Raw genomic sequence first — 57,671 nt, 5'->3', positions numbered from 1 at the left:
TGCTCGTGGCAAGAAGATATGTAGAAAGTGGGAAACGTGTAGCATGGGTAATTATCAGATTTGCGAGTTTTGCGGACATTTATATGAACGAAACAATAAGAGAATGTGCAATAGTTGTGATGAGATGTATCAGAGAATCAGGCAAATCGTAGAGACTTCACCCGACACGATGGTATTAAATATATCCCTTCAGACAGGGGTAAGTGTCAGTAGAATCATGTCTTTTGTTGAAAATGGATATTTTAGAATCAATAAAGATAGCATAGAAGTGTCTAAGAAGTAAATTACTCTAAGCATGCAGGGAATTAAATAACCCGGCTTCCCCATCCTATAAAGGATGAAGAAGCCGGGTTATTAGATCATGATTACGATCGAACCGTGGATTGATTCTCCCGCCATTGTACCAACGCTTTCTCCAGACGCTGAACAGCAACGGGGATAAGTTCAGGTGGCGTATGTGTGAAATTCAGACGCATCTTGTTCTTCAGGGGCTGTGATGAATAGAACACCTCACCTGGAACAAAAGCAACACCGTTCTCTACTGCTAGCGGAAGTAATTCCTTCGTGTTGATCTCTTGGGAAAGCGTAAGCCATAAGAACATACCGCCTCGTGGCTCTAGAAAATGAGCACCTTCCCAGTTCTGTGATCTGAGTTCAGCGGATAAAAGTTTCATTCGAGAATAATATTCTCTTGAGATGACACGGATATGCTGCTCAATATCGAAATGAAGCAGCAGTTCATCTAAAGCGCGCTGGTCAATAGTGCTAGAATGCAGATCAGCTGCTTGTTTTGCTTTGGCGATGGTCTTGATGAGATTAGAATCACCGATAATCCAGCCGGTACGCAGGGCGGGGGCTACGATTTTGGAAAAGGTTCCAGTGTAAGCAACACAATAATCGCGGCCATAGCTTCTGTCTATGGACGCTAGTGAGGGTGGATAAAGATCTTTATTTTCCTCAAAGGTTATTTCACCGTAGGGATTGTCCTCCAAGATCAGAACATTGTAACGGCGGCAGATTTCAACCACTTTCTCACGACGTTCTTTACTCCAGGTTGCGCCTGAAGGATTGTTGAAGGTCGGAACTGCATATAGGAGTTTGGGACGTAGTTTTTGAATTTGATTCTCCAGGTGATCTGGCAGAATGCCTTGCTCGTCGTTATTGATCGTATGAATATCAGCTCGATAGGAGCCAAGCACCTGTAAGGCTGCTAGATAAGTGGGGGCTTCAACAAGGACAGCATCACCGGGGTCAAGTAGTATTTTACATAGTAGATCTATGGCCTGCTGGGAACCAGTAGTCAGAATCATTTCAGACGCTGAAACAGGGATTCCTTGCCGAGTAAGTCTTTCAGCGATTTTGTCACGTAGTGGAGTAAAGCCCTCGGTTAGTCCGTATTGAAGTGCTGAGGCATCGCTGGAGAGTACACGGTTATAAGCATCCCGTACGGCCTCTAAGGGAAACAAATCCTCCCCAGGCAGCCCGCCTGCAAGTGAAATGATGTCATTGCCCTGTGTAACTTTTAGAATCTCGCGAACGGCTGATGATCCTAGATGATTGGCTGCGGCCGAGTATTTGATATCCATAAATGAGTTCTCCACCTTTCGATTTGGTGCTATCATAATAGGAGTACTGTATAACAGTAAAGCGTTGAATATAACAGTGGAGGTGAAGGGTTCATGCATATCGATTTGATTCGAGGCGGCAGTAAATCTCTGCCCCATCAGATCAGTGAAACCCTAAATCAGCGGATCTCATCAGGACTGCTCCAGCAAGGTGTCCGGCTGCCCTCCGTAAGAAGTTTGGCTACAACTCTGAGAGTAAGTCAGGTTACTGTAAGCAAGGCTTACGATGTGCTTGAGAAGCGAGGGCTTATTTATTGCAGACAGGGTAAAGGCTGCTTTGTAGCCGATCCTGGGCATATTAAACGTCAGGAAGAGGGGCGCTGGCAGGATGTATATGATGATTATTTGCCGCGAGCTCAGCTTTGGCGCAATTTTGATTACTCTGAAGTAAAGTATCCCTTTCATATAGCTGCAATTCATAGTGAGCTACTCCCTCTAAAAAATATCGGTGACTCCTATGCAGCATTAGTCACACAGCAGCCGGAGCTTATGGCAACCTATGGGAACTTCCAAGGTGATCTGGAGCTGCGAGGAATCATGAGAGATCATTTAAAAACACGTGGAATTTCGCTCACCTCCTCGGATTTGATGATCACAAGCGGAACTCAGCAAGGCATTGATCTGGTAGCTCGTACCTTTGTCGGACCTGGAGATACTGTGTATCTTGAGGCGCCTAGTTATACTGGGGCTATTGATGTTTTTGCAGGACGAGGTGCAGAGATGATCTTTGTACCAACGGACAGTGAAGGGATGAGGGTGGACCTTCTGACAAGAATGTGTGATCAGAGACCGCCTAAACTGATTTATACCATCCCTACTTTTCAGAATCCGAGCGGAGTAACCATGAGCATGGCAAGAAGACAACGGCTGCTGGAATTAGCCCGCAGTTATCGTTGCCTTATTGTAGAGGATGATCCATTTAGTGATTTATATTTTCATGCGCCTCCGCCTGGGGCAATCAAATCGATGGATTCCCAAGGGCATGTAGTTTATATGAAGAGCTTCAGTAAAGTTATAGCACCCGGCTGTAGAATTGCCTGTGTTGCCGCTGAGAGGAATATTCTGTCTCGGCTTATCGCCGCTAAGTCTGCAAGTGATCTAGGGAGTCCTCTCCTCACGCAACGGGCAGTATTGCCGTTTATTGCGGGCAAGTATGAATCCTATGCTGCTCAATTACGAATTACACTTCGCGGTCGCATGGAAAAGGCGGCAAAGCTGCTTAAGCTCTACGCGCCGCCTGGAGTGAACTATATGCTTCCTGAGGGAGGACTTAATCTATGGCTGGAGCTACCAGCTTCTCCCGATATCGCAAGATTACATGAGCTTGCCGAACAAGAGAGCATTTCTTTTTTACCTGGTGATGTCTGTTATTCCGCAGAAACTCCTTCTCGGCATATCCGTTTGTGTTATTCACAAATGAATGAAACGGATATGGAGGAAGGTTTACGCTTATTTCTCCGTCTGCTTGGTCGGTTTTTGCGGGTGAGCGGTTAAGGGGTGTTACTTAGAGTTACTTAATCTTTGTTTCAATTGATTCATTTGCTGTTGCACATGCTGTGGCCATAGCTGTAGCGGAACCTGATTGCCGCTAGCGGCTTGCAGTGTCTTATAGATATCGACCTGACCCCAGCCGAAATATTTGTCATGACCGGGAGTGCCTAAATCAACGGCATTTTTGGTCATAAGATCCATAACTTCGGTATTCGTTAGATTCGGATTCAGTGAACGAACCAGACCTGCCAGTGCAGCGACGTGAGGACTGGCCATCGATGTTCCGGATAAAGCAGCATACTGACTATCAGGGTAAGTACTTGCTATGCTTTCTCCGGGTGCAGCGACATCAATATAGTCGCCGTAGTTGGAGAAGGAAGCTTTTTCCCCCGAAGCATTGGTTGCAGCTACTGCAATCACTTCAGGATAGGCAGCAGGGTATCCTGGGCGTTCTGTATTATCATTGCCTGCAGCAGATACCAAGACGATATCTCGGTCATAGGCATATTTGATTGCGTCATGAAGAAATTGGGAATCCGCGTAGTTGCCTAGGCTTAAATTTATGACTTTTGCACCGTTGTCAGCTGCCCAAATGATTCCTTCTGCTACGGAATATGTGGTACCTGCTCCTGAATTATCAAGTGCTTTTACCGGAAGGATCTTGTTATACCAGCTAATTCCCGCCACACCTTCTCCGTTATTAACCAGTGCGCCTATAATTCCAGATACATGTGTGCCATGTCCTACATCATCTTCTGGGGTGGAACCGTTGGTGATCGCATTATACCCGGTCAAAAGCTTACCTTTTAGATCTGGATGATTGATCTGGACTCCGGTATCCACCACAGCCACGACAACCTCTTTACTACCCTTAGAAAGGTTCCACCCTAGTTCGGTTTCTATCGCCGGCAGATTCCATTGATAAGTGGAGAATAACATGTCATTTGGAGTAACGGTTCCCTCTGCGTTTTTAGTTATCGTATCATTGGTTAAATACATATAGTGGGGCTCTGTATATTCAGGATGCCATTTATTGGTGAAATAATCTTTGAGCTCATAATAAGTCATCTTCTCCGAACGAAAAATATAGGCATACCCAAGCTTACGCGGCTTCTTACCGTTGATGTCAGCGGTTATCGTTTGAAGCTGCCCCGGTGTAGGTGAGTTGTTGCGGAAACGGACGACAATTTCATTCTCATAAAAATGGCTGGCGTTTTCGTTATCATGACCAGTTTTGACGGTGATATCCTTTAAATTGTCGGTATGGACAGACTCTACACGGTATTTGCCTTCCTTCGGATAAGGAATAAGACGCAGGTTCTTCAGCTGATGATCTGCAACACGCCCAAGCACCTTTTGGTTAATAAGTGCGATGATGCCTACATTTTTTTCTTTGTTCCGCTGAGCGATAAAGTAATATTTCTCTTTACCGATTGTAAACGTTGGAGATTCATAGGATTGATGACCATGGATCGCTGATTTCGCCGTCTTTAGATATTTCTGCAGCTGTTCTTTCTCCTGTTCGGTCCCTTGAGGAAATGAGGAGGACTTAAAGGTTTCCGTTTTATGCTTGCGAAAATCGATCCACATTAGCATGGTGATAAATCCGTGGTTCTGCTGCAAACGTTTCGCATACACTGATTTATCATGGAGCGAAGTCATTCCATCTGTTTCAGAGAGGAGCTTGGTCAAATGTCTGCTGACATCGACTCTATTCAGGTGATCCGTCGCATCAACATCTTGAGATAAGGAGGTTTTCTTCAACGACTTTTCCTGTGAAGGATTTGGTGCTGAATGAAGGGCTGAAGTTGGAGCAGGATTCGGTACAGCGACATTAGCGACTTCTCTGGTTGTCCCATTAGCAGCAGGGCGCAGCGCAAAGGTGAGTAAAACAACTGTGAACGCAGCTGTTATCAGACCTGCAACCGTTAGATTTTTTCGTGACATGATTTCCGCTCCTCTACACATTGTAATGTCTATAGGTTTAGAAGAGAGCCTATGTTTTATGCATCTTAGAAAAGGATACCTTCCTTACGTTTTTTATGATAATATCAGAGAGAATAAGCATCTGGAGTTCGCATCCTGATATTGCAGGAGATATGTCGATAGATGTTCTTTTAATTTTCAGAAGGTTAGACTTCTCTGTGTTTACATCCTGATATTGCAAGAATAAAGAGATACGTCTAGAGACTATTTCTTCATAGGATTAACTTTATTGACTACAAGAGCAGGGAATAATAAGGGGGAGCAACCGCCATGTCAGCAGCCAATGTGCAGAAATTATGTGAATCGACGAGAGACAAACTTAAAGATGTAATTGATAAGATGGAAATTTTTCTAAACGAGCATGCGTTGCCTCAACTTGTAACTGAAAGTGATGAGGAAACTGTACACTTTTATCAAGGATTTCTGTCCGATGTTCGTCATCTGTTAGTGTTCTCGGAAATGTCTTATGAGAAGCTGGGAGTTGCGCTTCGTCGTGCTACATTCGATGAATCTTTTGCGCAGAAAGCGCTTTATAATGTGTATCACTATGGCGTGAATAACTTCTTCTATCCAAAGAATGAAAGCTATTCTGAAGATGGACGTTATGCTTATACTGGACAGGATGCCATTCGTTTCCGTAAAAAGCCAGTTCGTCCGGCACGTGATATCATTCTTGAAATTACCAAGACTTATGAAGAGTTACGCGATGACCTTACTTATTATGAGAACGACTATTTGACTGAGAAACGTATGCAAAATCAGGTTTAACAGTTAAATAGTTCGTGTAAAGGATCAGCACTTCGTTCATTTATAATGACGAAGGCTGGTCCTTTTTTGACGTATTAGAATTTATATATTTGGGGCCCCCACAAAGTACCTGAGTACGCATCGAAGCCCCCCCCACTTTGTGGGGATATTTTGCGTGGGCTTCGTTACATCAACTGGAAACCTGCCTGTCGAATAGGCGGTAAATCGAGCGGACATAATGAAGCCGAGGTGATAAATATGTCGAGTGTAAAGCCATTAGTCAAATGTAGTGTGAGCAATTGTCATTATTGGGGCGAGCATAATTTATGCCGGGCTGAAGAAATTATTATTGAGATCGACAAGCATGCGGGTAGTGGATTTATAGAAGAATATGCTGAGGAAATGACGAATGAGGGTCACCACGATCATGTCGCAACATCGTCTGCAACATGCTGTTTAACTTTTAAGCCGAACTCCTAGGAGGCCGCCCTAATGGACAGAGAAAAGGATCATGAATCAAGTTCATCCAATGGACCATCCGGTCCGAGAAAAGTCATATTGCGTCCGCGCAGAGTAGACTATCCTCGCCGGGACAGAGAACATCAAGAGGAATATGCCGCAGAGGTGAATCCGGTATCAATGCCGATTCGGGATACAACACCGCATGTGGCGAGTGAAACTAAAGAGAATGAAGTGGAATACAGTGGCAGCCAAGTGATGGGTTATACTGGGCTGGCTATGGGTATTGCTTCCTTATTTCTCTGGTCCATCATTCTTGGACCTATATCGGTTGTAATTGGATATTATGCATATGCCAAAGAACAAAAAACGCTTGGGGCATGGGCGATGGGTTTAGGGATTGTATCCACACTTAGTTACTTTGTGATGATCCCCTTTGCCCGCTAAACAAGAAGCGTAAAGTTTGAATTATAACAGGCTTTTAGACCTAAATATCAGGGTCTGAAGTCTGTTTTTTCATTCCAGCATATAGCAATAATCTCGGATAAAATGTAATATTAAGCCGTAATTCATCGAAATCTAAGGTTAGATCAATATATATGATACAACAGGATAAAAGGAGTGCGCCGGTATGGAGATTAATCCCGCTGTAACCAATGGGTTAGGGCAGCTTAAATGGATAAGCTTAAAGAGTGCAACCGCCAAGAGTAGTTCAGCGAATGAAACTGAAAGGTCAGGTGCGTCTGCTTCTCAATTTGCAGCAATGCTGCAAGCTTTGTCTTCTAACACCTCTAACAGCGGGGATACAAGCTTCTTAACGTCACTCCCGGACGCGTCATCTGTTAGCAGCCTGTTGTGGCAACAGATAGGTGGGACAGCGGAAAGCATCGAGAGTGTAATTTCCGGGGAAATAACGGATACTAAACCAACGAGCTATGATGATCTAATTCAAACGGCGAGTGCTAAATACGGGGTGCCAGTTGATTTGATAAAAGCTGTAATTGATACAGAATCATCCTTTAATCCAAACGTTGTCTCAACGGCTGGTGCAAAAGGATTAATGCAGTTAATGGATGGAACAGCACGCGGTTTAGGGGTTTCAGATTCATTCGACCCGGCTCAAAACATTGATGGCGGTGTACGCTATCTGTCTTATCAATTGAAACGCTTTGACGGACAGGAAAAGATGGCATTAGCGGCTTACAATGCTGGACCAGGCAGGGTCATTAACCTTGGGGTAAGCAATGATCAGGAATTATTGGAGAAGCTTACACTGCTTCCAAAAGAGACGCAGTCCTATATCACTAAAATAGAACGCGCTCGCGCGCAATACGCTGTATAATATAAAGGATCAAACGGGCAGTTCCCTTAAACCACATGGCTGGTATTTGGGATTACCGTTTGATCCTTTTTCGAAATTTAAGAAAGAATGATTTTTGTACTTTAAGGAAGTAAAGGAGATAATCGATATATGCTTTACTGGGATTATGCCGCCGCTACACCCCCCTATGAAGATGTGGTGAAGACGATGGAACAAATTATGAAGCTGCACTATGCTAACCCGTCATCCTTACATCGTGCTGGTAGTGAAGCAGCTAAGTTGATCAGGCGTTCACGAGAAGTATGCGCGGCTGCGCTAGCTGTCCAACCAAAGGAGATCCTATTTACATCTGGAGCTACGGAGAGTAACAATTTAGCAATTAAAGGTGCTGCTTTACAGTATCAGTCAAGAGGACGTCATCTGATAACTACGGAAATAGAGCATCCCTCTGTGTATGAAAGCTGTTTGCAACTGCAGAGAAATGGCTGGGAGATTACTTTTGTAGCGCCGGACAGTACTGGAATGATTGATCCAGAGCGAGTAGCTGCTGCAGTACGGCGTGATACTGTGCTCGTAAGTGTGATGCATGTAAATAATGAGATTGGAACAGTGCAGCCGCTAAAGGAGATTGGCAGGTTGATTAAATCCGTCAATTCACGAACCTTATTTCATGTAGATGGCGTTCAGGGATTTGGCAAGCTTACTGTTGATCTTAAAGGATGGAAAGCGGATCTTTACAGCTTGTCTCCTCACAAAATTAGAGGCCCACGCGGAGCGGGGCTTCTCTATATTAAAGAAGGAATTCAACTGTTCCCTTTACTTTCAGGTGGTTCACATGAAGAGGGGCAACGTGCTGGAACAGAGAATGTACCTGCGATTGTTGCATCGTCAAAAGCAGTGCGGATGAGTGGTGAGCAACGCGAAACCTTCTATGCTCGAGTGCTTCCGCTTCGAGATCGACTGCTACGCTTCTTGCACACCGTTCCTGAATTTGTTATAAACAGCAGAGAGGATGGAGCCCCTCATATTGTGCATTTCTCATACCCAGGCATGAAAGGTGAGGTATTTGCCCGCAAGCTGGAGGAATTAGGAATGGCTGTTTCTACCCGATCGGCCTGCTCTTCCAGACTGGCAGAACCTAGTCGTGTTCTATTGTCTATGGGCAAAGATGTTTCTGTTGCTTCAGGAGGCATCCGTATCAGTTTCGGTGATAGTCACACCGAAGAAGATGTCGCGGCACTTGAGAAAGCACTTATTACTGCGGTACGAGCTTTAAAGATTGCTGAAGGAGGTATGAAGTAACTAATGAGTGTGATGAATCAGGAATCTGCTAAAGGCAGTGCCAATAGTATAGATTATGCCGATATGCTGCTTTTGCGTTTCGGGGAGTTTACATTAAAGGGCAAGAACCGTGCCAGATTTGAGAAAACTGTACTGCGTCATGTGAAGGAAATGATTAAGCCTTATCCAAAGGTAGTTCTAACCAAGGAGTTTGGAAGAATTTATGTAGAGCTGAACGGAGAACCTGCTACTGAATTGGTAGAAGTGCTAAGGAACGTATTTGGTATTGCCTCTATCAGTCCAGTAAAGGTGGCTAAGTCGGAACTCGAGGATATTGTGGCTGTCGGCCGCCATTTTTTAGAGATCATCGCTCCTGCACCGGGAACTACATTTAAGGTTAATGCGCGTCGAGTATGGAAGGAATTCCCGTATGGCTCTATGGAGATGAATAAGCTAGTCTCAACCCCACTGCTGCAAGGATACTCCGGACTTACTGTGGATGTAAAATCACCTCAACTGGAGCTGAAGGTCGAAATTCGCCAAGGTCATACCTATATATTTTGTGAAAATATTGCTGGTGTTGGTGGATTTCCGCTTGGTACGAATGGAAAAGCAATGTTATTGCTGTCCGGAGGCATTGATAGTCCTGTAGCGGGTTGGTCATCCATGCGTCGTGGACTTGAGGTGGAATGCGTACATTTCTATAGTTATCCTTATACGAGTGAGCTTGCTCGGCAAAAGGTGGTTGATCTTACGAGGGTTTTGTCACGATATGCGGGAGTCATCAAACTGCATTTGGTGCCCTTTACAGGGGTACAGACATCTTTTACTGGAATAGGTCAGGATAACCTGATTATTACGTTGATGCGTCGAGCTATGTTGAGGATTACTACACAGCTTGCTGAACGTGAGGGGGCACTCGCAATCGTAACCGGTGAAAGTCTTGGTCAGGTTGCTAGTCAGACGTTACCAAGCATGAACGTGATCGGCCGTGCTACAGATCTTCCTCTCCTACGTCCGCTGGTAATGATGGACAAAAGTGATATTGTGGAGCTGTCTAAGAATATAGGCACCTATGATTTATCTATCCTTCCTTATGAGGATTGCTGCACTTTATTCGTTCCAAAATCACCTACAACGAACCCGAATTTACGGATTGTAGATAAAATTGAAGCTACGCTCCCTGGATATTCTGCAATGCTGGATGCAGCGATTGAAGCCACGGAGACCGTGCTGATCACTCCCTATGGAGATGAGAAGCCTAAAGATGTAGTAAGTGCCCAGGCTGGATTACAGGAAGAATGGTTTTAATATTATAAAAAAAGGCTGTCTCATTCGTAGCAATATTTACGGCTGAGGCAGTTTTTTTGATTGTTTATGACTGGATTGACGTCTCCAGTGTCCTCCAATTAAAATGCCAATGATGATCACGATTATAAACAGAGCTTTCAATAGCGGATGCAGGTCAAAGAATGGGGATAGCTGCTGCTCATCTGTAATCATGCTTGACGCTGTAAACCCTAAGACAGCTGAGCCAATATAAATAATCCATGGATATTTGTTGATTAATTTAATAAAGAGAGTACTTCCCCAGACGACGATTGGCACGCTGATTAACAGTCCTATGACAACTAGAGAGATATTGTGCTTAGCAACGCCAGCAATGGCGATGACATTATCTAGTCCCATCGCAGCATCGGCTAGAATGATCGTACCCACAGCAGACCATAGGCTTTGGCCAGCCTTGATATTCGCTGAATTGTTCTCATCTGTTAACAGCTTGTAGGCAATCAGAATAAGTAAAATCCCGCCAGCTAGTAGTAACCAGGGGATCTTTAATAGCCACACGACCAGAATTGTTGCGAAAATCCGTAATACGACGGCACCTGCTGTCCCGAGCACGATAGCCTTTTTTTGAGTACTGTTGGGCAAATTACGCGCAGCAAGCCCAATGACTATAGCGTTGTCTCCCGCCAGAATGAGATCTAGAAAGATAATATTGAGCAGTGATAATACAAACTCCCATATGGATGTATTCAAGGCGTAGTCACCCCTAAATTTAGTTAAGATGAGCACGAAGATATGCTTAGTTTTGTATACGCAAAAAAAAGGGCATACATGCTTTCATCCTCAAAAAAAAGTTGGACAGGAAGCATAGCTTGTCACTTCCGAACATACATGTAGTTACATGTGATTCGGGGAGGTAAGAGAGAATGGAATCATTATTGCTCCTTGGTGAAATATTGATGATCAATCTTGTGCTGAGTGGAGATAATGCAATGGTCATCGCGATGGCCAGTAAAGACCTTCCGGAGAAACACCGGAAAATTGCGGTATGGTGGGGAGCTGCGGGAGCTGTTATTCTGCGCTGCGTGCTTACATTTGTCGCGGTATTACTGTTGAAAATTCCTTATATCCAAGCTGGAGGAGGAATTCTGCTGCTATGGATTGCGTTCAAGCTGCTGCTCGAAGAAGAGGAGGATCTCAGGGTAGCGGAAGTATCCTCCGTATGGAAGTCAATCCGAACGATTCTCGTGGCTGATTTTATTATGAGTCTCGATAATGTCTTGGCGATTGCCGGTCTAGCCAAAGGTGATTTGGCTTTAATTGTCATCGGGATTGCACTCAGCATTCCGATTGTAGTATGGGGAAGTGGCCTCATTGTAGGCTGGTTGCATAGATTTCCGTTACTCGTATTTATCGGCGCGTATATTTTAGCCTTTACAGCAGGAGACATGATGCTTCAGGATGCAAAATTAGGGACAATGCTATCCTTTTTACTCCCATCCACGCATTCCATCCTGCCGATCGCTTTAGGAATATTAGTGGTTGTAACCGGAGCTATTAAGCGGAGAACAACATTTGCAGGTTAATAATTTGCAATAAAAGGCAATACTAAAAGGACATCTCCATAAATTGGAATTGTCCTTTTTTTGACGTATCAGAAAGTCATTTTGCGGGGATAATTTGCGTGGTCAGTGATGGCATTTTGAGTGTATTTCAGATAAGATATGAATAAGAATCCTGTCGTTTTAAGGGCATAAGATGACATGGTAGTGAGGTAGACGTGAATTTGAAGGGATGGGTGAAAGATGTCTTCCAAGAATGACATTAGACTAGGAGTATTCATTGTAGCTGCTGGCATCGTGATTTTATTCGGTAAGCTGGGGGTCTTCGGATTTTTGGGACGTGCCCTTTGGCCGCTAGTGATTTTACTTCCTGGATTGGTTCTACATATGTTATTTTTTAGCCGCCGCGCTTCGGCAACAGTATTGATTCCCGCGGGGATATTAACGGTGTATGGTTTATTGTTTGGTCTTTGCAATATATGGGGATGGGGGCTTATGAAATATTTATGGCCTGTGCTTCTGCTTGGCATTGCCGTAGGCCTGTATGAATATTCCATCAATTCTCCAAGACGGACTGGGGGAATTTCTGCAATTGCTGTTATATTAGGCGTTCTAAGCATAGCGCTTTGTATTTTCAGTCTTATGGGAACTGGTGTGATCTATCTAATTGGTATTGTATTTATCGCTGCAGGGATTTGGCTGATTACTGGACGGGGCAGAACACGCAGCTGGAATAGATGGAATTGAAGCTAGCCGATGTTCTATCCTAAAAAAAACGAAAATTGGAAACTGTTTTTTTCATAAAAAGACTTGCTTTTCATAGTGCTTTCACTATAATATTAATGTTATGTTGAAGCGTCGGCTTTCTGCCTGGCGCTTCTTTTGTGAGACTGCCGTGACATGCTACGAATTTTAACAGTTTTAATTTGATAAATGAGAGGATTTGGATACAAATCATGCATTCAAGAAAAGATATTCGCAACATTGCGATCATTGCCCACGTTGACCATGGCAAAACAACACTCGTCGATCAGCTTCTTCAGCAATCGGGGATCTTCAGCGCACACGAGCACCTTCAAGAACGTGCCATGGACTCTAACGATATCGAGCGGGAACGCGGAATTACAATCCTAGCTAAAAATACAGCAATTACTTATAAAGAGTTTTTGATCAACATTGTGGATACACCTGGACACGCTGACTTCGGTGGCGAAGTAGAACGGATCATGAAAATGGTTGATGGTGTATTGCTGGTTGTTGATGCTTATGAAGGCTGCATGCCGCAAACGAAATTCGTTCTGCGTAAAGCATTGGAACAAAAACTTACACCGATCGTTGTCGTGAACAAGATTGACCGTCCAGCTGCTCGTCCTAAGGAAGTTATTGATGAAGTACTCGATTTGTTCATCGAACTTGAAGCAAATGACGAACAATTGGAATTCCCGGTTGTTTATGCATCTGCCCTTAATGGTACTTCAAGCTTGGTTCCTGAAAAACAAGATGATACCATGCTTTCCCTATATGAAACAATTGTAGAGCACATTCCAGCTCCAACCGAAAGTGTTGAAGAGCCTCTTCAATTCCTCGTTACTTTGATGGACTACAATGAATACCTGGGACGTATTGCTATTGGCCGTGTAAACCGTGGTGTAATCAAACAAGGTCAATCTGTAACAGTTATTATGCGTGACGGTAAGAGTAAGACCGCGCGTATTGAGAAATTGTTCGGCTTCCAAGGTTTGAAACGTATTGAAACAGAAGAAGCGGGCGCAGGGGATATCGTTGCTATCGCAGGGATCAAGGATATCAACATTGGTGAGACCATTGCTGACCCACAACACCCTGAAGCACTTCCAGTTCTGAAGATTGACGAGCCAACCATGCAAATGACATTCCTTGTGAATAACAGTCCTTTTGCTGGTAAAGAAGGTAAATGGGTAACTTCCCGTAAACTACGTGAGCGTCTCTTTAAAGAGCTTGAAACAGATGTGAGTTTGCGTGTGGAAGAAACTGATAGTCCTGATGCATTTATCGTTTCTGGACGCGGTGAGCTTCACCTTGGTATTCTGATCGAGAATATGCGTCGTGAAGGTTATGAAATGCAAGTTTCTAAACCACAAGTAATCATTAAAGAAATCGACGGTGTCAAAATGGAGCCGCTTGAGCGTCTAATGATTGATATTCCAGAAGAAAGCATGGGCTCTGTTATGGAGAGTCTGGGTACCCGTAAAGCCGAAATGGTCAACATGATTAACAACGGTACGGGTCAAGTACGTCTGGAGTTCCTGATTCCTGCACGTGGTTTGATTGGTTACAACACTTACTTCTTGACTTTGACACGCGGTTACGGCGTTATGAACCATGCTTTTGACAGCTACGCTCCACTGGTTGCTGGTCAAGTTGGCGGACGTCATCAAGGTGTTCTTGTATCAAGTGAGACTGGATCAACAACTCAATATGGAATCGTGGGTGTTGAGGATCGTGGTATTCTCTTCTTGGATGCAGGTACAGAAATTTATGAAGGTATGATCGTAGGCGAGCATACCCGTGATAACGATATTATCGTTAACATCTGTAAAGAAAAAGCACTTACAAACATGCGTACCTCAGGTAAAGATGATACTGTAAAAATGAAGACACCACGTACCTTCTCTTTGGAAGGCGCGCTTGAATATTTGAATGATGATGAATATTGTGAAATCACACCTAAATCCATTCGTTTGCGCAAAAAGATTTTGAACAAAGGCGAACGCGAACGTGTAGAGAAGCAACGTAAAATGGCACAAGCAAACGCGTAAGATCAACTTATCATAGTAAAGAGCCGTCGGAGGTTTAACTTTCGGCGGTTTTTTTTATAACAAAAACTTCCCCTACTGATGATATAATGTAAACGTATCTTAAATTTGGGAGGAGTGCGGTATCTATGCAGGTCTGGTTTGCTGAGCATCCAATCGTCGCTTATATTGTTATTTTTATATTGCTTACATTTGTGTATAATCAGGTATTTCGTGTGAATCAGAAGTTATCGATTGGCAAAGAGATTATGCTCTACATAATGATGGCGATCGGCTCCGGCATGCTCCTCATTTTTCAACATGATAAGCTACCGATCATCCAGTGTCTGCTGGTTGCTGTCGGATTGATGTTGCTCGTACGAGTACGTTATATCATGGAAGCTCGGCAGAAGAGAAAGGCTGCAACTGCAGCAAAAAGACAGTAAACGAAACTTTTACTGCTTATGTAACGTCTATTTAAGTGTGGCAATTTTAATTCCAAATGAAATGAAGAGGACTTTATTCTACTATGAGTACACGAAACAGCAGTTTACCTCCAAGAGCAAGTGGGCAACAACCCAATAATAGAAAACAGCCTGTAAAGGGTGCTCCTAAGAAAAATAAGCGTAAGAAACCGCAGAAAAGAGGTTTTTTTGGCAGATTAGTTAGAATCTTGTTAACCCTGCTGATTATTGCGATTCTTGGCGTATTGGGCTACGGCGGCTATCTGTATTGGAAGCTTGAGAATGGGGTCTTTAACGCAGGGAACAAAGGAACGGTTGCCCCAGGACATTCAGCTACAGAAAAACCATTGACGATGCTTATACTAGGTACGGATAATAGACCGAAGCATGAATCTAGATTGACAGATGTTATTATGGTTGCAGCGCTTAATCCTAAGACAAAATCAGCAACCATTGTCTCTCTTCCACGCGATACCTTAGTTGAGCTCAGTGGATACAAGCAAACGAAGATTAACGAATTCTATGCTCGCTTCAAGGGTAAGGAGAAGTCCTCTGGTATTTTGGCAGAAGATGAGATGAAGACCATGATGGGGAAATATCTAGATATTGATGTGGATTATACAACGATTCTGGATTTCCAAGGCTTCCGTGATGTGGTGGACGAGCTTGGCGGAGTCAAAGTCAACATTAGCGATAATATGTGTTATACAGACAGTGTAGACGGTACGAATATCAATCTGAAAAAAGGTCCGGCAGAGCTTAATGGAGATAAAGCGCTAGATTATGTGCGATATCGTAAATCTAATTGTAAGCCTAAGACTAAGGCTTCAGATGATTTTGATCGGAACAAACGTCAGAATGAGGTCCTTCATTCATTGGTGGATCAGATGCAATCGCTTGGCGGAGTATTAAAAATAGGCAAGGTTCTTGACGCAGTGGACAGCAACATGCAGACTGATATCGAAAATTCGCAGATTAAAGATATGATTGCGACTTATTGGAAGATTTCCAAAGAGGATATCGAATTCAAGCCTGTGACTGGAACATGGCGAAGTCCGTATGTATATATTAATGATGAGGAGCTTGAGGCTGCCAAGAAAAGCCTGCAGGATCGGTTAGCAGGAGTTTCTGCTAGTTCCACTTCGGAATCCACTGAGGCGCCTTAAAGACCTTAATAACACTTCGCTCTAAAATTGAATGCAAGTTTCAGCCTGTGCTATAATATAATAAATTGAATGAATTTACGCCGCATAGGGGGCCAGTACTTATGTCCGAAGCCGTTGCTCAGCTGAACGAAACCTTGTTATCGATGCTGCAATCGGAAACCTTTGTTCTTCTCAACACAGTTGATGCGGAATCAGGAGGTCCAACGTCCACGGCCATATCGTGGATTTATGCAGTTAGTCCTAGTACTGTGCGTCTGGCTGTAGATCATCGTTCCAGACTCGTGAACAACATGAAGATCAACCCTTTAGTAACCATTACTGTGTTTGGTGAGGGAACTGTTCATGCTATTAACGGCACTGCCGTTGTAAGACAGGATCCGCTTCAGGATGTCCCTTTCAAAATGTGCTGCTTTGATGTTGAAATTATGGCGGTGCGTAATGCGCTTTTTTATGGAGCGCAGCTTGAATCCGCCCCAAGATATGCGAAGGTTTATGATGGACGTGCCGCTGAGAAGCTGGACGGACAAGTATTTGCTGCCATGAAAAAAGCCTAGTGAGAATATCACTGGGCTTTTTTTGTCCTCTACTGTGCATTTTTTCGCGGTTTTGTATCTTCTGGCAGCTGCGGCATGATTCGACCGATGATATCAGCCAGTTCGGATGAAAATCCGGAAATCGGATGTCCTTCGGAGATATGGCGACTCATGTCTGCTAATCTGCTGGAGAGATCCATATCGGCTGTAACAAGCGCACGTACACTTCTTGGGTCTTTGCGAATAGCTTCCGCTACAGAATATTTAATGCTTCCTACCCGTGACCGTTCTAGAGAACCTTCTACGTCAAGACCAACGATGGCCACCTTGTTCATGACTACACAGTGTGCACCATTCACACCAGGGACTCTTTTTGCTAACTGTTCAAAATGGTCCTTAAGTGCAATTTCACTTTCGCCCTTAACACTAACGGCTTGACCAGCTTTTGAGGTGGCCTTAGGATTAGTCACACCATCATTGGACAATTGTCGAACCTCATGGTTCCCCGGACCCTTTACAGCATTCGCTGATTGTTTATTCTGAGGAGAGGGTGATGTCTTTTTATTAGCGATACCGCAGCTTGTCAGTAGCAGCAGTACCAGCAACAGACACATTGATTTTCTCATATGTGCTTACTCCTTTCAGCCAAGATCGTTTCTGTACCTTATCTTTTCCCTTGGCGGAAAGAGTTATGTATGATCAATCAAACCAGGCGCTGTGGAGGGGATAATATGAACAAGATATTTGTGCTAGATACCAACGTGCTTTTGCACGACCCCAATTCGATTTTCTCTTTCAAGGAGCATGAGGTGGTTATTCCGGCGGTTGTGCTGGAAGAAATCGACTCCAAAAAGCGCAACGCTGACGAAATCGGTCGGAATGCCCGCACAGTTTCCCGATTGCTTGATGGACTTCGTGAACTAGGGCATTTGCATAGTGGTGTGGAACTGGAGCATGGAGGTAAGCTGAAGGTAGAACTTAATCATCGCAGTTTTGTGAAGGTACAGGAAATGTTTGGTGAGGTATCTAACGACAATCGGATTTTGGCTGTAGCTCTCAATTATTTAATCGAAGAGAAGGAGAAGCCAGATCCGCGTCCCGTAGTGCTTGTGAGTAAGGATGTGCTGGTCCGTATTAAAGCGGATGTGCTAGGGATTACACCAGAGGATTATTTGTCAGATCGTACTGGAGATTTAAATGAACTTTATACTGGTTACCAATCTCTGCAGGTTCATCCGGCATTGATTGATGAATATTACAGTCACCGTTCTTTAACGGTTAAACAGCTCGCGTTGTCGTATCCCTTGTACCCTCATGAATTTGTGATCCTCAAGGATGAGATCGGCACGGGCAAATCAGCTCTTCTCAAAGTGAATAGTGATGCGACCCGTCTAGAGCCGCTCTATCTAGGCAATGATTCGGTTTGGGGGATCAGCGCCCGAAATGCTCAACAACGAATGGCTTTGGAACTGCTTCTAAATGATGAAATCCCACTTGTAACCATTACAGGTAAGGCTGGTACAGGGAAGACGTTATTGGCACTTGCTGCCGGATTATTCAAAGTTGAGGATGAGCATAAATACAAAAAACTGCTTATTGCCCGGCCAGTAGTTCCCATGGGGAAAGACATTGGTTATTTACCCGGGGAGAAGGATGAGAAGCTAAGACCGTGGATGCAGCCTATTTATGATAATCTAGAGTTCCTGTTTGATACCAAAAAAGCTGGAGATATTGATAAAATATTAATGGGCTTAGGCAGCATACAGGTAGAAGCCTTGACCTACATCCGTGGACGTTCTATCCCTTCACAGTTCATCATTATTGATGAAGCTCAGAACCTTTCCCGTCATGAAGTGAAGACGATTGTTTCCAGAGCGGGTGAAGGAAGTAAGGTCATTCTTATGGGTGATCCGGAGCAAATCGATCATCCGTATCTGGATGCTGCGAGCAACGGGCTTAGTTATATCGTTGAGAAGTTTAAGCAGCAAGGGATTAGCGGACATATTACTTTGGAAAAAGGGGAGCGTTCCCGTCTGGCCCAATTGGCCGCGGATCTTCTCTAACCTTCAATCCTCTTTTCAGCCGGGAGAAACATAACTCCCGGCTTTTTCCTGCCCGCCCAGAAACGGAGGAGGGAATTAACGGTTGTGGTGCTTTAGAATGAGCGCGGTCAGCGGAGGGGGAGGAATTGTTCTGTAGAAGCGTTAGCGCTCGCCTTTGTCTCCGGATTTATACCGTTTAGGAATATAATCCATAAATCTGGAGACAACAGCGATCGGAAGAATAATCCGCACATGGAGCGCCCTTAGCGCTAAGATCACCCAGTCTTTTAATTGTCTCCGTCGTTTCACCTATATAATAGAAAGAGAACGTTTTCACATTCTAAAGACAAGCAGCGACGGGTTTGGTAAAATAGTGAAGACGAATCATGGGGAAGGTGGGAAATCGTGCTTAAACGCAAAAATTATTGGCTGCTTTTTGCAATTTTACTACTATCGCTGACAAGCTTGTCGCCCAGTATGGAATTGAGTACCAATAACGACCCACATCCTATGAAAAAGCCTCAAAGTCAGTCTACAAATCCTTCTTCAGGGGAAGAGGGTTCTATAGATAGTCTGCGTATAACAGTATCTCTAAATAGCGAGGAATTCAGTGAGCTGGAGCTTCTAAGCAATCGTTATACTTTAGAAAGTGGAGTAAAGGTGATATTAAGAAATATTGATAGCGAGGATGCAGACGAAGTTTTGAAGCATGATCTAACCATCGGAGACAGTCCGGATATCGTCATGGCGGATGGACGAAGTATTCTCGACTGGGCTACACGAGGATATTTATTGCCGGTGGATGTCTATCAGAGCATTCCAGGAACTGCACCGTTAACTCAGTTGATCCCATGGATGCAATGGAACGGATATAATTGGGGAGTGCCGCTGGATATAGACCCTTATATCCTTGTTTATTCACCACAGCGTCTTGCGGAACTGGGGTTCACAACCTTACCAAGAAGTCTGGAACAGTGGAATACATTGCTTCAGAATGTGCTTAAAGAGCAAGGGAAATATTTACTCGCGATGGATACACGTAATCCATATGGATTGTCGGCGATCATGGAGAGTATGAACAGCAGCTTGCTATCGGATAACCAAGAAGTGATGAATTGGACTCAGAATGCTCGCAGTTATTTTTACCTTACCAGTCGATATAACAAAGATGTTTGGGATATGATTCAGAGCGGAAGCGTTGCTGTTGCTGCTCTACCACTATCAGAGTGGCAAAAACATGGCAATTCATCCTTAGTTGCTGAAGCGCCACTGACCGCAAGTGACGGGAAAGGACTTGAATCCTATTACAGCCGTTCCTTTGCGCTTCCAGCGCAATCTCAAAGTCCAAAGGAAGCCGTGAATTGGTTGACATTTATTACCTCGGAGGATTCTCAGATGGATTGGCTGGAGAACACGGGGAGCTTGCCTGCACTGGATGTCCTTTATCGTTCGGAGCATGCTTTTAAATATAAGCTTCCTTTCGGAGTCGAACTATTACTGACAGAAGAAACCGCCCCGGAGGTCGAATCCCAAGGCGGCTGGAGTAAGATTGCTGAAGCAGTATCCTTACTGCTTACAGGAAAAATTGATGCGGCAGGGTACAAAGACTTCATTAAGGAAGGTCTAGAATGAGATCGAAAGTTTAACTTGCAGGACGCCCTCTTTACTATCTACTTCTGTGGCACGTAGAAAAGAAACGATTTTCCCAGGGTAAAAACCTAAATCAAATTCCTCTTCCAGTGTCCTTCTAGTGGTGTCAGGTAATTCGAGACCATTAAATACAACATGATCTACTTGGAATATAAGTCCGTTGATGGGTTCTTCCTGAATGATGTAGTGACCGGTTAATGAAAGGGCTAAGGCTCCGCTTTTTCCAGTGGCAGTAATCGATCCGTCATTGAAATGAAAAGCGAAATCGTTAAATAGCTTATTCTGGGATTGAAGAAATTCGTTCAGATCCTCTTCTTTCAGATTCAGAACATAGGTCATCCCCTTACGAGTAAGGACTCCCTCTCGATTCTGGACAAACTGCGGTAACTTATTCATAGCAGATGATAATGCTTTGAAGTAGGTCTTTACCTCGCGTAAACCAATATTCTCCCAGTATAATGTGAATTCTTGAAGAAGAGCGCTCATATTATCAGGATCACTACTGTCTTTAATCCCGCCTTCAATTTCTTTATTGAGCGCAGCTACCCGAATTTTCTGTTCCTCAAGGGCAGTTCGCAGTTCCGCAAGATCCTTCGAGCTGCGTTGTGCAGCTTGGAGGGTCTTTTTTAGATCCCTATACTGATCCTCGTATTGTGTGAGAATGTCGCGGTCATTTCCAATAATAATTTCATAATAATCGAATAGAGCCAGGAATCTGCTAATACTTTTCGCGGATAAAAACGCAGCCATGAGACCGTCTCTATCCCCCATATAATAAGAACGCAGGACTGCGCCTGCACGCTCTTGTTGGTTTGCGATGGCAGATTTTTTCTGGCTGGCTTGCTCTTCGAGGGATTCTACCTTTTCTTCAAGCGCTTTTTGTTCGGCTGTAATCTTGATGATTTCCCGCTCGATTTCTGCGGAAGACAAAGTCTGCTCCAGAAGTTTACGGGTTTCTTCATTATCTGGTATAGAGGAATTGAAAAAAGAACCGCTTGGATCGGCAGACAGGTACATCGTAGATTGTAACGGGAACAATGTACAGCAGAAGAGAATTAGTATGGTTGCCATCATGCGGCTTAGGGAATTGCGGGAGCGCACCACACCACCACCTTTTTTTGAAATATAAGAAATTTCTGTTTCACTCCATGAATCATCCTTCTATTTCTCGTAGAAACGGAAACCGTCCCCAAAAGGGTCGGCAAAGCCGATTCTTCTTGAATTGATATATGTATGTACTAATAATATGTTTAACCCTTCTAAAATAGCATACATACAAAAATATCCCCACAAAGTGAGGCTATCCTTCAAATATAAGAAAGTATAAGCTTCACGTTATACATTATCCTTATATCTCGCGCATAAACGCTTACCGTCCTTTAGGGACACCGAAGGCGTTATTGCTTCGATGCGTACTCGGGTATTTTGTGAGGGCCTCATATATATACTAGCTTATAAACAAAAAAACGGAAGTGATCCTTATTAGATAAGGACCTCATCCGCTTCAAGAGAGTACTGCAATTTATAGTGGAAGACCCATTTGAAAGATCGTCCAATAGCTGAAACCGGTGAAAGTCAAAATCATGTATGCCCAAAAAAGTAGGACATAAGTTTTTTCAGTAAACTTCAAATAACCGAGAATTACGAAAAAAGCGGTTTGTAAAAAGAAAAGCAAGGCCATTTCTGTCAGACCTCCGGCAAAAGCCATCAATCCAATAGCCAGTGTAAAAAAACCTAATACCCGAAACATGCGGTCCAAGAGAGAGTCCCCCTTCCAGTATGTATCTCACGAATATTCCTTCGACTTATTATACCCGTTCAGTAAAAATGTGTAAACGAATTCATTGAAAAAAATGTACTAATCTTCATAAAATGTGATTTTTATAATTGACTGAGGTGATTAATGCTTGAAAAAAGAGAATTTATAACTTAAAGCGTATGATGTGAGCAGATAATGGAAATACAATTTAGTATCAAATAGATTCTATGAACTCTATGAGAAGCATAGAAATGGAGTAAGCAGCTTTTATCCCTATTCACTACCCGGCAGAGCTGCCGGTTATGGAGATGGTTATTTCAAGATGTTGTTAGGAGGTTTGGTTGGATGACAGCCGTTAGACAGGATGCTTGGAGTGCAGAAGATGATCTAATACTGGCAGAAGTAACCTTGCGTCACATTCGGGAGGGCAGTACACAACTTGCTGCTTTTGAAGAAGTGGGCGAGAAAATCGGCAGAACGTCGGCTGCGTGCGGATTCCGCTGGAACAGCTGTGTTCGAAAAAGCTATGAAGGCGCAATCGGAATCGCAAAAGGTCAACGTCAGAAACGAAGTTACCTGAAAAAGCAACCGTCAGTTAGAGGAGCGCAGGTAGCGGGTCTGATTCTCGGGGATACCGACGAGGAATTCGGACGAGGCGAAGGATTAAGCGAGAACACATTATCCATTGATGCGGTTATACGTTTCCTGAGACAATGGAAAGGTACAATCCAGGAAGCAGGACGTCAGCTGAAAATGCTGGAGAGAGATTTGCGCGAGAAGGAAGATGAATTAACAGAATTAAGATCTGAGAATGAGCGGTTGTCCAAAGAGGTTAATCTTGCTCAAAGTGACTACCGGGTAGTCAACGATGATTACAAAGCTTTAATTCAGATTATGGATCGTGCTCGTAGGCTCGCTTTCTTAAACGAAGAAGAAGAAGAAATGAAGACTCGTTTTAAAATGGATGGGAATGGAAATTTAGAACGTATTGAATAAACGGTTTGCAAACTAAAACACCCGTAAGTGGTTCGCTTTATTAGCGCCATTTGCGGGTGTTTTGATTGGGTATTGTCCCTTATAAAGGAGGACAACGACGTTTCTTCTTGGTATATTAAGGCTATACTTAGAAAAATTGCGCTTGAGATCAACAGGAGGATCAGATGAGAATCGATATAATCGGTGCGGGTTCACTTGGTCTGCTTTTGGCAGGAAGGCTGATTGCATCCGGGAATAAAGTGAGATTGTGGTGTCGAGGGATAGAGCAGTGCCGGCAATTAGAGAACGAGGGCTTAACTGTGAGTTATGAAGATGGCCGCGATTCGATTTCGATTTCGGGGGCTCGATTTGCGTTCGCACCTATAGAGGAGTTTACAGATGCGTATTTTCGTGAGCCAAGTGATTGGATCATAGTGACGGTTAAACAGGATATATTACATAATGTTTTACCTGAATTTCTATCCCCCCTTAGGGAAGAACAGGCACACATCATTTGTTTTCAAAATGGCATAGGACATATGGAGATGCTCAGAGAATTGTTACCGAAAGCTAATTTATATGCAGCCGTTACAACAGAAGCTGCGAAGCGCAAATCTTTGAATGAGGTGATTCATGCAGGTGCCGGGGAGGTGTGGATAGGGAGATGGGGCTTAAAGAATGGACAAGCTCATATCATACATAATGATTTACAAGCGAAATATTTAATAGAAGTCCTCATTTTGGCAGGATTCTCCGCCTTTTTGTCGAATGAAGTGGGTACCATGATTTACCGGAAGCTCCTAATCAATGCCGTAATTAATCCACTCACGGCGATTTGGCGTGTTCCAAATGGTGAGCTGCTTGCATCAGAAGGGCGCCTGCAGTTAATGAAAGAACTTTTTAGAGAAGCTACTATGGTATATGATGCCTGCGGAGTTGCTTATGATCACGATGCGTGGGATAACATCCTTAAAGTCTGCAGGAATACGGCTGGCAATACTTCGTCCATGCTGGCAGATGTTCTCGCTTCGAGAACCACAGAAATTCAATGGATCAATGGAAGTCTTGTAAATATGGCAGAAAGAACGGGAACGTTGGTTCCTTTACATCGCTTGATCTGTCAACTAGTAGAAGGAATAAAGGTATGATCTCGGAGGAGAGGTGAAGCTATGGGATTGCTGATGAATTCGGTCATTACTTTAAGCTTGATTCCAATAGTACCGTTTTTAATTGTTTATTTCATTGGAAGAGGCTTAAAAAAAGATAAAAAGAAAACTTTTATGCTCGCTATGGACGTGACCACATTTTTTTTATTATTATCGGTATCCGCATTATTTAACAACTTATTTAATAACGGTTTTGGGTTTTATCTTATACTACTTATTGTATTAATATCCACTGGATTGATTGGCGGCGCTCAGAATCGACTGAAAGGAAAGGTAGATGGAAAGCGGTTATTTCGGGCAGTTTGGAGACTTTCTTTCTTTTTTATGAGTGTAGGATATTTATTATTTATGTTTGTAGGGCTAATTAAGTACATATCACAAGCGATGTAATGTTCCACTGCTCCGGTGAAGCGGCAACGTCACAAAAGTTTAAAGTTTTAATAAAAAAAGAATTTTCTGAAAACATTCCACTAGATTTTTTTGACCACTGGTTGTATAATCATAAACCATATACCACATTCTATTTAGGGGGAACTGCTAGATGAAGAAGAGTAAAAGTCTATTGCTAATGCTTGCATTAGTACTTGTTATCGGCACAGTGCTTGCTGGCTGCGGCGGAAACAATGCAAACAGCGGCAACAAAGGTAACGCTGGTAACACTGGTAACACGGCAACTGGTAATGCGGCTACAGAAGAGAAATTGGCTGCGGACCAAACATTGAGAATCAACCTAAGCTCTGAGCCTTCAACATTTGATCCAGGATTGGCTCAAGATAGCCAAGCTCACACTGTCCTGACAACAATGTACGAAGGTCTGACTCGCATGAATGCTGAATCTGGTCAAGCTGAACCAGGTGTTGCTGAAAGCTGGGACATTTCCGCTGACGGTCTGGTATATACTTTCAAACTCCGTGATTCACAATGGAGTAACGGCGATCCTGTAACAACAGAAGACTTCGTTCGCGCTTGGAAACGCGTGCTCGATCCTGCTGCTGCATCCGCTGCACCTTACGCTTATCAATTGTACTACATCAAAAATGCTGAAAAGTTCTATAACAAGGAAATTACTGATTTCAGTCAAGTAGGTATCAAAGCGGTTGATGAGAAAACTCTAGAAGTTACTCTTGAAGCCCCAACTCCTTACTTCCTTGGATTGCTTTCTTTCTACACTTATTACCCTGTACACAAATCCATTGAGAGTAATCCAAAATGGGCAACAAGCAAAGACACTATGATCGTTAACGGTGCTTTCACTCTTACTGAGTGGACTACAGGTCAAACACTTGTTGTAACTAAAAACGATAAATACTGGGATAAAGATTCCATTAAACTTAGCAAAATCGATTTCTCCCTTGTAAACAGCGGTGCAACTGAGTTGCTCAGCTACAAGAACGGTGAATACGATCGTGCAGGTGGACCAACTGGTGAAATTCCATCAGAACAAATTCCAATCGTACAAAAAGAACTTCCAAAAGAATTTAGCCGTAAAGGTATTGCTTCCGTATACTACTACGAATTCAATATCACTGAAAAACCTTTCACTAACGCAAAAATCCGTAAAGCTCTTGCAATGTCCATTAACCGTCAAGCTTTGATTGACAATGTAGTACAAGGTGGACAATTCCCAGCATTCGGTTTTGTACCTCCAGGTATTGCTGGTGCTGATGGTGAATTCCGTACAGCAGTTAAAGATAGCTACTTCACTGAAGATCTAGAACAAGCTAAAACATTGCTTGCTGAAGGTCTGAAAGAAGAAGGCCTTGACAAATTGCCTACATTCTCTTTGACTTACAACACAAGTGAAGGTCACAAGAAAATTGCTTTGGCAATTGCTGATATGTGGAAAAACAATCTTGGTGTTGACGTACAAACCGTTAACCAAGAGTGGGCTGTATTTATCGAAAACCGTCAAAACCTGAACTACCAAGTTGCACGTGCTGGTTGGACTGCGGATTACAATGATCCAATGACTTTCCTTGATATGTGGGTAACAGGCGGCGGTAACAATGATACTGGTTACGCTAATCCTGAATATGACAAATTGATCAGCGAAGCTAAAGCAAGCACTGACTTGAAAGTACGTCAAGACAAGTTTGCAGCAGCAGAGAAATTGCTCATCGAGCAAGATCAAATTTTGATTCCATTGTACTACTACACTAACAACTCCCTGACTAAAGAGTACCTTAAAGGTGTTACTCTTGACTTCAGTGGTGCAATTGACTTGACTCGTGGATACTTGCTTGAGCACTAAGATTTTGCTCTAGTAATTTAAACAGAATAGTTAGTTGACTGAAGTAACACAATACTTCGGGATATATATGTGGAACTCCATATATATCCCTTTTTTTTGTATTCCAGTCTATTTGTTATTTATTGTTATTTATAACATATTTAGAAAATGGACAAAAATCCGTTTTTTTCATAAAATCAATATAATGCTCTCAAAAAATTTGTCGGAGGAGGTGTGATGGGGATGGTTCGTTATGTCGCAAATAAATTCTTCTATATGTTGGTTTCATTATTTGTACTGATTTCAGCAACTTTTTTCTTGATGAAAGCTATTCCAGGGGATCCGTTTACTTCTGAGAAAAAAGTACCGCCAGAAATTAAAGCACGTTTGATGGAGCAATATGGTCTGGACAAGCCGCTCTCTCATCAGTATTTTAAGTATTTAGGTGATATTGTCCAAGGTGATTTGGGTGTATCCATGAAACGCCTGAATCAAGATGTATCTCATTTGATCAGTCAAACCTTTTCAGCGTCGCTGAAGCTGGGACTCGTCGCAATTGTTGTGGCGGTTATTGTTGGGGTTCTTCTCGGCATGTTAGCGGCACTCTATCACAGAAAGTTTCTTGACAGCGCCGCGATGGTGTTGGCAGTTCTGGGGATTGCGGTTCCGAGCTTTGTAGTCGCGTCATTATTACAGTATGTGTTCGCTTTCAAATTGGGTTGGGTACCGGTTTCAGGATTTAAAGGGCCAATCTATTATTTCTTACCTGTAGCAGCACTCTCGGCACAGCCGATAGCCTTTATAGCTCGCTTGACCCGTTCAAGTATGCTTGAGGTTCTGAATGCGGATTATATCAAAACGGCTAAGGCTAAAGGATTAAGCTGGATGGCTATTCTGAGCCGCCATGTACTTCGCAATGGTATCCTGCCTGTAGTTACTTACATGGGACCTATGACAGCTAACATCGTAACTGGTTCGGTTGTAATCGAGCAGATCTTTGGTGTTGGGGGCATTGGTAAACAGTTCGTGGAAGCGATTGGTGTCCGTGACTATACCGTTATTATGGGGATTACTATTTTCTATGGTGTACTACTCATGGTAGCCCGTTTCATTACTGATATTGCTTATGTATTGATTGACCCACGTATGAAACTAAGTGGAGGAAAGGAGGGCTAATTAGTGGCTAGTGATAATAACTTGCTAAAGAACATGAATCTAAAACCGGAAGACTTTCAAAAAGTCGGTATAGATGAAAAAGAAGCCGAGGTAATTCAGCGGGAGAGTCTCTCTGCCTGGAAAGATTCTTGGCAACGGTTGCGTCAAAACAAAATGGCAATGACCGCGCTTGGTATTCTAGGTTTGATCGTGCTTGCAGCGATCTTCGCTCCTTTTTTCTCGAAATACAACTATTATTCCAATGACTTGATGAGCACCAATAAGCCCCCTTCCTCTGAACACTGGTTTGGAACGGATGATCTTGGACGTGATATTTTCGTTCGTACTTGGTACGGTGCACGGATCTCCTTGATCGTAGGTTTAGCTGCAGCAGCCATCGACTTGTTTATTGGTGTTATCTATGGTGGAATTATGGGTTACTTCGGTGGCCGTGTAGATAATATCATGAACAAATTCTCTGAAATTTTGTACTCTATTCCTTATTTGCTGGTTGTAATTTTGCTCTTGGTCGTGCTTGAACCAAGTCTTGGTACAATCATCCTAGCTTTAACCATAACAGGCTGGATTACGATGTCTTGGATTGTACGTGGAGAAATTATGCAACTCAAGAATCGCGAGTTCGTATTGGCTTCCCGTTCCATGGGTGCTGGTTCTGCAAGACTGTTGTTCAAGCATCTTCTGCCGAACGCAGTTGGTCCGATTATCGTAACCATTACACTTTCTGTACCAAATGCAATTTTTGCTGAGGCCTTCCTAAGCTTCTTGGGTCTTGGTGTACAAGCTCCTATCGCTTCACTTGGATCTATGATTAACGATTCACTCACCGGTTGGTTGTACTATCCATGGCGCTTCCTGTTCCCTGCCATTCTGATCAGTTTAACCATGCTTTCTTTCAATATTTTCGGTGACGGTCTTCGTGACGCGCTTGATCCTAAGCTGAAGAAATAGGAGGGATTAAGGATGGAACCTATTTTACAAGTCAAAGATTTGCATGTCTCATTTTTTGTTAAAGGCGGAGAGGTACAAGCTGTCCGTGGTATGAATTTTGAAATTGGCAAAGGTGAAACGGTTGCCATCGTCGGCGAGTCCGGCAGCGGTAAGAGTGTAACTGCACAATCGATTATGCGTTTGATCCCTTCCCCACCCTCTAAAGTGAAAAAGGGAGAAATTATTTTCCAAGGACAAAATCTGCTAGACAAAAGCATGAAAGAAATGGAATCCATTCGCGGTAAAGATATTGGCATGATTTTTCAAGACCCGATGACATCTTTGAACCCAACCATCAAAGTGGGCAAACAGATCACTGAAGTTTTGATTAAACATCAGAAAATGTCAGCGGCCGAAGCGAAAAAGCAAGGTATTGAGATGCTTAATTTAGTTGGTATCAAAAATGCTGAGGCTCGCTTTAACCAATATCCCCACGAATTCTCAGGCGGCATGCGCCAGCGTGTAATGATTGCAATCGCGTTGGCCTGTCGTCCGGCTTTGCTCATAGCGGACGAGCCTACAACGGCTCTTGACGTAACCATTCAGGCGCAGATCATGGAAGTTATGAGAGAGATGCAGCAAAAACTAGGTACCTCCATTATTTTGATTACCCATGATCTAGGCGTCGTTGCCGGTATGTGTGATCGGGTTATCGTAATGTATGCAGGTGAAGTTGTGGAGACTGGAACAAGATGGGAAATCTTTAAGAATCCACAACATCCATATACCAAAGGTCTGCTGCGCTCAATGCCGCGTCTGGACCAAAAGAAAGGCGAGCCGCTTATTCCGATCATCGGCACACCGCCAGATCTGATCAATCCGCCGATCGGATGTCCGTTCACCGCGCGTTGCAACGAAGCAATGCATGTTTGCGAACAAATCGATCCCGGCGCCACAGAATTCAGCGAAACGCATATGGCGCGTTGCTGGAATCTGCATTCGATGGCCAAGGAGGTGCAGTACTCTTGAGTAAGAACCTAATAGAGGTAGAAGGTCTTAAGAAATACTTTAATGTAGGTAAAGGCAAGGTTCTTAAGGCTGTTGATAATATTAACTTCTCCATCCGTGAGGGCGAGACGCTTGGAATGGTAGGAGAATCCGGTTGTGGTAAGACTACTGCTGGACGTACAATTCTTCGTTTGTATGAGCCAACTGCCGGAAGTGTGAAATATAATGGTACAGACATTTATAAATTGCCTTCTAACAAAATGAAAGCTATGCGTCGTGACATGCAGATGATTTTCCAAGATCCGTACGCATCGCTTAACCCGCGTTTTACGGTTTCTGATATCATCGGCGAGGCACTGGACATTCACGGAATGGCTGGTAGCCGTGCAGAACGTAAAAAGCGGATCGAAGAGCTGCTCGATATGGTTGGTCTTAACCACGATCACGCAACTCGTTATCCGCATGAATTCTCTGGTGGACAACGCCAACGTATTGGGATTGCCCGTTCGTTAGCGGTAAATCCTAAGTTCATCGTTTGTGATGAGCCGATTTCCGCGCTTGACGTATCCATTCAGGCTCAGGTCGTTAACTTGCTTAAAGAATTGCAAGATCGTCTGGGATTGACTTATCTTTTCATCGCGCATGATCTATCCATGGTTAAACATATCAGTGATCGCGTAGCTGTTATGTACTTGGGTAAAATGGTAGAATTGGCGGAAAGTGAAGAGCTTTATGCGAATCCTATCCACCCTTATACCAAATCTCTCTTGTCAGCTATTCCAATTCCGGATCCGGAAATTGAAGTGAACAAGAAACGCATTCACTTACATGATGAGCTTGGTAGTCCTATTTATTCCGCTAACGAAAAGAGCAATGATAGCGACTTTGAATTAGTAGAAGTATCAAAAGGACACTGGGTAAGCAAAAAATTTGCTTAAATCCATAGCGAATATTAGACAGGCGGGAGCGTTATGCTCTCGCCTCTTGTATGTAGTGGGGATATTTAAAAATTAGTTTATAGTACGAAAAAATAATACGGCTGCTAATGCATTGCTTTTTTTGCAGGATGCATTTCTTTTGACGTGGCCTCTGACTTTGGATACAATCATAAAGAGTTTACGAACTTGGGTTTACATATAACTGCTCAGTAGAACTGGAGGCACTAGCAAATGAATATTGTAAAGGAACCGCTCCCGGGTGGATCTGCACTCGCGCGCGACTATATAGAAAATTTTGAAAAGGTTAGTCATTTGTATGGTGGGGATTTCCGAAGTAAAGAGCGTAGAAGCACTCGGGCAGAGTGGCTGGATCGCAGTGAGAATCTCCGTGCCGACCGAACACAAATTGCTGAATGTCTCCGTCAATATAATGAGAAGCATAATTCACATGATGCGGTGAAGGCTTCGTTGGCGCTTTTGGAACAGCCGGGAACGTTAGTAGTTACTGGTGGGCAACAAAGCGGATTATTTACAGGACCACTACTTGTAGTGTATAAAGCAATGACAACCATTATGGCTGCAAAAGAAGCTGCTGAGCAGCTCGATCGACCTGTAGTGCCATTATTCTGGATCGCAGGTGAGGATCATGACTGGGATGAAGTGAATCATACGTATGTATTGAATCGTACGCAGGAGATCACAAAGATTAAGATAGAGAAATCAGAGGAGAAACGTTCCTCAGTGAGTAATATTCGTGTAGAAGAGGAAAGCTGGCAGCAAGTGGTGGAACAGCTGGATGGGATGCTTCAAGATAGTGACTTTAAACCGCAAATTATGGAATTCATTCGATCTTCTTCGTTTAGAGCAGATAGTATGACGGATGCTTTTGCCAAGCTAATGGGTTCTTTATTTGGTAAATTTGGTCTGATCCTGCTTGATTCTGCTGATCCTAATCTACGCAAGTTAGAAGAGCCATTCTTTACATCGCTAATTATGCAGAACGATGCACTGGAAACAGCGTATATGAATTCTGCTTCTGATATCGTGAACGCTGGGTATGAACTTCAAGCCGACGTTACGGCAGGCAATGCTAACCTCTTTTATATCCATGAAGGTGTACGGTTATTGCTTCACAAGAAGGATGGAGTCTTTGCCGATCGCAAGGGCCAGGTATCATTTACCCGTGAGGAATTACTAGAGGAAGTAAAAGCACATCCGGAACGCTTTAGCAACAACGTATTGACACGCCCGCTTATGCAGGATTATGTGTTGCCGGTTCTAGCAACGGTGCTAGGTCAAGGAGAGATTGCTTATTGGGCCATTCCGCATCGTGCGTTTGAGGTGGTCGGGGGACAAATGCCTTTAATCATCCCAAGAATGTCTTTCACTGTGGTAGAAGGTACGCTTCATAAGCATATGGATAAATATCAACTAAGCTTTGAGGATGTAAGACAGGGACTAGATCGTAAAAGACATGAATGGTTGGCTGCACAGGATGAGCTGGGAATCGAACGTCGATTTGAGGAAACTAAAGCATCTTTCTCAGCTATGTACGAACCGCTCATCGAACAGCTTGGATCCATACAGACAGGTCTACTTAAACTAGGAAATAACAATAAAGATAAGATTTTGGATCAGATTACTTTCTTACAAGCAAAGGCCCAAGATGCAATGGCGAAACAGAATGAAGCTGCAATCCGACAATGGGAGCGAATCGAGCTGTCGTTAATGCCACTGGGTAAACTGCAAGAAAGAGTATACAATATCATGTATTACTTGAACCGCTACGGACTTCCATGGTTGGATGAGCTGATGGCGATTGAACCGGATTATAGTGGGACACATCGCATCATTTATATGTAGAGAAGAAATGCTCCATAAAACAAAGCGTATGCTTACGAAGCAAGTTTTGTACGAAGTATATTCAACGTAGTAACGCTCACAAAACATGGATTATGCTTACGAAGCAAGTTTTGTACGAAGTATATTCAATGTAGTAACGCTCACAAAACTTTTAGGAGGTTTCATTATGAGTTCAACTAATAAAAATAGTATCGTGGCTGATATGTCACTCGCACCCGAAGGACATTTGAAAATCGACTGGGTCCGTCAACATATGCCGGTATTGAACCGTATTCGTGAGCAGTTCGAAGCTGAACAGCCATTTAAAGGTCTAAAAGTCTCAATTACGCTTCATCTGGAAGCTAAAACCGCATATCTTGCGAAGGTTGTCAAAGCAGGCGGTGCAGAAGTAACTATTACCGGATCGAATCCGCTTTCCACCCAGGATGATGTATGTGCGGCACTTGTCGAGGACGGCATCACAGTATTTGCTAAATACAACCCGTCTCCCGAAGAGTTCAAAGCTCTGAATATTAAGGCACTCGAAAGCAAACCGGATTTGATCATTGATGATGGCGGGGATTTTGCTACATTGTTGCATTCGGAGCGTCCTGATCTGATGGAGAATATTCGCGGGGGTGCTGAAGAAACAACAACCGGCATCATTCGTCTAAAAGCTCTTCAAAAACAGGGTGTTTTGAAGTTCCCAATGGTCGCAGTAAATGATGCTTACTGCAAATATTTGTTTGATAACCGTTATGGCACAGGCCAATCTGCATGGGATGGCATTATTCGGACAACTAACCTGATTGTTGCGGGCAAAACCGTAGTTGTTGTCGGATACGGCTGGTGTGGTAAAGGTGTTGCGATGCGTGCCAAAGGTTTAGGTGCCAAAGTGGTTGTCACTGAAGTGGATGCCATTAAAGCCGTTGAAGCACATATGGACGGTTTCGAAGTGATGCCTATGCTGGAAGCTGCTAAGGTCGGTGATTTCTTCGTTACAGTTACAGGTAACCGTTATGTCATTCGCGGGGAGCATTATGATGTTATGAAGGACGGAGCAATCATGTGCAACGCGGGCCATTTCGACGTTGAAGTGAATAAGCCTGAATTGTCTGAAAGATCCGTATCCCAGCGAACTGTTCGCAAAAATATCGAAGAATACCAGCTTCGCGACGGCCGTAAACTATATTTGCTTGCAGAAGGCAGACTTGTAAATCTGGGTGCTGCGGATGGACACCCTGCCGAAATTATGGATACGACCTTTGCACTTCAGGCGCTGTCACTGAAATATGTAAATGATAATTATAAGAGCATTGGCGTGAAAGTTGAGAATGTTCCTTATGAGCTGGATGAGCAGGTAGCACGCTATAAGCTGGAAAGTCTAGGTATTAACATCGATAGCCTGACTCCAGCACAAGTGGATTATTTGGACAGCTGGAATTTAAACGATTAATTGCGGTACGCACAACAATAAAGAGTATTAACCAAGTCTACCTTGAACTGAAGCAACTTTTTAAAAATATAAGAGAGTATAAGTTTCACGATATACATTATCCTTATATTTCTCGCTTAAACGTTTCGCGTCCTTAAAAGGACGCCGAGGGCGTTTATGCTTGAAAAGCCATGCAACGGACAGGATTCCGATTGTATGGCTTTTTTTATATTACTCGCTTAGACGCTAAACGTCCTTATTAGGATGCTCCACGCGTTTATGCTAGTTGGAGAAATGTTTTTCGGGTAATGATCTATCTGATTTAGAAAAAATTTCCTTGCGCCAGAAAAAGGTTTTTGATTTTTAATGGCGAATCTATTATGCTTAAGTGGTGAAAAGTGGGGCAAAGTGGGGATTCGGGGATTAGGGGTGGGAAAAGAATGTTCATGGGAGAGTATCAACACAGCATTGACGACAAAGGCCGAATCATTATTCCGGCTAAACTCCGTGAATTGCTTGGAACCTCCTTTGTGGCGACCCGCGGCCTAGACTCCTGTCTATTTGTTTATCCCATGGAAGAATGGGCAATCATGGAACAAAAGCTAAAAAGCCTTTCACTGATGAAATCAGATGCCCGCGCATTCAGCCGCTTTTTTTTCTCAGGCGCAACAGAATGTGTATGGGATAAGCAGGGAAGGGTAAACCTGCCGGCCAATTTAAGGCAGTATGCCAAACTGGACAAAGACTGTGTTATTCTGGGCGTTTCGAACCGGGTGGAAATCTGGAACAAAGAGCTATGGGAGCAGTACTTCGAACAGTCCGAGGAATCGTTCAACGAAATTGCCGAAAAATTGGTGGATTTCAATTTTGATCTATAAAACACAATATCGAATACTGTTCTGGAGGGATGCAGCTTGTTTCACCACATCACGGTGCTTAAAGAAGAAGCGACAGAAGGGCTGCACATCAAAAAAGACGGAATCTATGTAGATTGCACTCTCGGTGGAGCGGGTCACAGCTCACTAATTGCTTCCAAGCTTAGCGGCGAAGGCCGATTAATCTGTTTGGACCAAGATGATTGGGCGCTGGAGAACGCTAAAGAGAGACTGGCCGAATACGGAGACAAGGTTGTACTTATTAAGACCAATTTCCGTGATCTGGAGAGTGTACTAAAGGATGTGCCCTTTGTACCACAAAAAGATGGCATTCCCCAAGTGGATGGAGTGCTCTTTGATCTTGGCGTATCATCTCCGCAGTTTGATGAGGGAGAGCGCGGATTTAGTTACAATCATGATGCTCCGCTGGACATGCGTATGGATCAGACAGCCCTTTTAACGGCTGCTGATATTGTGAATACGTGGTCTGAGCAAGAGATCGCCCGTGTGCTTTTTCAATATGGAGAAGAGAAGTTCTCGCGAAGAATCGCTAAGAAAATTGTAGACAGAAGAGAAGAAAGTCCTGTGGAGACCACCGGAGAATTAGCAGAGCTTATCAAGGAAGGTATTCCGGCTGCTGCACGAAGAACGGGAGGGCATCCCGCTAAACGGAGCTTTCAAGGTTTACGGATTGCTGTTAATGACGAGTTGGGTGCTTTTGAAGAAGGATTACATAGCGCAGTACGTTGCCTTGCACCAGAAGGTAGAGTCTCCGTTATCACTTTTCATTCACTCGAGGACCGAATTTGCAAACAAATACTAAGCAGTTATTTAAGCAGATGTACATGCCCGCCTGACTTTCCGTTTTGTGTATGCGGCGCGAAAGGCACGCTTAAGTTAATCAACCGCAAACCGCTTGTGCCCTCTGAGGAAGAGCTTGAGCTTAATACTCGAGCCCGTTCAGCTAAGCTGCGCATTGCAGAAAAATTGTAATTGACGATAAAGGAGAGTCAGAGATGGCCTATACCCGCGGCAATTTAGCAGTTCAGCCCAAAAGAAAAGAAGAGGTAAACCCCCTTTACCGCGAGAAGACAAAAGTAGTTACCAAACGAAGAGTACTTCCGCTGCAAGAGAAACTTTTGTATATGCTGACGCTAGGAGTATGCGTTTTGGTGGCTATCACCCTGATTTCACGTTACGTTCATATTTATGATTTGAACTTGCAGGCCCAGAAATTAGATAAGGAGATAGCGAGTGCTAAGAAGCAGATTTCCACGTATGAGATGGAGAAGCAAAATTTGGAGCAGAAGGTTGCCCAAAAGGCAAAGGATCTTGGCTACGTAGCACCGGATGAAAATACTACCATATTTATTCCGGCGAGTCCGCTATCGACTGAAGGCGATAATTAGTGAGCGATTGGCAAGATCGCAATAAAAAAAGTTGTGAGGTTCGCTTATGGTAAAGAGAATAAAACTTCGCACGCTGTTTATAGGAGGGTGTATTACCCTCTTTTTTCTTGTTTTGATAGCTAGAGTGTTCTGGATTCAAGTTGTGGAGGGTTCGGATTGGCAAGAAAAGGCTGCTACACTTTGGGCGCATACCTCGACTATCAAAGCAGAGCGAGGGACGATTTCTGACCGTAATGGGAGTGTGCTCGCTAGTGATGTCCCCGCTTATACTGTGGTTGTGAATCCGGCAGTCATTGCTGAAAAGGGAATCGGTGATGAGGTCGTCAAGGGATTGCATGAGCTACTCGGCAAGCCGGAAGATGAGCTACGGAAGCTGATAGAAGCTAAAGACGAGAACGGCAAATACCTCAAGAACCGTGAAGTTCGTAACGAAGGCTGGAAGATCGATCAGGAACTTGCTGATAAGGTGAAAGAATTTTATGTAGCCCTAGGTAAAGAACATAAAATTCAAGAGACTGGGATTGGTCTGGTTAGAGAGCAGAAACGATATTACCCTAAGGGTTCGCTTGCTGCGCATATTTTAGGGTATACAGATCGGGATGGCAAGGCGATTATGGGTCTGGAAAAATCCTTAGATGAACAGCTTAAGGGTTCCGATGGCAAGCTGCTTTATCAAAGTGACGGTCAAGGGGTTAAGCTGCCGGATTCGAAAGATACCTATAAACCCGTAGTAAATGGAAGTAATTTCAAGCTTACAATCGACAGTACGATCCAGAAATATATACAAGAGGCTATGGAAAAGGCATATGCGCAATATAAGCCGAAAAGTATGAGTGTCATTGCCGCTGATCCGAATACAATGGAGATTTTGGGGATGGCGAATATGCCTACCTTTAATCCAAATGAATTTTGGAAAACAGGGGCTGAAGGCGCAGGTTTCTATAATCATGCTATTAAATCAACTTACGAGCCTGGTTCGACCTTCAAAATTGTTACACTTGCTGCAGCTGTAGAAGAGAAGCTTTTTGATCCTGTAGCTACATTTTTGTCAGGATCTATCAGAATTAAGGGATACAGTAAGGCATTACATGATATTAATCGTTCCGGTTGGGGACAAATCAGTTTCCTCGAAGGTGTGAAGCGGTCTAGTAACGTCCTTTTTGTAAAACTTTATGAAATGCTAGGACAAGACAGACTTTTACAGTATATTGATGATTTTGGCTTCAATGAGAAGACTGGCATTGACCTGCCAGGAGAAGCAAAGGGGTTCGTAAATCCGAATCTTAATCGACCTATTGAAATTGCTACACTTGCTTATGGGCACGGAGTAATAGGTGTCACGCCGCTTCAACAGTTGGTTGCTGTATCTGCCATCGCTAATGGAGGGAAACTGATGACCCCGTATGTGGTGAAAGAGGTTACGGACCCAAACACCGGAGACACTAAGGTTACTCAGCCTAGTGTAGTGCGTCAGGTGATTGATGAGGCAAGCGCCAAGAAAACCGGTGAATATTTGGAGCAGGTTGTTGCCGACCAAGTCAAAGGAACCGGACGCAACGCTCATATTGAAGGTTACCGTGTGGCAGGGAAGACAGGAACGGCTATCAAGGTTGAAGGTAAGGATTACGTGAAGTCCAAAGTACTGGTTTCCTTTATTGGTTATGCGCCTGTGAATGATCCAAAAATCGCTGTTATTGTTATTATTGATGAACCGAACGTTGAGGTTGGCGGTGGTAAAGCTGCAGCTCCTGTATTTAAAGAAATCGTATCTCAGTCTCTCCAATACATGGGAGTTCCAAAGTTGGCAACTGAAACTAGCGATAAGGATAGTAAAAAAACAGTTAAAACAGATGCCCCTGCGCTCCGGACCACACCTGATCTGACGGGGAAAACGATGAAGGAAGCAAGAGAAACGCTTCTGGATCAAGGTTTTGATTTTGAAGTGGTCGGTGAAGGAGCTTCTGTTGAAACCCAATATCCAGAGGCTGGAACCAAACTTGTTCAAGGACAGCGTATATATCTATTAAGCAAGCAAGGGGACAAACCTACTATTCCTAAGTTACAAGGAGAGTCTCTGCGTGATGCACTTGAGGTTCTAACCCTACTAAAAGTGGAGATTGCGGTAGAAGGCGAAGGATATGTCTCGGAACAGATTGAAGGAACAAAGAACGGCAAGACATTGGTAACCTTGAAGATGAAGCCATTAAACGATAATAGTGAAGATGTTCCTGCATCCTCATCTGCTGATGAGGGTACAGAATCGGAGAGCGGGCCATAGGCTTGTTCTAACCCCTGTTTGTCCCGAATAGTCATGAAGATAAGAGCTCATGTCTATAGGTGAAAGCGGGGGAGAACGGAATGAAGGTTTCGAAAGTTGTAACACGGCGGAGAATGCTGTGGACGCTGCTGGGACTGGCAGTGTTATTCGGTTCGCTGGTCGTGCGTCTTGCTTACGTGCAATTATCCCAAGGCGAGAAATTAAGTGACAAGGTAGAAGATTCCTTGCGCCGCAATATTCCTTTTACCGCCAAGCGTGGTGAAATTTTGGATCGTGAAGGAATACCGCTGGCCTATAATATCAGCACACCTACAGTTTATGCGGTGCCTGTGCAGGTAAAGGAGAAGGAAAAGACAGCGCAGCAACTGGCGCCTCTGCTTGGGATGACCGAGGAGAAGCTGATGAGCTTGCTGACTAAAAAATCAATGTCGGTGAAACTTCAGCCCGGCGGCCGCAAAATTACGATGGAACTTGCCGCGAGCATCCGTGATTTGCAGTTGCCGGGCATCGTTGTCGCTGAGGATAGCAAAAGGTATTATCCTTACGGCGATCTTGCCGCACACATCCTAGGCTTTACAGGTATTGATAACCAAGGGATTACCGGAGTCGAGAACATATACGACAATTTGCTTAAAGGCATAGCAGGCAATATTTCGTATTTGTCTGATGCAGGTGGAAGACTCATGCCTGGATCATCGGAGAAGTATTCTGCCCCTCAGGATGGACTTAATCTGCAATTGACGATTGATAAACAGATTCAATCCATTATGGAGCGCGAGCTTGATCAAGCTATGGTAAAATATCAGGCGCAGGGTGCTTGGGCTATAGCGATGAATCCGAAGAATGGTGAGATTCTGGCCATGGCTAGTAGACCTGGTTATGAACCGGGGCTATATAAGGAATATGATCCACAGATCTATAATCGGAATTTGCCCATTTGGATGACCTACGAACCTGGTTCGACGTTCAAAATCATCACACTGGCTGCAGCACTGCAAGAAGGGAAGGTAGACCTGCAAAATGATCATTTCTATGATCCTGGGTTTATCGAAGTGGCGGGTGCGAAGCTGCGCTGTTGGAAAAAAGGCGGCCATGGCAGCCAAACCTTTCTTCAGGTGGTTGAGAACTCCTGTAACCCTGGTTTTGTTGCTCTTGGGCAACGGCTGGGCAAAGAAACCCTCTTCAAATATATTCGTGATTTTGGTTTCGGCAGCAAAACGGGAATTGATCTAAACGGAGAATCTAATGGGATTCTGTTCAAGCTTAGTCAAGTTGGTCCGGTGGAGCTTTCGACTACGGCCTTCGGCCAAGGGGTCTCGGTTACACCTATCCAGCAGATTGCTGCGGTATCCGCGGCTATCAATGGTGGCAATCTCTATAAACCACATGTAACAAAATCATGGGTTAATCCTGAAACGGGAGAGACTGTATCAGAGGTGAAGCCTGAGCTTGTGCGGCAGGTCATTTCGGAGGAGACATCCAAGAAGGTGCGGGCAGCACTTGAGAGCGTGGTTGCCAAAGGCACGGGACGGCCGGCTTTTATCGACGGCTATCGTGTAGGTGGCAAGACGGGTACTGCACAGAAGGTTGTAAACGGACGTTATTCTCCGACAGAGCATATTGTTTCTTTTATTGGTTTTGCGCCGGCAGATGATCCACAGATCGTTGTCTACACTGCAGTGGATAATCCGAAAGGGATTCAATTTGGGGGTGTAGTTGCAGCTCCAATCGTGCAAAATATTTTGGAAGACTCACTGCACTATATGAAGGTTCCTGAACGCAGTGATCAGCTTCCAAAAACTTATAAGTATGGTGAAACTCCGATTGTGACCGTGCCTGACCTTACAGGTGCAACCGTACAAGATATCTATGAGGATTTAAATATGAATTTTAATCTGGCGCGTTCAGGCTCCGGCAATACGGTCATCAATCAGGCTCCGAAAGCTGGGGCAAGAGTAGAACAGGGCTCAACCATCAGGATTTATATGGGAGCTTCTAGTGAATAATGATAAAGGTATAAGGGTTCAGTTTGTATCCGAAAATGTAGAGTGAGGGATTACTATGAAAGTTAATGAATTATCTGCTTGTCTTGCCACTTCTCGTCTATATGGGGACGGGGAGGTGGAGATTACTGATCTTCAGACGGATTCCCGCCGTGTAAGTCCGGGTGATCTGTTTATCTGTTTACCGGGTCACACCGTAGACGGACATAAATTTGCGCCGCAAGCCGTAGCCTCTGGAGCATCTGCTATCGTATGTGAGCATAAGCTAGAGCTTGATATTCCACAGATCGTTGTGGATGACTGCCGTTTTGCGATGTCTGTCATGTCGAATGCATTCTTTGGCTCACCTAGCAGCCGAATGAGAATGATCGGGGTTACGGGTACAAATGGGAAGACAACAACGACTTATCTTATTGAGCGAATTATGCAAGACCAGAATATGAAGACGGGTCTGATTGGGACCATTCAAATGCGCTATGACGGCCAAAGCTATCCGATGTCAGGCACTACTCCAGAATCGCTAGATCTGCAGCGCTCGCTTCATGATATGGCATCCAAAGGTGTGGAGTGTTGTGTAATGGAGGTTTCCTCTCACGCGCTTCAGCAAGGACGTGTGAAGGGTGCGGACTTCCGTACGGCAATATTTACGAACTTAACCCAGGATCATCTGGATTATCATCATACAATGGAGGAGTATCGGGCGGTTAAAGGTCTCTTCTTCTCTAGACTAGGAAATGTGATCTCCCCTTGGAAAGAAGAACGTAAATATGCAGTACTTAATGCTGATGATGAAGCCAGCCATTATTTTGCAGCCCAAACTGCGGCGGAAGTGATTACATATGGCATTGATAACAACGCTAATGTCAGGGCTTCACAAATATCGATTACCTCAAAAGGAACTTTTTTTCATGTAGAAACGTTTAAGGGTGAGACGGACATTTCACTTCGTATGGTTGGCAAGTTCAATGTCTATAATGCACTTGCAGCAATTACGGCTGCACTGTTGGAAGATGTGTCATTGTCAGATATCAAGACTAGTCTTGAGGCGATTGATGGGGTAGCTGGACGGGTGGAGTCAGTGGATGAGGGGCAAGAATATGCCGTTATCGTTGACTATGCACATACACCAGACGGGCTGGAAAATGTATTAAGAACGGTCTGCGAATTTGCTACAGGAAAAGTGCTTACTGTGTTTGGCTGTGGAGGAGACAGAGATCGCACGAAACGCCCTTTAATGGGTAAGATAGCCGCAAAATATAGCGATATGGTGTTCGTAACCTCTGACAACCCTCGGACGGAGGACCCTGGGCTAATTCTGAAGGATATAGAAGCAGGATTAGTGGAGGATGGAGTTACCTCTGATCGATATCATATGATTGTTGATCGCCGTGAAGCGATTGGGAAGGCTATTGAAATGGCAAGCTCTGGCGATGTAGTATTGATTGCGGGGAAAGGTCATGAGACCTATCAACTAATTGGTGGAGTGGTTCACGATTTCGATGACCGCATCGTCGCTAAAGAAGTTATAAGGGGTCGAAGCTATTGATTACAAGAACACTGGGACAAATTGCTGTGATGTGCGCAGGTGAACTTCCTGCTGCCGAAGCTATGAATATACCTCTTACGGGCGTCGTTACTGACTCCCGTAAGATAACAACAGGCTGTCTATTTGTCCCTCTATCGGGTGACAAATTTGATGGTCATCATTATGCTGCTTCAGCTCTTGCTGCTGGTGCTGCAGGGACCTTGTGGCAGCGTGATAAAGGTCCTGCACCTGAGGGCGGCGGAGTCATTATTGTTGAAGATACGTTAGAGGCGCTTCAGAAGCTGTCCGCTGCGTACTTGAATGAGGTCGCTCCAAAGGTTGTCGCTGTCACGGGCAGCAACGGAAAAACTACGACAAAAGACATCATCATGGCCTTGCTCGAAATGCAGTACAAGGTGCATAAGACAGAGGGGAACTTCAATAATCATATTGGTCTTCCGCTTACGATTCTATCTATGGCTGAGGATACAGAGATTGCTGTTCTTGAAATGGGTATGAGCTCGCGGGGAGAAATTGCTCTGCTGGCTTCTTTGGCTAGACCTGATGTTGCAGTCATTACTAATATAGGCGAGTCGCATCTGCTGCAACTAGGATCACGCAAAGAAATTGCCCGTGCCAAGCTGGAGATAGTCGAAGGATTAAAGCCCGGTGGATTGCTAATTTATAACGGTGATGAACCGCTGCTGACTGAGGTAATGCAAGAGTCCACTTTTGAGGCTCCGGAGGGGATGGTATCCTTTCGTTTTGGCCTGAACGGGGATAATGATGATTATCCGACAGGGATGATGTCCCATAATGGTGGTATGACGTTTACGTCAAACCTTCATAAGGAACATGCTTTTACATTACCGCTGCCAGGTCAGCATAACGTTGTTAACGCGTTGGCTGCACTAGCGGTCGCTCGCCATTTTGAGGTAACGGATCAAAATGTAGAGAATGGGTTAAGTAAGCTCAAGTTGACGGGCATGCGGATTGAAGTGATTCGAGCTTCTTCCGGGCTTACACTTTTGAATGATGCTTATAATGCCAGTCCGACTTCTATGAAGGCGGCCATTGACGTGCTCCAAACTATGAAATGCAGTGGCAAAAAAATCGCAGTACTGGGGGACATGCTGGAACTAGGGCCGGATGAAATACAGTTTCATAAAGAAATTGGCTACTACCTTGACCCCGCAGTGACTGATTTTGTATATACCTATGGCCCATTGTCAGTCCATATTGCAGAAGCTGCGAAGGAAAGATTCGGTAACGAGCGTGTGCTGGCTTTTACAGATAAGTCAGAATTAACAGCTGCTCTTATCGAGAAATGCAGTTCTAAGGATATTGTTCTGTTCAAAGGATCTAGAGGGATGAGGCTTGAGGAAGTACTTCAGAGCCTTAATCAAGAGAATAAACAGACCTAAATAAATGGAGGGGGTGCACCCATGGATTATCAACTATTGTTATTGACTATTGCTGTTTCCTTTATCCTTGCGGTCATTGCCGCTCCGCTCTTCATTCCGCTTCTGCGCAGGATGAAATTCGGACAGCAGGTGCGAGATGACGGACCGCAATCCCATTTAAAGAAAGCGGGAACGCCAACGATGGGCGGTATCGTAATCATCGTGGCTTTTACATTGGCTTATCTGAAATTTTCTGTGGTAAATAACGATTTTTACGTACTACTAGTGGCTACGCTTGGTTTTGGACTGATCGGATTTTTGGATGATTATATCAAAATCGTATTCAAGCGTTCGTTGGGCCTTACTGCGCGTCAAAAATTGTTCGGACAGCTGTTGGTAGGTGCTGTAATGTGCGGTCTGCTAATTTCTGCTGGACATAGCACAAGTATCAGTGTTCCTGGAACTGACTTCAGCTTTGACTGGGGCGGCTTTTTCTACTATCCATTCATTATCATTATGATGATGGCCGTAACGAATGCTGTTAACTTTACTGATGGAGTAGATGGTTTGCTGTCAGGAGTAAGTGCTATTGCTTTGGCGGCTTATGCTGTTGTAGCTATGCAGGCGACCTCGATTGCAGCTGGAGTGTGCGCAGCGGCAATGATTGGGGCAGTTCTCGGGTTTCTGGTCTTTAACGCCCATCCAGCTAAGGTGTTCATGGGAGATACCGGATCATTTGGTATTGGCGGCGCGATAGGTGCAATTGCTATTGTCACGAAGAGCGAACTGCTGTTTCTTATCATTGGCGGTGTGTTTGTGGTGGAAATGTTATCTGTCGTGATACAGGTGGTCTCTTTCAAAACCCGTGGCAAACGTGTATTTAGAATGAGCCCGATTCACCATCATTTTGAACTTGGTGGCTGGTCGGAATGGCGTGTGGTAATTTCGTTCTGGGCGGTAAGTTTGGTATTAGCCGCTGTTGGACTATTTATTAGCAAGGGGTTGTAGCGAATGAAACATCCAGATATGTATCGTGGTGAAGAAGTTGTAGTTCTTGGGCTCGCAAAAAGCGGTGTCCAGGTTGCTAAAGTGCTGCATGATCGAGGCGCTGTAGTTACGGTGAACGATAAAAAGGAAAGAGATCAAAGTCCCGAAGCTTCCGAATTGGAATCTTTGGGAATTTGTGTTATAAGCGGTGGGCATCCGGATGGACTGATTCATGAAGGTGTAAGTCTGGTCATTAAGAATCCAGGCATTCCTTATTCTGCGCCTCCTGTGCAAAAGGCTCTTGAGCTTGGCATTGAAGTAGTTACAGAGGTAGAGGTTGCTTACCGTCTTTGTGCAGCGCCGATGATTGGCATCACGGGATCCAATGGCAAGACGACAACGACGACCTGGGTAGGTCAAATGCTGGAAGCTGCAGGTATGAATCCGATTGTTGCAGGTAACATTGGCACGCCTCTCTGTGAGGCTGCGCAAGAAGCTACAGAGGATAACTGGATGGTGGTCGAACTCAGCAGCTTCCAGCTCAAAGGTACGGAAACTTTCCGCCCCAAAATAGGTTGTTTGTTGAATATTGCGGAGACCCACCTGGATTATCATGGGAGCATGAAGGATTATGTCGATTCCAAAGCAAAGCTGTTCGCTAATCAAGTAGCTACGGATACGGCTGTGCTGAACTGGGACGATCCCTTTTGCCGGGAACTTGTGCCATATATGAAGGCTACTATTCTTCCGTTCTCTATGTCCGAGGAGCTCACTCATGGTGTGTTTGTTAGCCCGTCCTATATTACGGATCAAGACGACGATCTGAAGCGCCGGATCATCTACCGCGAATCTGCAGAACAAGAAACAATCATTGCTGATGTAGATTCCATTGGCCTTCCGGGGCGTTTCAACGTGGGAAATGCACTGGCTGCATGTGGCATTGCCATTGCTGCTGGAGCTGACCCTTCTTTATTGGGCGAAGTGCTTGCTTCGTTTCGCGGTGTGGAGCACCGGCTGGAGTATGTAGCTGATAAGGCTGGGGCCACTTATTATAATAATTCCAAAGCAACGAACTCCAAAGCGACGATTATGGCATTAACGTCCTTCAAACGCCCCGTAGTGCTGATCGCTGGCGGATTAGACCGTGGTTCCGATTATTTGGAGCTGCTGCCTGTCCTGAGCGGTCGTGTTAAAGCGCTAGTAGCGTTAGGGGAAACTAAGGACAAGCTAACGAATGTAGCGCAGCTGGCAGGATTAAAGCAGATTATCTCCGTCGATAATGGGGAGAGTGCCGCCGCCGTGCTTGAGCAAGCTGTGCAGGAAGCCTCCGCTCTGGCGGAAGAAGGAGATATCGTTCTTTTGTCTCCTGCCTGTGCAAGTTGGGATATGTTTACATCCTATGAAGAGCGCGGGCGTATTTTTAAAGAGGCGGTGCATAACCTTTAAGTAGGGGGGTGGATAAGCCCCATCCCTACTACGGATGCAAGAGGTGTGCTCCTGATGAACAAAACTCGTCATGCTCCCGATATTTGGTTGCTGATTCCTATTCTATCTTTGCTGGTGATCGGCATGGTGATGGTATACAGCGCCGGGTCCGTTCTGGGCTTCCGCAATTATGGAGATTCGTTTTACTTTGTAAAAAGACAGCTTTTGTTTGCAGGACTGGGACTAGTCGCAATGTTCGTTACGGCGAATACCGATTACAGGGTGCTGAAAAAGCTGGCTAAGCCGGCACTTCTGATCTGCTTTTTCTTACTTGTTATTGTGCTTATCCCCGGTATTGGTGTAGTACGTGGGGGCGCGCGCAGTTGGCTAGGAATTAGCTCTTTCGGGATTCAGCCTTCCGAGTTCATGAAGATGGGGATGATTCTATTCTTAGCCAACTGGCTAGGAAAAGAGGAATACGACATCACCTCCTTCACACGCGGCTTGCTCCCACCGCTTGCGCTCATTGGGTCAGCCTTCGCGCTGATCATGCTGCAGCCGGATCTGGGTACAGGCACTGTTATGTTTGGTGCAGCCTTGATGATGGTCTTCACAGCTGGGGCTAGAATGAAGCATTTACTTTCACTTGGCGTAGCTGGAGCGGCAGGGTTTGTTGCTTTGATTGCAGCAGCGCCTTACCGGCTGCAGCGGATTACCGCTTTTCTTGATCCTTGGTCCGACCCCCTTGGTGCAGGCTACCAGATTATTCAGTCGCTATATGCGATCGGTCCTGGGGGGCTCGGTGGTCTCGGATTAGGAATGAGTCGGCAGAAGTACAGTTATGTTCCTGAGCCACAAACTGATTTTATTTTTTCTATATTGGCCGAGGAGCTGGGGTTTATCGGTGGTTTGGCTGTGTTGATCCTATTTCTTATTCTAATCTGGCGCGGGATGAAGGTGGCGATGAGTCTGCCTGACCGTTTTGGAAGCTATCTGGCCGTTGGTATCGTCTGTATGGTGGCTGTGCAAGTCATTATTAATATTGGTGTTGTTATCGGTCTAATGCCTGTAACAGGCATCACGCTTCCTCTGATTAGCTATGGCGGATCTTCGCTTACACTGATGCTGACATCCCTTGGCATTCTATTGAACTTATCCCGTTTTGCGAGGTGAAAGAGATGCGTATCGTATTAAGCGGCGGAGGCACGGGTGGACATATCTATCCTGCGCTCGCTGTTGCTAGGCAAATGGAGTTGGAAGATAGCAAATCTACCTTCCTGTATATAGGTGGATCGCGTGGCTTAGAGAGTAAGCTTGTTCCACAAGAAAATATCCCTTTCAAATCTATTGACATCACCGGTTTTCGGCGCAAGCTGTCCATAGACAACGTCAAGACCGTGATGCGTTTCTTGAAGGGTGTTAAGGCTTCCAAAGAAATGTTAAGAGAATTCAAGCCAGATGTTGTGATTGGAACAGGCGGTTATGTATGTGGTCCGGTTGTTTATGCTGCATCCCGGTTAGGTATTCCTACTTTGATCCATGAACAAAATGCTATACCAGGTTTAACCAATCGCTTTTTGAGTCGGTATGCGAGTACGGTTGCCGTAAGTTTTGAAGGCACAGAGTCCTCTTTTCCGGGGAGCAAGCATGTGATTTATACTGGTAACCCACGTGCTACAACAGTTACTACAGCAAGTCCGCAACGAGGATTCGCATCGCTGGGTATTTCGGATGGCAGTACTGTAGTTTTGGTGGTTGGAGGCAGCCAGGGAGCTAAGGCTATTAATAGAGCCATGATTGAAATGGCCCCATTAGTGGGTAAGGGTAATGGTGTTCATTATGTGTATGTTACTGGTGAACCCTATTTTGAAGAGACCCGGGTGGAATTGCGTCAAAAGCTGGGTAGCTTACCAAACTGGTTGCATGTACTTCCTTATGTTCATAATATGCCAGAGGTGTTGGCTTGTACCTCTTTGATCGTTAATCGGGCTGGAGCATCTTTTCTCGCTGAGATTACAGCGCTGGGTATTCCCTCTGTACTCATTCCTTCTCCTAACGTGACTAACAACCATCAGGAAGCGAATGCAAGACAGCTGGAACGTGAGGGTGCTGCTGTGGTGCTGCTTGAGAAAGATTTAAACGGCACGGCTCTTTATGAGGTGGTTCAAAAAATCATCGGAGCAGAAGCAGTGCGTGAGCAGATGTCCGCGGCTTCCAAGCGACTCGGCAAAAGAGATTCTGCAGCAGTGATCACAAGCGAGCTCAGAAGACTTACAGGTAAGAAGTCTTAAGAAATCCTCTTTTTCTATATGGGTTTTCCTTATTGGCAGCTCTCTGTCACACACTTGGAGGAACGAACATAGGATAATCCTATAATCGTGACAATCACCCAGGACACTTCCAAACCTGAGATGTAGTGCAGGATATTCTTGAAATATAAGAAAGTATAAGTTTCACGTTATACATTATCCTTATATTTCTCGCTTAAACGCCTATCGTCCTTATAAAGGACGCCGAAGACGTTTATACTTGTACATTTCATATGAGCTTGTAACGGAAGTGTTTGTGGTGGGTGAGCGGTAATCTCGGAGGTGATACATTGGACAAATTGGTGATTGAGGGTGGAAATCCCCTGTCAGGCACCATTCGTATCCATGGAGCAAAAAATGCGGCGCTGCCGATTCTAGCGGCAAGCCTGCTGGCCGAAGGAGTTCACTCACTGCATAATGTGCCGAAGCTGCTGGACATCGAGACTATGCTAGACATCCTAGATCGGCTGGGCTGCAGGTGCGTGCATCAAGAGGATACGGTGACGATAGATACGTCTGCCGTCGGGACATCTCATATCCCTGAGGATTTAATGCGGCAGATGAGATCTTCTATTTTTCTAATGGGACCGCTGTTATCCAGATTTGGAGAGGTAACGATCTATCAGCCAGGGGGCTGTGCAATCGGAGAGCGTAAAATCGATCTTCATCTACAAGGGCTTAAGGCGCTTGGTGCGGAGATCGAAGAGAGCAATGGACGAATATTCTGTCGAGGCTCTAAGCTTATAGGGAGTGATATTCATCTCGACTATCCAAGTGTAGGGGCAACGGAGAATATTATGATGGCTGCCGCAAAGGCAGAGGGTACAACAACGATATCGGGGGCAGCGAGAGAGCCGGAGATACAGGACTTGCAGCAATTTTTGAATAGTATGGGTGCTCAGATTATAGGTGCAGGTACGGACACCATTACGATTCAAGGTGTTAAGAACCTGTATCCCTGTACGTACGAGGTGATACCTGACCGGATTGTGGCTGGAACCGTAATGATTGCGGCGGCGGCTACACGGGGGAATGTGACTTTGACACATGCCAACGCGGGGCATCTGACTTCGCTTATTCATGTGCTCAAGCGGGCTGGTGTTCAAATCACAGTGTGCAATGATATAATTAATGTCAGTTGTATGGGGCGCCCGCGTGCTGTTGAGAGAATTGTGACTTCTCCTTATCCTTCTTTCCCAACAGATCTGCAATCTCAGGTCATGGTGCTGTTGTCTCTTGCCGATGGCTTCAGTGTAATCAAAGAGACGGTGTTTGAGGGACGATTCAAGCATGTTGAAGAAATGGCTCGGATGGGCGCTGATATTTCTATCGATTTGAATCGTGCGTTTATACGCGGTGTTCAGAGATTGTATGGTGCTACTGTGGAAGCTACTGATTTGCGTGCTGGTGCTGCTCTGGTCATTGCTGGTCTTGCTGCACAAGGGACTACAGTCGTTGAGCAAGCACACCACATTGACCGTGGGTATGATGGAATAGAGATGCTGTTTCAGAAGCTTGGCGCGCGTATAAGCCGCAAGGTACCCATACCGGATCCACTTGATTTGGCCAATTAAAGCTCCCTGTCTCCTTCAGTTCTAGCTAGGAAGGAGACAGGGCCTTATTACGGAGATATGAGAATGACAACAACCCGATTACCTCTTCTTAAAGAGGACAAGCCTAAGAAAAAAATGAGCCGTAAAATTACGGCGATCCTGCTGCTATTGTTCACTGCGCTTCTTGCTGTGATTTTTTTTAGATCGTCTATTAGTCACATTACAGTGATAGATTTTCAGGGAAGCAAGTATTCTACTAGTGAAGAATTACTCTCGCAAAGTGGAATTCATATAGGTGGACAATTCTTTGCTGTTTCTACGAAAGATGTGGAACAATCTCTGTTAGAGCTTAAGACGGTTAAGAATGTGACCGTCAAGAAGGATTTCCCCGGGGTAATCACAGTGAAGATTGAAGAATTCCCTGCGGTGGCCTATGAACTGGAACAGGGGGGCGTCTTAAAGGCGATTCTGTCGAGTGGGGCAGCGGTGTCTATTAATGAGACTGGTATTGCTGTAGAGAAGCCTATATTAACTAACTGGGATCCAGCCGATCCTAATAAGGCTATCCTATGTCAAACGCTAGGAAGTATTGCTAATGAGTTGACAAGTGATATTTCTGAGATTGTTCCCTCACCAACTTTGTCATTTCCAGACCGTATCAAGCTCTATACAAGATCCCGTTTCGAGGTGATTACATCTATCTCTTTATTGAAGAGCAAAGTGTCCTATTTGAATCAGGTAATAGAGACCAAGGAGCCTGGACTTATCACGATGCTTGAAGCCGACTCGTATGTTCCTTTTCAGGTCGAAAGTGAGGAGCAAAAGGGCGATGAGCAAAAAGATGTGCAAGAGTAGAGTAGAGGTCAATAGTCCCTACTAATAGAGTTGAAAAAATGCTACAATCGGATTTACGGGCAAGAAGCTATATCCCTCTTTTTTCTTCGATTTTTTTGAAATATAATGCTTTATGTGGTTGTAAATGTTCAAATAACCAAAAAAAGGCTTATATTTCTTGTGATATTTGTCATTCTTATAAAAATTTATGATTAACTATTCACATTAAGGGATGTTGGAATATTATTCCGTTCAAAAAATTTGTAGAAAAAAGAGGGAAAGGGTTAGGTATGTTGAATATGTACAGAGAAGTTTCCCGGGACAGGGATAAGGTTATGCAAATTATTTCGATTATAACAGGAGGTGCCATAGGACTTGAGCAACAATGACATCATTGTTAGTTTGGACATCGGTACATCCAAAGTTCGGGCAATAATTGGGGAAGTTACCAATGGAACCTTTAATATTATTGGCGTTGGATCTGCTGATTCGGAAGGAATACGTAAAGGCGCGATTGTAGATATCGACCAAACTGTGCAATCGATCAAAAGTGCTATAGATCATGCAGAGCAAATGGTGGGTATTCAAATATCAGAGGTTTATGTAGGCATTTCCGGTAATCATATTGGCCTGCAATCCAGCCACGGTGTCGTGGCCGTTCAGAATGAGGATCGTGAAATCGGTGAGGATGATATCGATCGCGTTATTAAAGCTGCGGAAGTCATCGCAATGCCTCCGGAGCGAGAAGTGATTGATGTTGTTCCTAAACAATTTATCGTCGATGGTCTCGAAGGTATTCAGGACCCGCGCGGGATGATTGGCGTTCGTCTTGAAGTTGACGCAACCATCATTACGGGTGCTAAGACGCCAATACATAATCTACTACGCTGTGTTGAGAAATCAGGACTGAAAGTGAAGGATCTTGTGCTGATGTCTCTTGGAGCTGGTGGATTGGCGCTATCCAAGGACGAGAAATCGATGGGATCTGTTCTGGTTGATATCGGTGCCGGGTCGACAACGATCGCCATATACGAAGAAAGTTCCCTTTGTGCAACCTCCACGATTCCGATCGGAGGAGAATTTGTAACTAATGACATTGCATACGGACTACGTACACTTACTGATCAAGCGGAGAAAGTAAAGCTGAAGTATGGTTGCGCATGGATTGACGATGCAGCTTCTGACGTTGTCTTCAAAGTGCTGCGCATTGGCAGTAACGTGGAGAAGGAATTTAACCAAGAGGACTTAGCGGCAATTATCGAGCCACGGGTGCAAGAAATCTTCCATCTGATTAAACAGGAAGTGAAACGGCTTGGTTACAGTGAACTGCCTGGAGGTTATATACTAACGGGTGGAACTGTCTCGATGCCTGGCGTATTAAAAGCGGCTCAGACTGAGCTGGCCGCATCTGTGCGCATTGCTGTACCGGATTATATCGGTGTGCGGGACCCTGGGTTTACCGGAGGTGTCGGTATCCTGCATAATGTTGTCCGTAGCTTCCGTGGAAGAAGTAGTGGCGGAAGCAGCAACAAAAAGACGGTCAACCGGAGTAAGCAGAACGCTGCTCCAAATCAGGAAACGGTTCAGAAGACCGGGTTTGTCGAGCGTCTAAAGAACATGTTCAGCGAGTTTATATAAGTGTAAGTCCAGATATACTTGGACTGGCCATCCAAGCACATTGAGGGGGAGATGGAACAATATGTTAGAATTTGATTTTGAAATGGAGAGCTTGGCGCAAATAAAAGTCATCGGCGTGGGCGGCGGCGGTAGTAATGCTGTCAACCGGATGATTGAAAATGGCGTTCAGGGTGTAGAATTTATTACGGTTAATACAGACGCCCAAGCGTTGCATATGGCCAAATCGGAGCACAAGCTGCAAATCGGGGACAAGCTGACCCGCGGGTTGGGTGCAGGAGCTAATCCTGAAGTCGGTAAGAAGGCAGCGGAAGAATCCCGTGACTTGATCTCTAATACCCTTAAGGGCGCAGATATGGTGTTTGTTACTGCAGGGATGGGTGGCGGTACTGGAACAGGTGCAGCACCAGTTATAGCTGAAATTGCTAGAGAGTGTGGAGCCTTGACTGTGGGTGTAGTTACTCGCCCGTTCACTTTTGAAGGAAGAAAACGATATAACCAGGCAATGCTTGGAATCGAAGCTTTGAAAGAAAAAGTCGATACGCTAATCGTCATTCCAAATGACCGTTTGCTTGAGATCGTTGATAAGAAAACACCGATGTTGGAAGCTTTCCGTGAAGCAGATAATGTTCTCCGGCAGGCTGTTCAAGGTATCTCTGACCTAATTAAGGTTCCTGGTCTGATTAACCTTGACTTTGCGGATGTAAAGACGATTATGACAGAGCGCGGTTCAGCGCTTATGGGTATTGGTATTGCAAATGGTGAGAACCGTGCGTCTGAAGCAGCACGTAAAGCCATTATGAGTCCCCTCTTGGAAACGTCTATTGAAGGCGCCCGCGGCGTAATCATGAATATTACGGGAGGATCCAACCTCTCTCTATATGAAGTTAATGAAGCGGCTGAGATCGTTACATCCGCCTCTGATCCTGAAGTGAATATGATCTTTGGTGCGATTATTGATGAAGGCCTGAAGGATGATATCAAAGTAACAGTAATTGCTACTGGCTTTGAACATAAACCATCGCCTGAAACTCCAGGACGTCGTCCGGTCTCGACGAATAACGAGCCTGCGGCAGCACCGGATAAGAGTTCAGCTAATTTACGTCCTTTCGGCAATCAGAGTTCTTCTGACCAGCTCGATATTCCGACGTTCCTGCGTAATCGGACTCGGGGCAACAACGATTAATTAAAGAGAATTAAGATTATATGAGAACACCGTATCGCTTAGCTGATTAGCTATGGCGGTACGGTGTTTTTTTTGCATACATGTAAGTAAGGATCGATCAAGAGAGTCAACAGCATGGTGTGGCTCACAGATGTCCATGGTTGGCTAAACGTTAACGATAACTGGAAACCGCCAAGCGCCGTCCGGTGGCGAATCCTGCCAATCTGCAGCTTTTCTTGCACCAGAAAATGATTTCTAGCCAAAAGTAAGGATAAAGCTATATATTTGCAGTTTTAAAGAATTTCCATAAAGAAGGAATAAATCCTCACGCGCTATAACTCGACAAAAAAACCGCAAGAATGCCCCCCAAGTTTAGACAGACTTTGAATGCGAGACTTTCTATACTAATCATATCGTCCAAAAAACAGAGCCTGATCCATTTTGGCTACAGGATAGATTCCGCCATTAAGCAGGTGAATGCACTGGTTGTTTATATTGACTTGATATTCGCCGCCAATCTAGTGATCGACGGAATTCTTTTGTGGCTGACAGGCTGGATGGTTAAGCTGAGAATCTCATGGTGGCGTTTAATCCTCTCAGCACTTGTTGGCGCACTGTATGTGGTGATGATGTTTGTACCGGAACTGTCTTTCATGTATACCTTCCTTATTAAGTTTGGATTGTCGGTGGTTATGCTATGGATTGCCTTTGGTTTTGGGAGTCTGCAAAGCTACCTTCGCACTATGGGAGCTTTCTATATTATCAATTTTGCAGCTGCGGGTGGGATCGTTGGTATTCACTATTTGCTGCAGAGCTCCAGCGAGATTTGGAATGGTATTATGTTCACCGCTTCAGGAGGGCATGCTTACGGCTTAAAGATCGGCTTTTGGTTTGTCATTGCGGTATTTCCCCTGGTGTTAATCTGCTTCAAGGCAGTGCAATCTTCACGAATCAGAAGGGAGCAGCTTGAAACCTATATCGGTGAGGTGGTTGTTGAAATTGATGGGGTAAGTGTTTCCTGTCCTGGCCTGTTAGACACAGGTAACCGGCTCTGTGACCCTTTGACTCGCATTCCGGTGATGGTGATGGAATCGACGCTATGGGAGGGGTATCTGCCTGCTGCATGGAAAGGGAGACTCACTCAGGATGGTGCGGACAGACTTTTGCTAGAAACGGACGGGCAGTCGTTCGCCTGGCAGGATAGGATGCGGCTAGTACCTTATAGGGGGATTAACCGAGGGTCATCATTTATGCTCGCACTGAAGCCTGACCTTGTAACGATAAAGCTTGGTGAAGATACCTTTTATAGTAAAAGAGTCTTAATTGGGCTGGATGGCGGGACACTGTCTGGAGATGGAGCCTATCGGGCGATCATTCATCCGGATTTAACTCAAGGAGAGAGCACTACTGATGCAGCACTACCTTCCTAATCTTAAATCTAGCTGAGCTAAACTTTTGAGGGCTGAAAGCGGGAATTGAAAGCTTCATATGCGAACCGTGTACTTCTTGGAGGAGGAACAATAATGATCAAATGGAAAATTGCTCTGCAGCTGCAATATTACCGCATGCTGTTTCTACTGGGGCTGAAGAGTCAGGAAATCTATTATATTGGCGGGAGCGAGGCTCTTCCTCCACCGCTGACACGGGAAGAAGAAGAGTATCTGCTTCAGCGGCTATCCAGCGGTGATGCAGCTGTTCGTGCCATGCTGATTGAGCGTAACCTGCGCCTCGTAGTATATATCGCTCGCAAATTTGAGAATACCGGAATCAATATTGAAGACCTGGTTTCGATAGGGGCTATCGGATTAATCAAGGCGGTGAACACATTTGATCCCGAGAAAAAAATAAAACTAGCTACGTATGCATCTCGCTGCATAGAGAATGAAATTTTGATGTATTTGCGGCGTAATAGTAAGACACGGAGTGAGGTTTCTTTTGATGAACCTCTTAATATTGATTGGGATGGTAATGAGCTGCTGCTCTCAGACGTATTAGGAACTGAAAATGATACCATTTACCGAAACATTGAAGAACAGGTCGATCGCAAGCTGCTGCAGAAGGCGCTGGAAAAGCTGAGCGAACGAGAAAGACTCATTATGGAGCTGCGATTCGGACTGCGTGGAGGCGAAGAAAAGACACAAAAAGATGTGGCGGATCTGCTTGGTATTTCCCAATCTTACATTTCTCGTCTGGAGAAACGAATTATTAAGCGGCTACGTAAGGAGTTTAACAAGATGGTGTAGGGTGAAATTAGCAAGGAATAAAATGGCCAGCCCGGGAGATAATGTACAGTAATGTTTCTCCTTGGGAGGTAAATCATCATGACCCGAAATAAAGTCGAGATTTGCGGTGTGGATACTGCTAAGCTGCCTGTTCTAACGAACGTGGAAATGCGGCAACTGTTCACTTCGCTGCAGCAGCAGGGCGAGCGATCCGCCAGAGAGAAATTGGTAAATGGTAATCTTAGGCTCGTTCTAAGTGTTATCCAGAGGTTTAATAACAGGGGAGAATTTGTTGACGATTTGTTTCAGGTGGGCTGCATCGGTCTGATGAAAGCCATCGATAATTTCGATTTATCACAAAACGTTAAGTTCTCCACATATGCGGTTCCGATGATTATTGGTGAGATCCGCCGCTACTTGCGTGATAACAACCCAATACGAGTATCGCGTTCACTCAGAGACATTGCTTACAAGGCGCTGCAGGTACGCGATAGTCTGACCAATCAGAATTCGCGGGAACCGACGATATTCGAAATTTCTGAAGCGCTTGGTGTACCGAAGGAAGATGTAGTCTTTGCCCTTGATGCTATTCAGGATCCAGTGTCCTTATTCGAACCGATCTATCATGACGGTGGCGATCCTATTTATGTAATGGACCAGATTAGCGATGATAAGAATAAGGATGTGTCGTGGATCGAAGAAATCGCCTTACGTGAAGCGATGCGAAAGCTAGGTCAGCGGGAGAAACGAATTTTATCCATGCGGTTTTTCGAAGGAAAGACTCAAATGGAGGTCGCAGATGAGATTGGTATCTCACAGGCACAGGTCTCACGCCTAGAGAAATCTGCGATTCAGCAAATGCAAAAGCATGTGAAGTCTTAAATCGTCTGAAATGAGGAGATATCTAGAATCCGTTTAAGGATTCTAGGTGATCTCCTCTTTTTATGGTTTCAGGAAGTATATACTTGTGGGGATTTTTCATGCATGTGGCCAAGCTTTCATAACATATATTGGACTGTAGGTCTGATTGTACAGGGGTGGTGAAATGAACGAGGATTATGTAGGATCAGCTAAAAAAATGAAAATCTCTGATTTTCAGACTAAGGACGTTATTAACATTGTGGACGGTAAGCGGCTGGGCCAAATCAGCGACTTGGAGCTTGATTTACGCCGTGGTGTTATTGATGCCATCGTAATTCCCGGATACACTCGGTTTATGGGATTGTTCGGAGGTGGAACAGATCTGATTATTCCATGGCGAAATATTGTCAAAATCGGGTCTGATGTAGTGCTTGTGAAGATTGAGGAATCAAGAATGCCTCAAGGGCAGGACGAGCGGGAGACGATGTATCTGGAACGAGGGGAACGAGGGGACCGAAGCGAACGGCGCACTTATTAATTAGGTGCGTTTTTTGTTTTTTTATAAAAAGATTCGAAATGACATAGCTTAAAAAGTTAATAAATTGAGCTTTCTAGCTTAATCGGCATTTTGTGGGGGTATTTACATGTGGTACACTAAGGCGGAGGTGAGGAAATGGAACCGTTTGTGCAGGGAAAGGAAACACTTATGCTGCTCCATCTGGAGCCTTGGCGTGTGAAGCATAAAGAAATTACAGCAGGTTTTACCGGTAGACAGGGAGGGGCTAGCAAAGAGCCTTATGACAGCCTGAATTGTGCATTTCATGTTGGGGATGCTCCAGATGATGTTTTAAAGAATCGTAGGGCACTTGCTGAAGCGCTTGATTTCAAGCCGGAAGCTTGGACCTGTGGAGAACAAACCCATGGAGCAGAAATAGCAGTGGTAAGGGAAGCTGATCGTGGTCGTGGGCAAAAGGATAGAGCCTCGGCATTTCAGGCAACGGATGGTTTACTTACGGATGTACCGGGAGTTTTGCTGACTTCTTTTTATGCGGATTGCGTGCCTCTTTACTTTTATGATCCAGTGCATCAAGTCGTCGGTCTTGCGCATGCCGGTTGGAAGGGAACTGTGGCCCAGATTGCAGCCGCCATGGTGAGTAAAATGGAGAACATTTACGGAAGCCATCCGCAGGACATTATTGCAGCGATCGGACCGTCCATTGGCGACTGCTGTTATGAGGTGGATGATTATGTGATGGAGCATGTTCGCCAATTGGAGGATGAGCTGAGCAAGCTGACAGAAACAGCTGACACTGTAGGTCTATACAGAACATCTGACACAGATA

52 protein-coding genes (1 of these 52 running past the window's edge) are annotated in these 57,671 nt (G+C 44.6%); 45 read left to right on the top strand and 7 right to left on the bottom strand.

Annotation, left to right across the window (positions count from 1 at the left end):
- Nucleotides 1-365: 365 nt before the first annotated feature.
- A complete protein-coding gene (locus tag ACDZ28_RS32100; RefSeq protein ID WP_375103708.1) occupies nt 366-1,586 on the bottom strand; it encodes a PLP-dependent aminotransferase family protein in 1,221 nt (406 codons plus the stop codon).
- Between the two features lie 93 nt (nt 1,587-1,679).
- Between ACDZ28_RS32100 and ACDZ28_RS32095 the strand changes: the two genes are divergently transcribed.
- A complete protein-coding gene (locus tag ACDZ28_RS32095; RefSeq protein ID WP_375103707.1) occupies nt 1,680-3,119 on the top strand; it encodes a PLP-dependent aminotransferase family protein in 1,440 nt (479 codons plus the stop codon).
- 6 nt (nt 3,120-3,125) lie between these two features.
- Here the strand turns inward: ACDZ28_RS32095 and ACDZ28_RS32090 are convergent, their stop codons facing one another.
- On the bottom strand, nt 3,126-5,063 hold the full coding sequence (locus ACDZ28_RS32090) for a S8 family peptidase (RefSeq protein WP_375103706.1): 1,938 nt from the start codon (nt 5,061-5,063) through the stop codon (nt 3,126-3,128).
- Between the two features lie 309 nt (nt 5,064-5,372).
- Between ACDZ28_RS32090 and ACDZ28_RS32085 the strand changes: the two genes are divergently transcribed.
- The 6 genes from ACDZ28_RS32085 to thiI all read left to right on the top strand — a co-directional run bounded on the left by ACDZ28_RS32085 (nt 5,373) and on the right by thiI (nt 10,221).
- Nucleotides 5,373-5,870, top strand: coding sequence for a YpuI family protein (locus ACDZ28_RS32085; protein WP_042130298.1), 498 nt, complete (start codon nt 5,373-5,375; stop codon nt 5,868-5,870).
- 150 nt (nt 5,871-6,020) lie between these two features.
- Entirely contained in the window at nt 6,021-6,329 is a 309-nt protein-coding gene (locus tag ACDZ28_RS32080; RefSeq protein ID WP_375103705.1) for a DUF1540 domain-containing protein, read from the top strand.
- Nucleotides 6,330-6,341: 12 nt separating this feature from the next.
- Nucleotides 6,342-6,755, top strand: coding sequence for a DUF5353 domain-containing protein (locus ACDZ28_RS32075; RefSeq protein ID WP_231573887.1), 414 nt, complete (start codon nt 6,342-6,344; stop codon nt 6,753-6,755).
- A 184-nt stretch (nt 6,756-6,939) separates the two neighbouring features.
- Nucleotides 6,940-7,650, top strand: a complete 711-nt coding sequence (locus tag ACDZ28_RS32070; RefSeq protein WP_341114488.1) for a lytic transglycosylase domain-containing protein — start codon at nt 6,940-6,942, stop codon at nt 7,648-7,650.
- A gap of 129 nt (nt 7,651-7,779) precedes the next feature.
- On the top strand, nt 7,780-8,931 hold the full coding sequence (locus ACDZ28_RS32065; RefSeq protein ID WP_375103704.1) for a cysteine desulfurase family protein: 1,152 nt from the start codon (nt 7,780-7,782) through the stop codon (nt 8,929-8,931).
- A gap of 3 nt (nt 8,932-8,934) precedes the next feature.
- A complete protein-coding gene (thiI, locus tag ACDZ28_RS32060; RefSeq protein ID WP_375103703.1) occupies nt 8,935-10,221 on the top strand; it encodes a tRNA uracil 4-sulfurtransferase ThiI in 1,287 nt (428 codons plus the stop codon).
- Nucleotides 10,222-10,257: 36 nt separating this feature from the next.
- Here the strand turns inward: thiI and ACDZ28_RS32055 are convergent, their stop codons facing one another.
- Nucleotides 10,258-10,950 carry a TerC family protein gene (locus ACDZ28_RS32055; protein ID WP_375103702.1) on the bottom strand — a complete coding sequence of 231 codons (693 nt, stop codon included), beginning with the start codon at nt 10,948-10,950 and terminating at the stop codon, nt 10,258-10,260.
- 173 nt (nt 10,951-11,123) lie between these two features.
- Between ACDZ28_RS32055 and ACDZ28_RS32050 the strand changes: the two genes are divergently transcribed.
- From ACDZ28_RS32050 to ACDZ28_RS32025, 6 genes are all read left to right on the top strand, one after another.
- Entirely contained in the window at nt 11,124-11,783 is a 660-nt protein-coding gene (locus ACDZ28_RS32050) for a TerC family protein (RefSeq protein WP_341114482.1), read from the top strand.
- A gap of 219 nt (nt 11,784-12,002) precedes the next feature.
- Nucleotides 12,003-12,506, top strand: a complete 504-nt coding sequence (locus ACDZ28_RS32045) for a hypothetical protein (protein ID WP_042130289.1) — start codon at nt 12,003-12,005, stop codon at nt 12,504-12,506.
- A gap of 209 nt (nt 12,507-12,715) precedes the next feature.
- A complete protein-coding gene (gene typA / locus ACDZ28_RS32040; RefSeq protein WP_042130287.1) occupies nt 12,716-14,557 on the top strand; it encodes a translational GTPase TypA in 1,842 nt (613 codons plus the stop codon).
- Between the two features lie 125 nt (nt 14,558-14,682).
- A complete protein-coding gene (locus ACDZ28_RS32035; RefSeq protein ID WP_042130285.1) occupies nt 14,683-14,979 on the top strand; it encodes a YlaH-like family protein in 297 nt (98 codons plus the stop codon).
- 83 nt (nt 14,980-15,062) lie between these two features.
- On the top strand, nt 15,063-16,163 hold the full coding sequence (locus ACDZ28_RS32030) for an LCP family protein (RefSeq protein ID WP_375103701.1): 1,101 nt from the start codon (nt 15,063-15,065) through the stop codon (nt 16,161-16,163).
- A gap of 101 nt (nt 16,164-16,264) precedes the next feature.
- Nucleotides 16,265-16,717, top strand: coding sequence for a pyridoxamine 5'-phosphate oxidase family protein (locus tag ACDZ28_RS32025; protein ID WP_042130280.1), 453 nt, complete (start codon nt 16,265-16,267; stop codon nt 16,715-16,717).
- A gap of 29 nt (nt 16,718-16,746) precedes the next feature.
- Here the strand turns inward: ACDZ28_RS32025 and ACDZ28_RS32020 are convergent, their stop codons facing one another.
- Nucleotides 16,747-17,322, bottom strand: a complete 576-nt coding sequence (locus ACDZ28_RS32020; RefSeq protein ID WP_042130279.1) for a YhcN/YlaJ family sporulation lipoprotein — start codon at nt 17,320-17,322, stop codon at nt 16,747-16,749.
- 105 nt (nt 17,323-17,427) lie between these two features.
- Here ACDZ28_RS32020 and ACDZ28_RS32015 point away from each other — a divergent pair, with 105 nt between their 5' ends.
- Entirely contained in the window at nt 17,428-18,759 is a 1,332-nt protein-coding gene (locus ACDZ28_RS32015) for a PhoH family protein (RefSeq protein ID WP_076117287.1), read from the top strand.
- Between the two features lie 141 nt (nt 18,760-18,900).
- On the opposite strand, the gene ACDZ28_RS32010 is transcribed toward ACDZ28_RS32015, so the two are convergent.
- The gene (locus tag ACDZ28_RS32010) at nt 18,901-19,047 is read right to left on the bottom strand and encodes a hypothetical protein (RefSeq protein WP_375103700.1); all 147 of its coding nucleotides are present in this window, start codon (nt 19,045-19,047) and stop codon (nt 18,901-18,903) included.
- 96 nt (nt 19,048-19,143) lie between these two features.
- Between ACDZ28_RS32010 and ACDZ28_RS32005 the strand changes: the two genes are divergently transcribed.
- Nucleotides 19,144-20,370, top strand: coding sequence for an extracellular solute-binding protein (locus ACDZ28_RS32005; RefSeq protein ID WP_375103699.1), 1,227 nt, complete (start codon nt 19,144-19,146; stop codon nt 20,368-20,370).
- Here the strand turns inward: ACDZ28_RS32005 and ACDZ28_RS32000 are convergent.
- Both ACDZ28_RS32000 and ACDZ28_RS31995 read right to left on the bottom strand, forming a co-directional pair.
- Nucleotides 20,362-21,489, bottom strand: coding sequence for a hypothetical protein (locus ACDZ28_RS32000; RefSeq protein WP_231573883.1), 1,128 nt, complete (start codon nt 21,487-21,489; stop codon nt 20,362-20,364). The genes ACDZ28_RS32005 and ACDZ28_RS32000 overlap by 9 nt on opposite strands.
- Before the next feature lie 421 nt (nt 21,490-21,910).
- Nucleotides 21,911-22,147: a DUF2626 family protein gene (locus ACDZ28_RS31995; RefSeq protein ID WP_042130273.1), complete on the bottom strand. Its 237-nt coding sequence runs from the start codon at nt 22,145-22,147 to the stop codon at nt 21,911-21,913.
- Nucleotides 22,148-22,492: 345 nt separating this feature from the next.
- Here ACDZ28_RS31995 and ACDZ28_RS31990 point away from each other — a divergent pair, with 345 nt between their 5' ends.
- The 30 genes from ACDZ28_RS31990 to pgeF all read left to right on the top strand — a co-directional run.
- Nucleotides 22,493-23,143, top strand: coding sequence for an RsfA family transcriptional regulator (locus ACDZ28_RS31990; RefSeq protein ID WP_042130271.1), 651 nt, complete (start codon nt 22,493-22,495; stop codon nt 23,141-23,143).
- A gap of 164 nt (nt 23,144-23,307) precedes the next feature.
- Nucleotides 23,308-24,270 carry a ketopantoate reductase family protein gene (locus ACDZ28_RS31985; RefSeq protein WP_375103698.1) on the top strand — a complete coding sequence of 321 codons (963 nt, stop codon included), beginning with the start codon at nt 23,308-23,310 and terminating at the stop codon, nt 24,268-24,270.
- A gap of 21 nt (nt 24,271-24,291) precedes the next feature.
- Nucleotides 24,292-24,678: a DUF3397 domain-containing protein gene (locus ACDZ28_RS31980; RefSeq protein ID WP_042130267.1), complete on the top strand. Its 387-nt coding sequence runs from the start codon at nt 24,292-24,294 to the stop codon at nt 24,676-24,678.
- A 151-nt stretch (nt 24,679-24,829) separates the two neighbouring features.
- On the top strand, nt 24,830-26,539 hold the full coding sequence (locus ACDZ28_RS31975; protein WP_375103697.1) for a peptide ABC transporter substrate-binding protein: 1,710 nt from the start codon (nt 24,830-24,832) through the stop codon (nt 26,537-26,539).
- Between the two features lie 222 nt (nt 26,540-26,761).
- On the top strand, nt 26,762-27,694 hold the full coding sequence (locus tag ACDZ28_RS31970; protein WP_042130265.1) for an ABC transporter permease: 933 nt from the start codon (nt 26,762-26,764) through the stop codon (nt 27,692-27,694).
- Nucleotides 27,695-27,727: 33 nt separating this feature from the next.
- On the top strand, nt 27,728-28,642 hold the full coding sequence (locus tag ACDZ28_RS31965; RefSeq protein WP_042132392.1) for an ABC transporter permease: 915 nt from the start codon (nt 27,728-27,730) through the stop codon (nt 28,640-28,642).
- A 12-nt stretch (nt 28,643-28,654) separates the two neighbouring features.
- The gene (locus ACDZ28_RS31960; protein WP_375103696.1) at nt 28,655-29,650 is read left to right on the top strand and encodes an ABC transporter ATP-binding protein; all 996 of its coding nucleotides are present in this window, start codon (nt 28,655-28,657) and stop codon (nt 29,648-29,650) included.
- The gene (locus tag ACDZ28_RS31955) at nt 29,647-30,567 is read left to right on the top strand and encodes an ABC transporter ATP-binding protein (RefSeq protein WP_042130261.1); all 921 of its coding nucleotides are present in this window, start codon (nt 29,647-29,649) and stop codon (nt 30,565-30,567) included. The genes ACDZ28_RS31960 and ACDZ28_RS31955 overlap by 4 nt, the downstream gene beginning before the upstream one ends.
- A gap of 231 nt (nt 30,568-30,798) precedes the next feature.
- Nucleotides 30,799-32,430, top strand: a complete 1,632-nt coding sequence (gene bshC / locus ACDZ28_RS31950; protein WP_375103695.1) for a bacillithiol biosynthesis cysteine-adding enzyme BshC — start codon at nt 30,799-30,801, stop codon at nt 32,428-32,430.
- A gap of 166 nt (nt 32,431-32,596) precedes the next feature.
- Entirely contained in the window at nt 32,597-33,865 is a 1,269-nt protein-coding gene (locus tag ACDZ28_RS31945; protein ID WP_375103694.1) for an adenosylhomocysteinase, read from the top strand.
- A gap of 419 nt (nt 33,866-34,284) precedes the next feature.
- The gene (gene mraZ, locus ACDZ28_RS31940; RefSeq protein WP_042130255.1) at nt 34,285-34,722 is read left to right on the top strand and encodes a division/cell wall cluster transcriptional repressor MraZ; all 438 of its coding nucleotides are present in this window, start codon (nt 34,285-34,287) and stop codon (nt 34,720-34,722) included.
- Nucleotides 34,723-34,758: 36 nt separating this feature from the next.
- Complete coding sequence (gene rsmH, locus ACDZ28_RS31935; RefSeq protein ID WP_042130253.1) at nt 34,759-35,712, top strand: 16S rRNA (cytosine(1402)-N(4))-methyltransferase RsmH; 954 nt, start codon at nt 34,759-34,761, stop codon at nt 35,710-35,712.
- Nucleotides 35,713-35,735: 23 nt separating this feature from the next.
- On the top strand, nt 35,736-36,128 hold the full coding sequence (locus tag ACDZ28_RS31930) for a septum formation initiator family protein (RefSeq protein ID WP_042130250.1): 393 nt from the start codon (nt 35,736-35,738) through the stop codon (nt 36,126-36,128).
- Nucleotides 36,129-36,252: 124 nt separating this feature from the next.
- On the top strand, nt 36,253-38,406 hold the full coding sequence (locus ACDZ28_RS31925) for a penicillin-binding transpeptidase domain-containing protein (protein WP_375103693.1): 2,154 nt from the start codon (nt 36,253-36,255) through the stop codon (nt 38,404-38,406).
- Nucleotides 38,407-38,486: 80 nt separating this feature from the next.
- A complete protein-coding gene (locus tag ACDZ28_RS31920) occupies nt 38,487-40,412 on the top strand; it encodes a stage V sporulation protein D (protein ID WP_076117275.1) in 1,926 nt (641 codons plus the stop codon).
- Nucleotides 40,413-40,467: 55 nt separating this feature from the next.
- Nucleotides 40,468-41,955, top strand: a complete 1,488-nt coding sequence (locus ACDZ28_RS31915; RefSeq protein WP_076117273.1) for a UDP-N-acetylmuramoyl-L-alanyl-D-glutamate--2,6-diaminopimelate ligase — start codon at nt 40,468-40,470, stop codon at nt 41,953-41,955.
- Nucleotides 41,955-43,358: a UDP-N-acetylmuramoyl-tripeptide--D-alanyl-D-alanine ligase gene (gene murF, locus ACDZ28_RS31910; protein ID WP_339291440.1), complete on the top strand. Its 1,404-nt coding sequence runs from the start codon at nt 41,955-41,957 to the stop codon at nt 43,356-43,358. Before ACDZ28_RS31915 ends, murF begins: the two co-directional genes overlap by 1 nt.
- A 21-nt stretch (nt 43,359-43,379) precedes the next feature.
- The gene (gene mraY / locus ACDZ28_RS31905; RefSeq protein WP_042130241.1) at nt 43,380-44,345 is read left to right on the top strand and encodes a phospho-N-acetylmuramoyl-pentapeptide-transferase; all 966 of its coding nucleotides are present in this window, start codon (nt 43,380-43,382) and stop codon (nt 44,343-44,345) included.
- A gap of 3 nt (nt 44,346-44,348) precedes the next feature.
- Nucleotides 44,349-45,770, top strand: a complete 1,422-nt coding sequence (gene murD / locus ACDZ28_RS31900; protein ID WP_341114471.1) for a UDP-N-acetylmuramoyl-L-alanine--D-glutamate ligase — start codon at nt 44,349-44,351, stop codon at nt 45,768-45,770.
- 54 nt (nt 45,771-45,824) lie between these two features.
- Entirely contained in the window at nt 45,825-46,922 is a 1,098-nt protein-coding gene (spoVE, locus tag ACDZ28_RS31895; RefSeq protein WP_042130238.1) for a stage V sporulation protein E, read from the top strand.
- 5 nt (nt 46,923-46,927) lie between these two features.
- Nucleotides 46,928-48,040, top strand: a complete 1,113-nt coding sequence (murG, locus tag ACDZ28_RS31890; RefSeq protein WP_341114470.1) for an undecaprenyldiphospho-muramoylpentapeptide beta-N-acetylglucosaminyltransferase — start codon at nt 46,928-46,930, stop codon at nt 48,038-48,040.
- 308 nt (nt 48,041-48,348) lie between these two features.
- Nucleotides 48,349-49,632 carry a UDP-N-acetylglucosamine 1-carboxyvinyltransferase gene (gene murA / locus ACDZ28_RS31885; RefSeq protein WP_042130234.1) on the top strand — a complete coding sequence of 428 codons (1,284 nt, stop codon included), beginning with the start codon at nt 48,349-48,351 and terminating at the stop codon, nt 49,630-49,632.
- Nucleotides 49,633-49,695: 63 nt separating this feature from the next.
- Nucleotides 49,696-50,466 carry a cell division protein FtsQ/DivIB gene (locus ACDZ28_RS31880; RefSeq protein ID WP_042130232.1) on the top strand — a complete coding sequence of 257 codons (771 nt, stop codon included), beginning with the start codon at nt 49,696-49,698 and terminating at the stop codon, nt 50,464-50,466.
- Between the two features lie 354 nt (nt 50,467-50,820).
- Entirely contained in the window at nt 50,821-52,083 is a 1,263-nt protein-coding gene (ftsA, locus tag ACDZ28_RS31875) for a cell division protein FtsA (protein WP_076117264.1), read from the top strand.
- Between the two features lie 61 nt (nt 52,084-52,144).
- A complete protein-coding gene (gene ftsZ, locus ACDZ28_RS31870) occupies nt 52,145-53,266 on the top strand; it encodes a cell division protein FtsZ (protein WP_042130228.1) in 1,122 nt (373 codons plus the stop codon).
- Nucleotides 53,267-53,727: 461 nt separating this feature from the next.
- A complete protein-coding gene (spoIIGA, locus tag ACDZ28_RS31865; protein ID WP_375105458.1) occupies nt 53,728-54,675 on the top strand; it encodes a sigma-E processing peptidase SpoIIGA in 948 nt (315 codons plus the stop codon).
- 93 nt (nt 54,676-54,768) lie between these two features.
- Nucleotides 54,769-55,488: an RNA polymerase sporulation sigma factor SigE gene (gene sigE, locus ACDZ28_RS31860; protein WP_375103692.1), complete on the top strand. Its 720-nt coding sequence runs from the start codon at nt 54,769-54,771 to the stop codon at nt 55,486-55,488.
- 78 nt (nt 55,489-55,566) lie between these two features.
- Entirely contained in the window at nt 55,567-56,349 is a 783-nt protein-coding gene (gene sigG, locus ACDZ28_RS31855; RefSeq protein ID WP_036683631.1) for an RNA polymerase sporulation sigma factor SigG, read from the top strand.
- Nucleotides 56,350-56,512: 163 nt separating this feature from the next.
- On the top strand, nt 56,513-56,866 hold the full coding sequence (locus ACDZ28_RS31850) for a YlmC/YmxH family sporulation protein (protein ID WP_042130223.1): 354 nt from the start codon (nt 56,513-56,515) through the stop codon (nt 56,864-56,866).
- A 135-nt stretch (nt 56,867-57,001) separates the two neighbouring features.
- Nucleotides 57,002-57,671: the 5' portion of a peptidoglycan editing factor PgeF gene (gene pgeF, locus ACDZ28_RS31845; RefSeq protein ID WP_375103691.1), read on the top strand. It continues 188 nt past the right edge of the window; 670 of the gene's 858 nt are visible here — the first part of the coding sequence; its start codon is at nt 57,002-57,004; the stop codon falls past the right edge of the window.

This window comes from Paenibacillus sp. RS8, from assembly GCF_041956825.1.
Classification (GTDB): domain Bacteria; phylum Bacillota; class Bacilli; order Paenibacillales; family Paenibacillaceae; genus Paenibacillus_AQ.
The sequence above is the reverse complement of the archived record's forward strand: the minus strand, read 5'-3'. Positions and strand labels throughout refer to the sequence as shown.

Coding starts and splice junctions, on each gene's coding strand:
- ACDZ28_RS32065 (WP_375103704.1), top strand. CDS start 7,780: ATGCTTTACTGGGATTATGCCGCCGCTACACCCCCCTATGAAGATGTG.
- mraZ (WP_042130255.1), top strand. CDS start 34,285: ATGTTCATGGGAGAGTATCAACACAGCATTGACGACAAAGGCCGAATC.
- ACDZ28_RS32070 (WP_341114488.1), top strand. CDS start 6,940: ATGGAGATTAATCCCGCTGTAACCAATGGGTTAGGGCAGCTTAAATGG.
- ACDZ28_RS32015 (WP_076117287.1), top strand. CDS start 17,428: ATGAACAAGATATTTGTGCTAGATACCAACGTGCTTTTGCACGACCCC.
- ACDZ28_RS31980 (WP_042130267.1), top strand. CDS start 24,292: ATGGGATTGCTGATGAATTCGGTCATTACTTTAAGCTTGATTCCAATA.
- ACDZ28_RS31915 (WP_076117273.1), top strand. CDS start 40,468: ATGAAAGTTAATGAATTATCTGCTTGTCTTGCCACTTCTCGTCTATAT.
- mraY (WP_042130241.1), top strand. CDS start 43,380: ATGGATTATCAACTATTGTTATTGACTATTGCTGTTTCCTTTATCCTT.
- ACDZ28_RS31945 (WP_375103694.1), top strand. CDS start 32,597: ATGAGTTCAACTAATAAAAATAGTATCGTGGCTGATATGTCACTCGCA.
- bshC (WP_375103695.1), top strand. CDS start 30,799: ATGAATATTGTAAAGGAACCGCTCCCGGGTGGATCTGCACTCGCGCGC.
- ACDZ28_RS32045 (WP_042130289.1), top strand. CDS start 12,003: ATGTCTTCCAAGAATGACATTAGACTAGGAGTATTCATTGTAGCTGCT.
- ACDZ28_RS31975 (WP_375103697.1), top strand. CDS start 24,830: ATGAAGAAGAGTAAAAGTCTATTGCTAATGCTTGCATTAGTACTTGTT.
- sigG (WP_036683631.1), top strand. CDS start 55,567: ATGACCCGAAATAAAGTCGAGATTTGCGGTGTGGATACTGCTAAGCTG.
- ACDZ28_RS32085 (WP_042130298.1), top strand. CDS start 5,373: ATGTCAGCAGCCAATGTGCAGAAATTATGTGAATCGACGAGAGACAAA.
- ACDZ28_RS32030 (WP_375103701.1), top strand. CDS start 15,063: ATGAGTACACGAAACAGCAGTTTACCTCCAAGAGCAAGTGGGCAACAA.
- sigE (WP_375103692.1), top strand. CDS start 54,769: ATGATCAAATGGAAAATTGCTCTGCAGCTGCAATATTACCGCATGCTG.
- ACDZ28_RS32100 (WP_375103708.1), bottom strand. CDS start 1,586: ATGGATATCAAATACTCGGCCGCAGCCAATCATCTAGGATCATCAGCC.
- ACDZ28_RS31970 (WP_042130265.1), top strand. CDS start 26,762: ATGGTTCGTTATGTCGCAAATAAATTCTTCTATATGTTGGTTTCATTA.
- ACDZ28_RS31960 (WP_375103696.1), top strand. CDS start 28,655: ATGGAACCTATTTTACAAGTCAAAGATTTGCATGTCTCATTTTTTGTT.
- thiI (WP_375103703.1), top strand. CDS start 8,935: ATGAGTGTGATGAATCAGGAATCTGCTAAAGGCAGTGCCAATAGTATA.
- ACDZ28_RS32025 (WP_042130280.1), top strand. CDS start 16,265: ATGTCCGAAGCCGTTGCTCAGCTGAACGAAACCTTGTTATCGATGCTG.
- ACDZ28_RS31985 (WP_375103698.1), top strand. CDS start 23,308: ATGAGAATCGATATAATCGGTGCGGGTTCACTTGGTCTGCTTTTGGCA.
- ACDZ28_RS31990 (WP_042130271.1), top strand. CDS start 22,493: ATGACAGCCGTTAGACAGGATGCTTGGAGTGCAGAAGATGATCTAATA.
- ACDZ28_RS32095 (WP_375103707.1), top strand. CDS start 1,680: ATGCATATCGATTTGATTCGAGGCGGCAGTAAATCTCTGCCCCATCAG.
- ACDZ28_RS31850 (WP_042130223.1), top strand. CDS start 56,513: ATGAACGAGGATTATGTAGGATCAGCTAAAAAAATGAAAATCTCTGAT.
- ACDZ28_RS32050 (WP_341114482.1), top strand. CDS start 11,124: ATGGAATCATTATTGCTCCTTGGTGAAATATTGATGATCAATCTTGTG.
- ACDZ28_RS32090 (WP_375103706.1), bottom strand. CDS start 5,063: ATGTCACGAAAAAATCTAACGGTTGCAGGTCTGATAACAGCTGCGTTC.
- ACDZ28_RS31930 (WP_042130250.1), top strand. CDS start 35,736: ATGGCCTATACCCGCGGCAATTTAGCAGTTCAGCCCAAAAGAAAAGAA.
- ACDZ28_RS32035 (WP_042130285.1), top strand. CDS start 14,683: ATGCAGGTCTGGTTTGCTGAGCATCCAATCGTCGCTTATATTGTTATT.
- spoVE (WP_042130238.1), top strand. CDS start 45,825: ATGAACAAAACTCGTCATGCTCCCGATATTTGGTTGCTGATTCCTATT.
- murD (WP_341114471.1), top strand. CDS start 44,349: ATGAAACATCCAGATATGTATCGTGGTGAAGAAGTTGTAGTTCTTGGG.
- typA (WP_042130287.1), top strand. CDS start 12,716: ATGCATTCAAGAAAAGATATTCGCAACATTGCGATCATTGCCCACGTT.
- ACDZ28_RS31880 (WP_042130232.1), top strand. CDS start 49,696: ATGACAACAACCCGATTACCTCTTCTTAAAGAGGACAAGCCTAAGAAA.
- ACDZ28_RS31965 (WP_042132392.1), top strand. CDS start 27,728: ATGAATCTAAAACCGGAAGACTTTCAAAAAGTCGGTATAGATGAAAAA.
- ACDZ28_RS32020 (WP_042130279.1), bottom strand. CDS start 17,322: ATGAGAAAATCAATGTGTCTGTTGCTGGTACTGCTGCTACTGACAAGC.
- ACDZ28_RS32075 (WP_231573887.1), top strand. CDS start 6,342: ATGGACAGAGAAAAGGATCATGAATCAAGTTCATCCAATGGACCATCC.
- murG (WP_341114470.1), top strand. CDS start 46,928: ATGCGTATCGTATTAAGCGGCGGAGGCACGGGTGGACATATCTATCCT.
- ACDZ28_RS31920 (WP_076117275.1), top strand. CDS start 38,487: ATGAAGGTTTCGAAAGTTGTAACACGGCGGAGAATGCTGTGGACGCTG.
- ftsZ (WP_042130228.1), top strand. CDS start 52,145: ATGTTAGAATTTGATTTTGAAATGGAGAGCTTGGCGCAAATAAAAGTC.